This window comes from Microcoleus sp. Pol10D4 (assembly GCF_036701555.1).
In the GTDB taxonomy this organism is placed as follows: Bacteria; Cyanobacteriota; Cyanobacteriia; order Cyanobacteriales; family Microcoleaceae; genus Microcoleus.
Window position 1 is genome coordinate 1 of record NZ_JAUBRA010000010.1, and the last position, 57671, is coordinate 57671.

Below are 57671 nucleotides of genomic sequence, written 5' to 3' on the forward strand. Positions count from 1 at the left end.
AACGTACAGAAGTTGGGAAGTAACAACGAGTATTCTTTAGATGTTGTGCATAGTCATCAACTCTTGTGATGTCAGGCGTTGAGCTTTGAAAGTCAGGTTTTTTGCGAGATTTTTTTGACCAGCTATTCTTCGGTTTTTGGGGCAGCTTTTTCGCAGGCTTTATTTGAGGGCGTGATGGAGTTTGTTGTACACTTAAACTATAAGATAAACGAGTCTCAATTTCGACAATAGAAATTACAGAAATTTCCAACCCCTGTTCCGATTTCCCCGCTACACCATTATAAAAATAACCCTTACCGTCAGTTTTTTTGCCACTTTTTCTTAAAAAAGAACAATCGATAACGGCAATGACTGTGTGTTCAGGATTTAAGGCAGATTCGAGGAAATATTGATTAAATTGTGGAAAATTAAAGCTTTTGAGAAAGTGACGACGGTAGGTTTTTTCGCTCAAATAACTATAACGACTGAGATTCGTGAAGTTGACCTTACCATAGACCAGCAAAATAGTTGAAAATAAAGTGATTAAAAACTTCTTTTGGGGTTGACTAATCCCTGGCATTTGTTGTAAGATCGATTCAATAATCTTCATAAGGCAATCTGTTGAGCTTGTGTGTTTTTATAGCTTAACCTAAAAGAGTGCCTTTTTTTCTGTTGATTTTGGGTTCAGATTGCACTCACTTTTTTCACTTCTCTATTTTATTGTGATCGCATTCCTCTTTAAAAACTGTCCGGAGTATTGATGTTAACGAACCTTATTTCTGTACTGCTAGGAACATCTTTTGGCACTCTAAGTAGGCACGATTTCAAGCGGTTATCTTATTTTGGCAGCGGCGCCAATATTTTCTCAGCATGACTCGCTGCCACCGCCGCAAATAAAGCTTCATAATGATTCAAAGCTTCCTCAAATCCGTAATTCTCCACAGCATAATTTCTGCCTTGGTCGCCCAACGCATCCACCTTGGCAGGGTGCAGGTACAAATCCTCAACAGCCTCAGCCAAAGCCTGCGGATCTTCCGGCGCTACCACCACCCCGCCACCGCTTTGCTGCACTGCTTTCTGGGCCGTACCGGTTTCGGGAACCGACGCCAAAATAGCCCTGCCGCTGGCGAGAATTACTTGAATTTTTGAAGGCATATTGAAGTTAGTAACGCGGCGCTTTTGTACGACTAAACTAACATCAGCAGCAGCTAACAATTCGGGCAATTTTTCTCGCGGTTCAAATGGTAGCAGCATTACATTATTAGCTTTGTAAGTTTCGCAATCTTGTTGCAATCGCGCCAAGGCTGTTGATTCCCCCACAATTACAAAAGCAATTTCGGTTATGTGTTTCAAACGAGCCGCTGCTTGGACAACTGTTTGCAAGCCTTGAGTTAGGGCAATATTGCCAGCATAGAGAACTACAAATTTGCCCTTGAGTTTGTGAGTTTCTCGAAATGAGTTACTTTCCTTGGGTAAGGGCCGAATGAAATTAACATCCACCCAATTGGGAACGCAAACTATTTTTTCGGGGGGTACTCCCTGAGAATGCAATTTTTTGACAAAACCGCTGTCGATGACGCTGACTTGGCTGGCTGTGTGGTAGGCCAATTTTTCCAAAGCGTCAGCAATGCGAACTAGCAGTCCGTTTTTTTTGACCAAGCCGACGCGCACGGCTGCTTCTGAGACGATATCCTGAACGTTGAGGACGATCGGGCAAGCGCGAATCCAGCCGTAAAAAGCGACTGGGACGCAAATCGGTAAAGGGGGCATTGTCGAGAAAATCACGTCGGGACGCCAGCCTCTGAAGGCTTGGACGGCGCTGGAGACGACAAAACTGCCGTCTAGCACAAGTCGGTCTAGGAGGCTGGGGTGGGGGCCGTTGACGCGCAGATAGCTGCGCTGAATTGTGACGCCGTTGTGTTCTTCGGTGAGGTAAAATTTGCCCTCATATTGCGGATAAATCCGGCGCTGCGGATAGTTGGGCATTCCTGTGACGACTCGGACTTGGTGACCGCGCTTGACTAAGCCTTGCGCTAGTTCTGTCATCAGGGGGGCAATGCCGATCGGCTCTGGATAGTAGTTATAGGAATAAATTAGAATACGCATAATATTTATTTTGAAGCAAATTGTCCTGCAGCCGCGTGCATCGAGCCTGCACCCGCAGAATTGCAGACGATGTGGTTGGGTTCCGGGTAGGACAATAGGCGGCGAGGGGATCTTCCACTGCTTGCGAAAGAAGCCGCCCTGACCGGGCGGGTATCGCGCCCTCAGCTAATGTTTTTTCGCATTACCAGGCAGTTGCGGCGATCGTCGGTACGGATATACCGAAGGTCGTCTGTGAGCTTGTACATGAACACCAGTCCCCTTTCTCCTTCTCTGTCCAAAGGATCGCGCTGCTCTTGCATAATCGAGTGCAGCTTTGCTTCTAAGTTGAAGGGTTGACCCCTGTCCCAAATCCTAATTTCTAAGTAATCGGCAAACACTTTTACCTCAATGTCTATGGGCGTTGTGGAGGGCAAGTTCTGGTGAGCGTGGCGGACAGCGTTTGTAAAGCCTTCGTTGATTATCAGCCGGCACTGCCACCAAAAATCGGCTGGCAGCAGGGGCAAAACGATATTCTCCAACCATTCCAAAACGGATGTTAAAGCATTCAGGTCTGTTTCAACCTGAAGGTGCGGCTCGGCCTTTGGTTGCTTGTCTTTCATCTTTCTTCCCCCTGGTCGGCCCCCACCACCGCTGTACTCAGCGCCGGAGGGAGAGAAAAAGGAGGGCAAGGTCTTGGCAACATATTAGTTAAGTCAAGCTTGAGTTGAAGAAGCCCGTTTTGCCTCAAGGTGAGCATTCCTTTCGCACCATTTACTCGCACAGCAAATGAGAGACTTCCGATACTGTAACCCGCCTCGGTAGGGCGTTTAAATAGGGAAAATTCCCGAGTCAGCTTGCGAGGAAGTGATTTAAGCTTCGACCGTGTTAGCAGTCGCTACTTTTCTAAACACAGGTTAGTTCTTCTCGTCCTCGAAAATCATGCTGGGATCATTCGAGTATGACCTCGAACTGGCTAATTGCTAATTATTAATGCTCTAATTGCAGAGCTGGCAACTAGCTGTGCATTTTCTGGGCGTGTGAATTTTAACACTTAATGCTAACGTAGCTATCGTTAGCGATCGTCTGCTTGACTAAGTATCAACTTCGAGTTCCCGCCCCCCGTTGGCAACAGCACCTCAAAGTTCAGCGGTGGGTTGTTGAGGGTTGCTACACAGCGCCACTATTTTTGTTAAACAGGACTGTTACAGTTTTGACAATTAGTTTGAGGTCATACACCAGGCTCCAGTTTTGTTGGTATTTTAAATCTAAACGGATGACATCTTCAAAATCGCGGACTTGAGAGCGACCGTTGACTTGCCATTCCCCTGTCATCCCCGGTTTGACATCCAAACGCTGCCACTGAGGGACTTCGTAGCGCTCAACTTCGTCTGGAGTAGGCGGTCTAGTGCCGACTAGACTCATTTCGCCTTTGAGAACGTTCCAAAACTGCGGCAGTTCATCGAGGCTGGTTTTGCGTAAGATGCGCCCGACTTTAGTAATCCGCGGGTCGTTGTCATTTTTGAAAAATGCGCCAGAAGCCTGGTTTTTGATTTGGGCTTTCATGGCTTCGGCGTTGGTACACATCGATCGAAATTTCCAAATCCGAAATTGTCTGCCCATCCAGCCACAGCGGGTTTGACCGAAAAATATCGGGCCTGGATCGTTGATAGTGATGGCTGCAGCTATGGGTACGAGCAAAATTCCTGTAATTATCAAACCGACTATTGCCCCAACAATGTCTATCAGCCGCTTCACCCACGATTGCACTGAGGGGTGGGTCATCGGTAGCTGATTGTCCGAGGGCTTGGTCTCTGTGGGAGTTGAGGTTGCAGAGGGCTGCTCGATCGTCAGCACTTGATCTAGGCTGGTGAGAGCAAATACTGCCATCACCTGCGGCTTGAGGCTTTGGAGCACCAAGTCGCTGCCACGCTGTTTGGCAAATTTCAGATTGCTGACTAAAGCACCGATCCCGCTACTGTCGATGAATGTCGTCTGACTGAAGTCTAGGACAATCTTGCTGGGAACGGTGGTGCTTTCCGAAAAAAGTTGCTGGCAGGTTGTCTTGAAGTTTACAGCTTCAAGTACGCTCAAGCGCACGGGTATGTGAACTGAGGGAATTTCGTCCGAGTACGTTACCCGAAAATCTGCCTCTGGGGTTTGACTGACCATGAAGTCCTGGTTTCAAATTTCAAGCTGATGTCTTTAGCCTATTCTGTCCTAGCAGCTCCCCCTTTACCAAATATTATGGTTAACAAAAGGCTAGCTTTATACAAACTTTACAAAAACGCCTGCAAACTCGCCCGCCGAGAATGATATCAAAGGCAAAAATAGACTTGAGTCTACCAGTGCCTGTTTTGGCGCAAAGATTTTTGAACGCAGTCGCGGCCCAACTTTGACATCGGAATCAAGATTTTTGTGGATTCAGGCCGATTAATGTTGTCGTTAATAATTTTGGTGCCTCTCTCGCACCGGATAACCATCGCAGTTAACAGTTAACAGCTAACACAGAAGTCAACAGTTAACGGTTAACTGGAAAACCCCCGTAACAAGCATCGGGGGATGAGGTTAAGAATTGTAGACGTTTTCTGACTGGGAGGTTTCGCGGGTGATGGGTTTGACTTTGGCTTTGGCTTTGGCTGCGTTGCGTTTGAGGGCCTGGAGACGAGCTTCGTATTTAGCCCGCTGCTGTTTTTTGGAAGTTTGCTCGATTAATGTTTTTAAGGCGCTGCCGAGGCTTTTGTAGGCGTTTGGGAGAGTGTAGCCGAAGCGGGTTGCCAGGGCGAGGGCTTTTTCGTCGGCGTCTACTGCTTCTTTTAAGCTTTTCTCTCCGTTGTTTTTTTGGTAAAGTCTCCAGCCGGAGACGCCGCACAGGGATAGGGCTAGTAACAGCAGCAAGCCGTCTTGCACCCAAAGTTCGCCGACAGCGCCGCCTAAACCAATTGCGAGGGCTGCCATTTCCCAACCGTCTCTGGGAATGGTGTCGTTTTGGATTCTGGCGACTTCGTGCCAAAATAGGAGGTTACGCTGATCCATTGCTAGCTGTTCCCAGCGGATCAGGTCTATTTGGATTTCTACCTGGTCTTTGCCTATTTCTTCGCTGCGGATCAGGGTAGGATTAACTTCTATTGTTTTTTCTACTGTTACCCAACTTTGGAGTTCTGGGGGCAGTATGTTTTTCAAGCGCCGGATCTCACTCATCTCGGCTCTTGCTGTAGAGGTTGCATAGGATGTCATAGCTCCGGCCTATTGATTTTCCAAAGGTTAATATGTGTCTATTTCTGGAGTATAGCAAACCTTGAATCCAAATATAGTCGAGTAACGGGGGTCGATCGACCAATACTTGCAAATTTACTTGATTTTAGTCTCAGGGGGCGATCGCAACTGCCGACTCGATCCTTGACTTTCGACTATTTCATCAACAGTTCGATTTCTTGTCGCAATTTCGACCAAGCCGACAAAACTTCCGGCTGAGAAGTTATGCCTTTTTGAACTAAAACAACTCCGTCAAATACTTCAGAAAATCCCTACAAACCTCGCCGTAGAGCTTCATCGGTAAAACGCACTCCCCCCCGAACTATACCCTGTCAATCGGAGCTTTTAAAGTCTTCTGCTGTAAATGCCACAACTCATAATCCACAGCTAATTTAAAAAAAATGGCGACAACTCAATCCGTGTAATATGAGTCTAAAACCTTCTTTTATCGTCCATTATGGGATATCTTTTTAGGGTCAATAAAGTTGTGCAACTCTTCTTTTTGTCCCAACATCCTCTCTTTTTTTGCCTCGTTTAACATTCATTTTTTCTCTTTTTTTGCTACATGAGCGCGATCGCCCACAGTCGGGTATTCGATCGCGCTCATGTAGCGAGTGGGAGCGTCCGCTGCTGGCACTAACTACTGGTCTACCCCTTTTCATTCTTGCAGCGGATATCACCACTTTTAGGAGATTTATACACATCATTCAGACACGATTTAAATAATTAAAGTGACTTAAGAAGACCACTTTCCAACTGATAAATTGCTGCCATGATTCCGCTTTCAGGATTTGTGAGCAGCGACTTTTTGACATCTTTTAAGTATTCTACAATGTGTGCCCGCAAAATCGGTCTTTCTACTTTGACTGTGTGATTGTAATCCCACAAATCCCAGATGATAATCCCGATGCCAACAATCGGGTCGATTAAACTTACTCCCAACTGACTAGCAACTGTACCGCCTGTTTTTGTGGCTACCTTGGCTGCGGCTTTGCTGGCAACTTTTGCCGTAACTTTGCTGCCAACTTTAGCTGCTACTCCCAAAATTAATGGTTTAGCAATTAAGTAGCCGCTGCCGCCAACTAATACTTTTAATGATAAATTCGAGACGTTTCCTTTGTCACTAATTGTAGTGGCAATATCGTTCAGATATTTGTCCCACTGTACTTGCGGTATATTATAACTGTTTTGAACTACTTTCACATTCTTGCTAACTTCGGATATATACAAATTAGCAGTATCTTGAGTGATTAATTGAAATCGCAGTTGAGCGTTTTTGGGTACCAGCACGCGGTTAGCAAATTCTCTTTGAAAGTCTTCCGTTAATTTTTCGGAAACAGCACGAGATGCTTCTGTCATATCGAATCTGTTGAGTAGGGCAGATTTCACGAAGCTAAAAGGTACGGCAAACTCCATCTTTTTTTGAGTGAAGTAATCAAAGTACCAATCGAGGAAACTGTTGTCTACTCGTGCAATTACTTCGCTTTCCCATTTGTCCAACTCTTTTGAGGCGAAAGTTTCGGCTGTTGTATGGGATTTTTGGATGGCGTTTTTAATGTCTTGGTTGACTTTGCTAAAATCGTGTGGCGGCGAGACTACAACTGCTGTGGTTCCGGTATTTGTTAGTGACTGGGAAATTAGAAAGTTACCTAATAGGGGAATGATGACTACGAGAATTACGATCGTCCAAATCATCGGTGTCACTGTTTTGATAAACTGACCGATAACTCTGAGGCGTTCTGTTTTCTCTGAATAGCTAATTTCTTCCTTGTCTTGACTCATGGCGGTTTCGCAACTGATGAGAGTTTGGCTAGTTTCGATTATAGGCGACGCTTCCTGAATTGTGTTACGGGCGTGTGGCCTGAGATTCTGGAAAAGTTGGCTAAAAGTCCGCGCGAAGCTACCCCAAAGGGAATCGCCAGTTTTTCATTCTTGACTGCATAGAAATTAAAGTGGTACTATTTTTGAATATATCTCAAGCTGTTAATATGACCTTAGATCCTTTGCTCCGCAAGCTAGCAGCCATAAATCAAGCTTTATCTGCCATTTCAGCAGAAACCTGCACGGCGGCCGGATGCAATCAAGCAGTTTCAAAACCCGGTCACAAATTATGCTACGAACATTGGAAAGCTAACAACGCTCAACCCCTGTCAGCGCCCAAACCTAAACCCCAACAATCCTCTTCCCCCTCACTTCTGTCCGCTACCAGCATCAGCGATAAACTAGAAATATCAAAGCACAAAGTCAACCCAATTTTAGCAGAGTTAGGATTAGTAAACAAAGAGCGAAACGGGTGGGTAGCCACTAAGCGAGGAATAGGTTTTGGGGCGGTGCAAAAAACCTACCCTCAAGACAACACTCCTTATGTGCTTTGGCCAGAATCTATAATGACAAATGAAGTTTTTCTAGCGACTATTGAGAGTCTTAAAGGTGACAATTCAGAAAGCAAAACAGAAGTAAACACAAAGCTAGGGTTCCGCGAGAAGTTTCGGGCGAGTGCACAGCATCGAACAACCGACGGTCATTTTGTGCGGTCTAAAGCTGAAGTTTTGATAGATAATTGGCTCTATATGGCGGAGCTAGTTCACGCCTATGAACGCCGACTACCCATAGAGGAAGAAGCTTACTGTGACTTTTATATTCCTGGGGGAAAGGTGTATATTGAATACTGGGGATATGAGAACAACCCGGAGTATGTGTCGCGTAAGAAAGTGAAGCAAGAACTATATCAGAAGTACGAACTCAACCTGATTGAGTTAACAGATGAACACATCAAGAATTTGGATGATTATTTGCCTAGAATGTTATTAAAATTTGGCGTAATTGTAAATTGATTGAAAAGTACGATCGCACTCTTCATCCGCGTTCATCTGCGTCAATCCGCCTACATCAGCGGTTCCCAAAAAAATAAGGTGAGCAAAGCCCACCCTACTCTCTTACTAAAAACGATTAAACCTTCGCTTCATTCTTCACCAAATTACCCCAACCCAAATCCTTCAGCGAATTATTCCGGCGCAGCGGACGAGTCACCAACTCCAAAATATCCCGCGCATTACCAAAGCCGTGAATTTGAGCAAAAGTAAACTCAACAGACCACTTAGTATTAATTCCCCGCGCTTCCAAAGGATTAGCGTGAGCCATACCAGTAATCACCAAGTCAATATTCTGCTCGTAAATCCGCTGCAACTGATTGTAATTGTCTGGTTTTTCCACAATCCGAGGAGTAGGAACTCCCATCTCGTGACAAGTCTTTTCTAACAAAGCCAACTCGGCCGCCTGATAGCGCTTGTCCATGTAAGGAATCCCAATTTCCGGGCAAGTCATGCCGCAGCGAATCAAGAAACGTGCTAAAGAAATCTCTAGCAAATTGTCGCCCATAAAGAAGACAGATTTGCCGCGAATTATTTGCAGATAATCTTCCAAACCTGCCCAAATTTGCGCTTCCCGTTCGTCCAAACCTTTTGGTTCAATTCCCAAAACAGAGCAAATCTTTTCAATCCAAGCGCGAGTTCCGTCAGGGCCGATCGGGAATGGCGCACCAATTAGCTTACACTTGCGGCGGCGCATCAACGTAGAAGCAGTACGCGACAAGAACGGATTCATGCCAGATACATAATAACCTTCTTCCAAGACAGGCAATTCAGTGTAGCGCTTGGAAGGAAGCCAACCAGAAACTTTGATTCCTTGCTTCTTCAATTCTAAGGTTAGCTGAGTAACAACCGGATCGGGCAAAGAACCGAAAAGTACCAGCGGTGTGTGCTTGACATATTCCGATTCATCTGCTGCAACTTCCTCTTTTTTCTTACCGAAATTCAGCAGTTGAGAGATAGCATTGCGTTCTTGTTTCTGAGATTCCATCACGGGCGCTTTCTCAGGACATTTAGCAGCCATAGCTGCCAAAACGGTATCTTCCCCTTGAGTAAAAGCGTAATCCAAGCCGTTAGCGCGCGCTGTGACGATCGGAATGCCAATTTCTGCTTCGAGTTTCGGCGCTAACCCTTCCAAGTCCATTTTGATGATTTCGGTGGTGCAAGTGCCGATCCAGACAATTACACTGGGGTTACGATCGCGCTTAATTTGCAAGCACAGCCGCTTCAACTCATCATAATCGTTTAACTGAGCGGAAATATCGCCTTCTTCCAACTCAGCCATCGCATAGCGAGGCTCAGCAAAAATCATCACGCCCATTGCATTTTGCAAGAAATAGCCACAAGTCTTGGTACCGATGACCAAGAAAAAGCTATCTTCAATTTTTTGATAAAGCCAAGCTACGCAGCTAATCGGACAAAATGTGTGATAATTGCCTGTTTCGCATTCAAAATTTAAAGCTTCCGGTTCATTAGTAGTAATAGCAGTCATATCTCAAATCTTCTCCCTTTAAATTGTTTTTCGTCTCGAACAGGACTTGCGGCGGAGCGAGGAAACACCTGGATTTTGCGATCGTCTCGGTGCGATCGCCCAGGAGAGGAATAGGTTGTTTTTCCTCTCGATCACGAACAGGCGCAGTGGCGAGAAAACACCTATTTTGTGCGATCGCGACGCACAGCGAACAATAAATAGAAATACCTATTTTTGGGCTAATTCCTGTAAAAAATAGATGCAGCCCACTCTATATTTCCGCAGCAGCCGCAGCATCCCAAATTCTGGCTAAAAAATTCTGCGCGAGGGCATACAATCCCTCACAGCAGGGATTTAGTTTTCTTCAACTCGCTAAGGCAAAGAGCCTTTTGGCAGTTGTGAGTTTGAGCTAATTAAAAATTAACAACTCGCAACTCACAACTCACAAATAGAGCGGGAAACTTCAAGACTAGAAGAGATGCGGGCGATCGAAACAACCTCACTTAAAATCAGATAAAAAGCCGGAAATTTCTTCATCCTCATCGTCGGAATCCAAATCACCGAGACCTAGAGCATCTAAATCATCTTCATCGGGATCTCCGGTAGTTGCTTCCCCCAGATCGTCGAGTCCGAGATCGTCGAGGTCATCGTCATCAGATACAGAGAAATCGTCAATACCGTCATCATCCAAGTCGCCCAGATCCATGTCTAGGTCATCTGAGGTCGCTGTCCCAAAAGGATCGGGTATTTCTTCGGCGACAAACTCTGCATCTTCTTCCCCAAACGGATCGGAAATCCCCGATTCGAGATCTCCAGAGGTCAAAGTCCCAAATTGTGAGGCTTCATCTTCCTCGTCATCGCCGAGGTCGAGACCGCCCAAAGCCGAGGCTTCATCTTCCTCGTCATCGCCGAGGTCGAGACCGCCCAAAGCCAAGGCTTCATCTTCCTCATCGTCGCCCATATCAAAGTCAGATACGGCGTCTTCCTCATCGTCGCCCATATCAAAGTCAGATACGGCGTCTTCCTCATCGTCGCCCATATCGAAGTCAGATACGGCGTCTTCCTCATCGTCTTCGAGACCGAGACCGTCCAAAGCCGAGGCTTCTTCCTCGTCATCGTCCATGTCGAAGTCGGAGACTGCTTCTTCCTCGTCATCGTCCATGTCGAAGTCGGAGACCGCTTCTTCCTCGTCATCGTCCATGTCGAAGTCGGAGACTGCTTCTTCCTCATCATCGCCCAGGTCGAAGTCGGAGACTGCTTCTTCCCCAAACTCATCGCCCAGGTCGAAGTCGGAGACCGCTTCTTCCCCAAACTCATCGAAGGATTCCTCCTCGTCGGAGCTCAGTGCTGACGCTGCTGCTGCCAGACCGGCTGCTCCGGCGACTCCGGCGACTGCTCCGGCTGCTGCTAAGGCAGCACCGCCTAATTTCTTAGATTTGGCTGCGGGTGCAGCAGTGGCAGTTTGAGCTGCTGCGGGTGCAGCAGTGGCAGTTTGAGCTGCTGCGGGTGCAGCAGTGGCAGTTTGAGCTGCTGCGGGTCTTGGAGATGTGCCGGCCGTCTGCGGCACGATATTTGAGGGCATACCCAGCGCGAGGTCCGGGTCAAAATTTAGTCCCAACACTTCGATCAGGCTGTCTGCATCCGGCTTGAGTTTTGAGAAGGGCAGCATTAATTGCTGGAGTTCCGGCTCCAGGGCAGCCGCAATTCCCAGGATGAGGTAAGAAACAGGCCTTTTCCCGCCGTCGGGTGTGGCGACCGTGTTGTCAGCCGTCATGTGCAGGAGCAGCCAAGCCCGATTTACCTGGTAGTAGTCCAACCACTTCTGTTTGAGAGCAACTGAAAAAGTATCAAAAAAAGCCATAACCTCTTTATCCTCATCCTGATCGCTAGACCTATTAAACCATCATCAGGTCTAGCTCATCTTCCTCCTTCTTGACCACCGGTTGCACAGGATTTAGATAAAAATCTGAAAGTAAGGCGAATAATTCGCGATCGGGCGTGTCGTTGGGCACTACTCCTTCGGGCATTGCCAAAATCTGGTCAGCGATGTTGAGGTAGTAATCGCAGACGTAGTTGAGGGAAGGATCGCTTTCGGCCATCTCAAACAATGTTTTGCCTTTGACGCGAGAAACTCGGATGTCTTCAATCAGGGGCAGCACTTCCAGCACCGGCATCGGTACAGAGTCAATGTACTTGTCGATCAAATCGCGCTTTGAGGTGCGGTTGCCAATTAAACCAGCGAGCCGCAACGGGTGAGTGCGGGCTTTTTCGCGGACTGAGGCGGCGATGCGGTTGGCTGCAAATAAAGCGTCGAACCCGTTGTCGGTAACAATCATGCAGTAATCGGCGTAGTTCAATGGGGCTGCAAAACCACCGCACACTACGTCACCGAGCACGTCGAACAGGATGATGTCGTATTCGTCGAAGGCATTGAGTTCTTTGAGGAGTTTGACGGTTTCACCGACTACATAGCCACCGCAGCCAGCTCCTGCGGGAGGGCCACCTGCTTCTACACAGTCAACGCCGCCGTAGCCTTTGTAGATGACATCTTCGGGCCAAACGTCTTCGTAGTGATAGTCCTTTTGCTGAAGGGTGTCAATAATTGTGGGGATCAAGAAGCCAGTGAGGGTAAATGTGCTGTCGTGCTTTGGATCGCAACCGATTTGCAAAACTTTCTTGCCGCGCTTGGCTAGGGCAACGGAGATGTTGCAGCTTGTTGTCGATTTACCAATTCCACCTTTTCCGTAAACTGCGAGTTTCACTCTTTGTTCTCCTATAGGTTTCTATCAAAACGATGAGGGCTGGGTTTTCATGCTTTTTTTCGATCGCCCAATTGCAATAGCCCAATTGCAATTCCCTTACTGTCAGTCGATTTGAGATTTCAGATTTGAGATTAAAGAATGGACTCCACAGATGAATCTGGGGCTTCTCTCTAACTCAAACTTTCGATCTCGACGACTTTTGTTTGGGGCTTGTATCCGTCTTTGGGTTAGGCCAATTTTGGACTCTGCCCTTAGTCACCTCGTTGAAAGCATTATTAGCTAACTTGCGATGAAAAGAAAGGGGGCGTCTAAATGAAAATGCTAGTAAATTTGTTTATTTTGCATCTTGGGGAATCTTAACTGGTTTTTTGATATAAAAATCTAGTTTTATAATTATTTTATATTTTTTATCTATTTTAGAATACTTTCTTAATATAAAGAGGTACAAAAATAAAACAAAAATTAACTTCTCAAACAATCTGGGCTTTTGGCTTTGGGGCTAGGATGCAGGCAGTTGATGGCTTGTGCGGGTAACTGAAACGGTCATAAAGGCGCTAGTGGATGAGGCAAACTCGAAGTGAGTTCGGATCAGTTGGGTCAGGGGAGGGCAAAGTTATGGGATTTGAGATTTGAGATTTGAGATTTGAGATTGGAAAAGATTGACTTTGCTGGGGTTTCTGGTGTTTTGTAAAAAATTGTGAATTTTTAGGAAATGGTGGGGAGTCGGAGAGTGGGGGAGTGAGTCGGGAAGAGGGAGAGTGGATGGGGAGATTGGGGCATGGGGAGAATATCATGTCTTCCCAATGACTACTGATACCAGTAAAAAAAAGAATGCAACTGTAGGCCCGTGCTCCACACCACGCGCTTCCTCAGTCATTTCCAACTCTTCAATTTTTCAAGCTAAAATCTAAAATCTAAAATCTAAAATCTAAAATCCTCTGATACAAGTAAAAAAAAGAATGCAACTGTAGGCCCGTGCTCCAAACCACGCGCTTCCTCAGTCATTTCCAATTCTTCAATCGAAAATCTAAAATCTAAAATCTAAAATCGTATGGCTGCTGACTAATGACAACTGACGATCGGAATCTCGATCGCAAATTCAGTGCCCCGTCCCGCTTCCGAAACGCAGTCTAGCCGCCCCCCGTGCTGTTCGACAACTAAATGGTAAGAAATCGACAGTCCCAACCCAGTGCCCTTGCCGACTGGTTTGGTAGTAAAAAACGGGTCAAATAATTGGCGGCGAATCTCCTCCGGTATGCCCCGCCCGTTGTCGGAAATGCGGATCGCGACAAAATCATCGCCAACAACTTCACTACGAATTGTAATAGTGGGAACAGTCAAGGGAGAATTAGGATTTGACGGGGGTGAATTTTTCGCATTTCTCGTCGCCCATTCCCCTTTCTGGATTTCTTCATCCAAAGCATCAATAGCATTGCCGATAATATTCATGAACACCTGATTGATCTGACCGGCACAGCACTCGATTTGGGGCAAATTCCCGTATTCTTTAATAATCTCGATAGGTGGATGTCCGCCGTGGGGTTTGAGTCGGTGCTGCAAAATCAACAAAGTGGTTTCGAGTCCCTCGTGAATGTCAACGAGCTTGACGTTAGATTGATCCGATCGCGAAAAATTACGCATCGACACAACTATTTGGCGGATGCGCTCGGTTCCTACTTGCATAGAAGACACTAGCTTAGATAAGTCTTCTACCAAAAAATCGATTTCCATCTCTGCTGCTGCTTCCCGAATTTCCGAGACTGGTTCGGGATAGTGCTGCTGGTAAAGTTCCAAAAGTTGGAGCAATTCTTTGATGTAGTGGCTGGCGTGGGAAAGGTTGCCGTAGATAAAATTAACCGGATTGTTAATTTCGTGAGCGATACCGGCAATCATTTGTCCCAAAGAAGACATTTTTTCGGTTTGCACTAATTGAGTTTGAGTTTGCTGCAACTTTCGCACAGTCTGCTCTAATTGCTGCGCTTGATTTTTCAAGCAAGTTTGCTTTCGCCGCAGCACTTCTTCGACTCTCTGGCGCTTGATAATATCCCGTCTCAACAATTCATTTGATTCTAAAAGTTGAGCGGTGCGTTCTTCAACTTGTTTTTTTAAGTCGTCGTGAGCTTGGCGCAGGGCTTCTTGGGCCCGCTGCCGCTCTAAAATTTCTTGCTGCAAAAGTTCGTTGGCTTTCTGCAATTGGGTGGCTCGATCGTCCACTGCTTGTTGCAACAGCTCGATCGTCCCGTACATTTCCGATTGGTTAAAAACTTGCGGCAAACTTGTCTGAGAAACAACACCCAAAAGTTCTCCCTGGCTGCCAACTACTACCAAACGGCGGACGCAGTGCCGCTGCATGGACTGGTGGGCACTCCAGAGGGAATCGGCGGGAGATATGCAAAATAAAGGCGCACTCATGGCGCTTGCTGCTGGGATTTCCGAGAGGTTGAGTTCGAGGGCGTGAAACTGCACGATGTCGCGCTCGGTGACAATGCCGATCGGAATTTGATAATTTTGTGTTGGTGCGATCGGCTGCTCTGGATGCTGAATTGGCTCTTCGACAATGACGACGGAACTAACTCGATGCTTGACCATGAGCTGGGCTAAATCGAGGGCTGAGGCAGTTGTTGGGGCAGAAATGACTTGGTGCGTCATGACATCGGCTGCACAGCGCAAATTGGTTAGCAAGTTAATTGGTTGCAGGGCTTCGTGAATGGCTTCGCGGGTGATGATGCCGAGAAGTCGCTCGTCCTCGTCCACTACGGGCAAATGCCGGATCTGGTGCTGGCGCAACGTGAACATAGCTGTGAAAATATCTTGAGACTCGGATTGTTTGAGGGTAATAGGCGATCGAGTCATTACATCAGCAATTGTCAGTCCGACTGTACAAGCTGCTACGGTAGTTAGCTTGACGATATCCCGTTCTGTAAAAATGCCGATGGGCCGATTATCTTCCACGATTAAGACGCAACTGCGCTTGGCTGCGCTAGCAACAGCGTTTTGTTTTTCGCCACAAAGCTGACAGGAGACGCGCATCGGGTTCATGAGAGCCAGCACCTGGGCGATCGGGGTTTCTGGAGCCACGGTGAGGGGGTGGCGGTCGATCGCCCGATCTAAAGGTGACGAGTAGAGAGGCCTGCTGTTGGGGCGTCCAGCGGGTTCTGATGATGTAATTACCGACAAGTGCGGGGCTGAATCTCGGAAATGTTGTAATTGTTCTTCTTGTAGCATGATTATTAATTTTACTTAATGAGTTGTTACAATTTTGGAGACTTGGGTTGGCAGACTTAGCATTAATTAAGCGAGTGACAGATGCTTGATCGCCTAAAATCTGATTGCTAGAACACTCTTATTTAATTTTTATTTTTTAAATCCTATGTCGTGGACGCCATTAAGTCATCGAATTCATCATTTGCCACTTATCCTTGCGGGCCCGATTTTGCGCCGGACTGAAACTCAGGTCGTGACAGTTTGGCTGGCTCTGAAAGCACCCCGCCAAGTCGAACTCAAGGTTTATTCGACAGAAGGCGGAACCGGCGAAATTGTCGATCGGCCCTTGCTCCAAGGTGCGAACTCTACCGTGCAGCTCGGCAAATACCTGCACGTAGTCGCGGTGACTGCTAAACCAATTAACAGTAATGTCTTGACATCTGGGGAAATTTATGCTTATGACATCAAGTTTACTGGGAGTAGCGAGTCGAACGTCGGGGGTGCAGTCCCAGTAAATGAGACAGAAAATCTCATTTCTTGCCTGTGGCCTGCCGCCCCTGATTTATCGGCTTTGGGGCCGGAGACGATTAGTTATTTCGCTCACCAGTTGCCCACTTTTGCCTTGCCGCCGCAGGATTTAAACTATTTGCGTATCGTTCATGGTTCTTGCCGCAAGCCCCACGGAGACGGCAGAGATGCGCTGCCAATCTTGGATAATTCGATCGAACAGTTTGCAGGAACAGCAAATAGCAGGCCCCACCAACTGTTTTTAACCGGCGACCAAATTTACGGCGACGACGTGGCCGATGCGATGCTGTGGGCTTTGACGGATGCTGGCGATACCCTGTTGGGCTGGGAAGAAAGTCTGCCCCTGATGGATGATGCCCAAATAAAAAAGAATTTGTGTATCAGTATACCTAAAAATTCGCAAAACGAAAATGCAGTTGGCGAAGAGAGGGAAATTTTTAGAGAGTCGCCAATTCAGAAACCGTCTGATACTGAGTATGAGTCCAAAAAACCAATTCAGTTACAGCCGGGGACTCGCAGCGATATTGCCAGAGATTGTGGCGGCTTTACGGCGATGTTGGTGAATAAACCCAACAATGCTAAAAGTCACTTGTTTAGCTTGGGCGAATATTATGCGATGTATTTGTTAGTTTGGTCGCCGGTACTCTGGTGCACGAGTTTTCCGAAGGGTAAGGATATTTGCCCAAATTCTAAGCAGGCAAAAGTCTGGGATAGAGAAGTTGTTGAACTTGACGGTTTTGCTCGCAATTTGTGGAGAGTGAGGAGGGCGCTAGCGAATATTCCTACTTATATGATTTGCGATGACCATGATGTTAGCGACGATTTTTATTTGAATCGAGAGTGGTGTTACCGGGTGCTGGGAAAGCCACTGGGCCGGCGGGTGGTGCAGAATGCTTTGCTGGCTTACGCTGTGTTTCAGGCTTGGGGAAATACGCCCGCACAGTTCGATCGCGAAAAACCGGGAGATAAATTATTAAAGGCGGCTGAAAAATGGTCGGCTTCGGCGGGGACTGATGTTTCTGCTTGGGAGGAGGCGGCTTCGTATTTGGGAATTCCAAAACTCGATCCGAAAACTCATTTGCCTAAGTTGAAATTAGATGAAGATGTTTTTATTTTGGATCGAGATGACGAGGGTGTAAATGAGGTTTTGAATTGGCATTTTATTGTGAGAAGTTTTAAGCACGAGGTGATTGTGCTGGATACGCGGAACTGGCGGGGGTATCCGGTGAAAAGCGCGATCAATCCGCCGATGCTTTTGACTCACAAAGGTTTTGAAGAGCAAATTCAGAAACCTTTGAAGGAGACTGATTTGCTGAATAAAACAGGGGAGTTTGAGATTGAGGCGACGCTGGTAGTTGTACCAACAAATTTGGTGGGTTTGTGGATTATTGATGCGGTGCAAAAACGGGAGGTGGAACAGGGGAAAGTTTTTAATAGCGATGCGGGGGATGCGTGGAATTTTCACGAGTTGGCTTTTGTGAAGCTGTTGTCGGAGTTTTTTAAGCAGCGCGATCGGGTGATTGTGTTGAGCGGCGATATTCACTATGCTGCTGCTGTGCGGCTGAGTTATTGGTCTGATTGTCATTTTGGCGATTCTCGATCAAATATTGAGCCTTTGACGAGGGATAATTATCGGTCAAATTGTCAATATTCTGTGCTGGCGCAGTTGACGGCTAGTGCTTTTATCAATGAGGAGTGGAAAACGCATTTAATTCATACTAAGATTAAGTCGCTGCTTCCTGAGCGATCGCACGAATGTTTGGGATGGAATGAGCCGCTGGAATTAATGAAGATTTCGAGGGGTGGCAAAAAGAAGGCTCTGGCGGCTGCTGTCAGAAATAGACAATCTCTGCCTGATTGGGGCTATCGGATTGACTGGATTAAACGGCAAAGAGCTCGGGTGTTTTTGCTGCTAGAAAAGGGAACTGCGTCAGATAGAACGCATAAAAATAAACAATTGTCATTCCTGCATAGGTTATGGAATTTTATATCGCTGTTGTGGCGCAATCGCTGGCTGCAAGAGGGTGATGAGATTGTGGGATATAGCAATATTGCGATCGTCAGTTTTCAGTGGCCTGCTGAGGGTGATGGGGAGAAAGCGGTGATGCAAAATGTTTATTGGCGGCCGCTTTGGGAGCCGAATAGTGTGGTTTACAGTCAATATTTTGTGCCGCTGGGATTGGATGAGGATGATTAGATTACCGATTTATTGAAGAAGTCCGGGATTTCGATACGGGTACAATATTGTGATCAGTTTGTGGCAGTGTCAGCCGGGGGTGAAACCCCTGTCTCATAGCTAAAGTCAGTTGGAACTGAGATGTTTCACCATTCTCAAGAACAGGCATCTTGCCTGTTCCACAAAGAATAAGTTTTCTTGTGGGGAGTCGCAGAATTTCCAGAACAGGCCGACCTGCTAAATCAGTTAAAAGCCAGACGCAAAAAGTCGAGGGCGGGCTAGGCAGATATGGAGGTCGTTTTGGACGCATTAGAAAACCATCAGCACGAAAGTTGAGGCGAAAACTAACCTTCTTGCTGTACGATGAGCGTGAAACCCTTGGTTGATATACTATAAATTAGGAAGCCCGTGACGAGATTTGAACTCGTGACTTCCTCCTTACCAAGGAGGTACTCTACCACTGAGTTACACGGGCATAAAAAATTAAGAACCTCCAATTAAAAAATTAATTTTTAATTCTTAAATTTTAACTTTTTATTAAATTGAGGTGGGCCGAGCTAGATTTGAACTAGCGTAGGCGTAGCCAGCGGATTTACAGTCCGCCCCCATTAACCGCTCGGGCATCGACCCATTTCCATCACAGTTATATATCCTAGCACCAGAATCTTTATTTGCAACATTACATTTAAAACTCTAATCATTAAGTTGAGAACACATAAGTGAGTTAGCGGCTGACTGGAAAATTGAACACTGTTTAAGGTGTGCATTGCTAAGTCTAGGCTGGGTGCTCGCCCGGAGCACCCTAAGTCTAGACTAAGAGCTAGCCCCTAGGTAGCGAATAAATAGACAAAATGGTACACTTGTCGACAAATATGCGGTGTACCATTTTGTTTAAGCTCGCGCGTTTTCGCAAAAAAGTTGGGATTATCAGTAAAGACACTCCAACGTTGGGACGTTTCAGGAAAGTTGCCAGCCAAGCGCACCCTGTCAGGTCATCGGTTCTACACCGAAGACGATCTCTTGATAGCCAACGGATTGAAGCCCATAGAAGCCAACCGAAAAACGGTCGTTTACTGTCGAGTTTCGTCCAGTGGACAGAAACCGGAACTCAAAAATCAGATGCTGGCAATGGAAGCTTTCTGCTGAGGCCGAGGATTAACGGTCGATGATTGGGTTTCAGAAATGGGGGGCGGACTAAATTTTAAAAGGAAAAAGTTTCTAGCAATCATGTTGTCAATGCTCAAAGGTGAAATATCAATAATTGTAATTGCACACAAAGACAGAATGTGTCGCTTTGCTTTTGAATTTATCCAAGAACTTGCCACGTCGGTTGGATGCGAAATTGTAGTCGCCAATCAATTATCGTTGTCCCCCCAGCATGAATTAGTAGAAGATTTGATGGCGATAATCCACTGCTTCTCTTGCCGTCTATACGGTCTACGAAATTACTCCAAAGAGATCAAGGAAAATCTAAAAGATGCTATTGACAAGCCCGTACAAGACCTGGCAAAATTGAGCAATCAAGAAATACAGTGTTGAGGTCGAACAATGCTTCTATCCATCAAAACAAAGCTAAAGCTAAGCAAAAGTCAAGCCACAATAATGAGCAAGCACGCTGGAATAGCAAGGTTTACTTATAATTGGGGTGTGGCTACTTGGAGTAATCTTTATCAAGATGGACTGAAGCCAAATAAATACCTTCTCAAGAAAATCTTTAACAACCACGTAAAACCTGAGTTTACGTGGATTAAAGAGGCAGGTATTTGCCAAAAAATTACCCAATATGCGTTTGACAACCTTGGAGATTCTTTCTCTAGATTCTTCTCGAAAAAAGGTGGCTATCCCAAATTCAAGAAGAAGGGGCATCACGATTCTTTCACTATTGATGCGAGTGGTAAGCCTATCCCTGTGGGCGGTACATCTATAAAGTTGCCGACAATTGGCTGGGTAAAAACTCATGAGGGATTGCCTCACACAACTTGCAAGTCAATTACCATTTCGCGCACTGCCGATAGTTGGTTTATTGCGTTCGCTTACGAACAAGAGTATGAACCAACAATCAAAAGTCATGATGTTGTAGGAGTTGATTTGGGAGTCAAAGAGTTAGCTACACTTTCAACTGGCGTAGTATTTCCGAACCCAAAACACTACAAAGCACATCTTGCAAAACTCAAGAGGTTGTCAAAAGTTCTTGCCAGAAAAGTCAAAGGCTCTGAGAATAGATATCAAGCCAAAATTCAATTAGCAAAGCATCACGCTCAGGTAGCAAATCTTAGAAAAAACACTCTGCATCAAATCACTACTTACTTATGCAAAAACCACGCAAAAATAGTAGTAGAAAATTTGAACGTTTCCGGGATGTTAGCCAATCATAAACTAGCTCAAGTAATAGCTGATTGTGGATTCCATGAATTCAAACGCCAGTTAGAGTACAAGGCTAAAAAGTTTGGTTGTGAAATAATCGTTGCTGACCGATGGTTCCCGTCGAGCAAGACCTGCTCAAACTGTGGGCACATCCAAGATATGCCACTCAAAGAAAGGACTTATAACTGTGGAAGTTGTGGTCATTCGATGGACAGAGATTTAAACGCAGCAATTATGTTATCGCGGTTGGCTAAACCGTGAAAGCTTACTGAGGGATAACCGCTCCCATGCTCCCGATGAAGTAAGAAGCAAATGTCTAGACTTGTCTAGTATTTGTATAGCAGGAAATCCCTAATTCACTAATTCCCCGGTTTCTTGCAGGGAGTGCAGGCGACGATAAATACCTTGTTGACTCAAAAGTTCTTCGTGGCTGCCAACTTCGACGATTCTACCGCCGTCGAGTACGACGATCGCATCGGCTTCGCGAATTGTACTCAGTCTGTGGGCAATAATTATGGTGGTGCGCGTACCGAGGATATTTCGCATGGCTATCTGGATCGATCGCTCCGACTCATAGTCCAAACTAGAAGTAGCCTCATCAAAAATTAACACATCCGGCTCCACCAACAGCGCCCTGGCAATCCCCAACCGCTGCCGCTGACCGCCGGACAACCTCATTCCTCTCTCCCCGACCACGGTATAGTAACCTTGGGGCAACAGCCGCACAAAATCGTCTACTTTGGCGATGCGACAAGCATCCTCAACTTGCTCGAAAGTTGCATTTCTGTTTCCGTAAGTCAAATTTTCCAGCAAAGTACCGTTAAAAACGTCTACTTCTTGGTGGACAATGGCTAAACGCTGGCGGTAGCGAGTCACGTCTAAGCTGCGAATGTCTTCGCCGTCGATCAGAATGCGGCCGGAGTTTGGTTCAAAGTAGCGAAACAGAAGTTTAACTAAAGTTGATTTCCCGGAACCCGATCGCCCGACTAATGCTACAGTCTGACGGGGATGAATCAATAAATTCACATCTTGCAAAACGGGTTTTTGGCTGTCGTACCCGAATGTCAGACCGCTGATCTCAACTTTGCCGGTAAATTTATAAGGCGACGCCGATCGAGCATTTTCTGCTAAATTAACCGCATCAACACCGTCTGGCGTTTGCATAAACTCGTGGAACCGGATCATTGAAGAATAGCGCCGCGCCAATAATTCGGCGATAATGCTAATCGGACGCAGTTGGGAATAGGCCATGCTTGCCAGGGTGTAGACGGTAACAAAATATCCGAGGGAAATTTTGCCTGCAACCGTGGCTGCTAGGCTAAAACCAAGAACTGAAAACAAACACAACTGGACGATCGTCTGCTGGTATGTCCCCAAGGTGACGTATCCTTTGTGAATGCGGTTGATCACGACTTTTAATTCGCGATCGAGTCTGGTTGTTTGCCTTTTGAGTTCATCGCTTTCTGTGGCAAAAGCTTTGACTGTTTTGATGTTGGTGATAATTTCCGAGTTGCGGCTTTCGGTATCTTCGATGTATTCATCCAGAATTTCTTCCCGCGCAGTCACCCCTTGCAGGCCTTTGAGGGTGAAACTGAGGATAAATAGGAATGAAACCAAAATTAATAAGCCAATCCGCCACTCAATTAAACAGATAACGGCAAAAATGCCGATTAAGCGGACGACTTCGGGGATGAATTCGCCGGCAATTTCTGGATAAGTCCAAGTATGGTTGGCGATGCCTTTGGCGATGCGGCTGGCAATCCGTCCGGCGTTGTTTTCGTCGTAGAATTCTAGGGGTAAGGTGAGGATTTTGCCGATCGCACTTCTCATTCGATCGCGCCTTGCCCTCAATGGTATCGCCCAGTGGAACCAATTTGCTACCCAAGGTTGGATCGGTGCTTTGGCGACTGTTACCAGAAAAATTATGCCGAGCAAGACGGATAGCGATAATATTTTGTTGGGTGACTGCTGGGTAACAGAGGCGATCGCTGTTATCAGTTTTTGGGTTACTGTATCTGTAGCTTGACCCGACAATACGTTTAATATTTGACCGATCGCGTAAGGAACAAGCAAATCGGCCAGTGCCAAAACGCTGGATGCGCCTATGCTGTAAAGTGATATTTTCCAGTAGCGACTGTAGTATTTGAAGATGTCCTGAAAGCTTGCCATAAATTCTTGTTGAGATACAACCCTTGCAAACACTTGCATTTAAAACTGCGCTCTCGGCGCGCTTTGTTTACAAGTGTACTACAAAAGTAGTTGATCGGGGAGTCATCTCGGCTCATGCTAGCGACTCGCCCGATCGGGTGATTTATGGAAATCATTCGATCATCAGCAATTGATCCGCATTCCTGGGCCATAAATTCAAGAGTAAGGGCAAAAAAATGCAAAAGACAGAATTTTTCTTAAATTCTGCCTTCTGAGCAATGCCTTATAAGTTTTACGTTTGAGTAGTCTGTTAGCTGAAGGTGTAGGCTGATTGCAGCGCCCACCAGATCAAGAAGCCGATTCCGCCGGCAATGACAATCGCCGAAATGGCGATCGCTATAGGACTGTCAGCTCCCTTGAACTTCATGATTCCGCGATTTAAATCTGACATGACAGTGTTCTCCCACAATTCCAGCTTGATTGTAGCTTTGTAGTCAGCCGATGGCGGTCAATTTTCACGGCAATTACTGATTTGGTTAATGATCGGGCTGCTGAAATTGCAGGTGGGGAGTGGGTTTGGGGGGGGTTTACTGGGTTTGTGAAAAAAACTTACTAAAAAGACTTGACAAATTTTGAGAAGTGAGACAATATTGTTAATACCGCAGGAAATGCGGGTGTAGCTCAGTGGTAGAGCGTCACCTTGCCAAGGTGAATGTCGCGCGTTCGAATCGCGTCACCCGCTTTAGAAGATAAAAAAAATCAAGAAAACCGGAAAGTAGATCAAGAAAGTTTTCGGTATCCTCCTAATGAAGGATGGTTGAAAATACCTAAGTTAGTGGTAAGATTGAATCCAGAACTTGCAAGTCAAAATTGCCGATCGGGCGAGATCTCGGAACAGGCAGTTGAAAGCCTCGCTTTGGCGGAATTGACAAGTTTGATTAAGTGGATATGTTAACGATTATTTTTGTAAAAACGCTTTTTTTATCCGATCGCTAGTGCCATCTCAAAAAGCTCCCAAGATAGACTTAAACGATGAGTACCCCTGTCCTTGCCGACGCCGGGGTCGTCTAGTTCCCATAACGTTGACAGAAGCCTTTGGTTGCAACCGCTGTCAACAAATATTTGTATTGGACGAAAGTGGAGACGTGATCGAGCAACTATCAACGAACTATCCTTACAAGCAGGCTTGGCGGTGGACGGGCCACCAGTGGAACAGAGCGCATCCGGGTTTGAAGGCTCATTACTTGCCACTGGCTTTGGGTATGATATTGGTGCCGCTAGTGATTTGGTTGCCCTTGGCGTTGCACTCGCCGGGCCCGAATATTATTCTGTGGGCAATGGTCGCCGTGCTGCTAGCAATGCTGCCGGCGCTGATGGTATGGCTGGCTTATAGGCGTTAGCTAGATGATAATAGAGGATTTTACCCATTCATCAGATGCCGCAAATGTTGCGCGTCGCGCTTATCAAGCTTCTTTGGAGTTGGCTGCGACAAAGAGTGCCGATCGCGCGGCAGCTTTGCAGGCGATGGCGGGCTCGCTGAAACGTCGGCAAAATGATATTTTAGAAGCAAATACTCTGGATCTAGAAGCGAGTCGGGACATGGCGATTCCCGAATTGATTGTGGAGTGGCTGAAGCTGACGCCGGAACGGATCAAGACAACTGTGCAAATTCTGGAACGGTTGGGGGAAATGCCAGATCCGATCGGGCGGGTGATCAATGCTTCTTATCAGGTCGATCGGTGTCAGGTTTACTGTCAGTCGCTGCCACTGGGGGCGATCGCTCTAATTTACGAGGCGTTTCCAGAGTTGGGGGCGATCGCCGCGGGTTTGTCTCTCAAAAGCGCTAACAGTTTGATTCTTAAAGGCGGCAGCGAAAGCTGGCAAACTAATGCTGTAATTGGGGAAGCTTTGGTGTCGGCGATCGATGAGGTCGGTTTGCCATCGGGATGTTTGCAGGTACTGCCGCCGGATCGGGGCGCTTCGATCCGAGAATTGGTCACTCAAGACCAATATCTCAATTTAATTATTCCCTACGGTAGACCAAGTTTGGTGCAGCAGGTGGTAAGGCTGTGCACAGCACCCGTTTTGAGGTCGGCAATGGGAAATTGTTACCTCTATTGGTCGCCGACTGGTAGTTTGGAGATGGCAAGGTGGATGATTTTGGACAGCCATCAAAGCGTGCCCGATCCTGTTAATGCGATCGAGAAAGTGCTGATCGATCGCAACCAAAAGCCTTCTTCCTTAGTCAGGCTGTGGAACAGTTTAAAAGAAAAAGGCTTTCAAATTAGCGCTGATGCGGATCTTGTTGCAGATTTCCCAGAGTTGAAGCTGGCGGAACCATACGAGTGGACTCAACCGTATTTAAACAAAACCATCGCGTTTAAAGTTGTCGATAGTTTAGAGATTGCGATCGGCTGGATCAACCGCTACAGCAGCGGTCACGCTGACTGCATTGCCACTGAATCTTACTTAGAAAGTCGCCAATTTGCTCTGGATGTTAACAGCGCCTCAACTTTTATTAATGCCTCACCTCGGTTTTGGCGCTATCAAAATCGGGGAGATGCGATATTTTTGGGAATGTCCAACCAAAAAGGTTATCGCCGGGGATTGATCGGGTTAGATACACTGACGACAATTAAAGAAATTGTTCAGGGAAACGGACTTTTTTAATTTTATAGATTATTTAGGATTGGTTATTGAGATTAAACCCAACTGAAAAGTGGGAGACTATTATCGATAGGTAAGCCTTTAAGAGGTGTTCCAAAATTATTTTATAGGATACAATAATATCTTGGTACAAAAATCAGGCAGCCTTGATCTAAAGGAATTTGATCACAAGCTCCCGGATAGCCGCAGTGGAGACCGACGATAAAATCTCCGCATCCTAACAATAAGCCGCCGGATTTATGTGTGGGTTCAATCTCAAATCGGGTACGGGATCTAATTAAATTTAGAAACTTATTAAGTCACATGAAAATACTCTTAGCGATCACATGAAATCCGAAAAATCACTCAATACTGTAGACAAGACTGCAACGCCGACTTTAGGCAAAGAAACGCTAATTCACCACTCGGTATATGTTAAAAAATTGCGTCCGCTGCTTCCATCAGAGGCCTTTGAAGCGAATTCCAGCAACTTAGGGATACTGCTGATAAATATCGGGATATTATTGTTAGGATGGGGAATTGCTGCTAATCTCGATCGCTGGCCTGTCTACCTTTTATGGCTTTACTTACCTTTAGCCGTCATCATGGGTAATAGTATCATAGTTTTGCTATTTAGCTCCCACGATTTGATGCACGGCAGCGTTCAGAAAAAGTCTCGCCTGACTTATCCGATCGCCTTTTTGGGACTAAGTATGCTGTTTATGCCACCTACACAGTGGAAATCCCTGCACAACCTCGTACATCACAATAACACGAATTCTGTGGCCGATCCCGATCGCAACTATCTGTACCAGCAACCAGATACTTGGGGAAAATGGATTCAAAATCTGTTTGTACCGTCGGTGGAAGTCAATCCGGTGTGGTTAATTGTAGGGATGGCGGGTTCGTGGTTAGTGCATAATTTCCGCAATCTCACCTCGGTGCTGTTATTTAACGATAAATCTGTTGATTACGTACCGGCGGCCTTTACAGTTAGTCCTCAAGATAGATTGACAATCGCATTTGAATGTCTGGGAATTTTAGGAATTCATGCGAGCATTTTATTCTACCTAAATTTTCATCCGCTCAAAATCGCTCTTGCGTACTTTTTGCCGATCGCAATTGGTCATGCAGGCGCAATGTTTTACATCTATACCAATCATATGGGTTGCCGGATGACCGCCATTAATGACCCGCTGATAAACAGTGCTTCTGTGCGGGTTCCTAAAATATTTGACCTGCTGCACTTGAATTTCTCTTACCACACAGAGCATCATATTTTCCCCAGCATCAACTCAAACTATTATCCGATGGTGCAAGAGTTGTTGCAAATTCACTATCCCGATCGCATGAATTTAATCGATGCTGGCGACGCTTGGCGGTTGCTGGTGGAAACACCCCGGCATTATCAAGATGAAGTTACCTTCACTGATTCCTCTGGAACAATGTCTGTAAATTGCTCGATCGCTGAAGACTACAAAAGCTGAGAATTCGCATGGCAGCCACATCTTCAACCATGCTTAAGAACAGGCTTTCCGGCCTGTTCCACAAACAATAAATTTTCTTTTGGGGAGTAGGGGTTGGGTGTCTCGCCCAACCCCTACTATCCAAAAATACACTCCTACATACTGATGCTATTTAGTACCAACGAAGGCTTGAGAGCAAAATAAGGGATGACTCGTTTTTGATTGTTGGCATCAATCTCGTGTTCTGCCAGATTCAAATTTTGCTGGAACTGTCTGGCTAAAAGTTGGATCGGGGTTCCCGCAAAAACTTCGTCGAAGCTCATCCGGTAGAGTTCTCGGAAAGATTTATCGTAGTAACCCAAACGGTCATATCGATAAGCTGTCAAAATAAACAGAATTTGCAGTTGATTGGCCGCTCGTTTGTACGGAGGAAGTAACCGTAAAATGTCCTTTTCCGTAATCAATTCTAGATTACCGGAAGCGGTAATCCTAGGAATGTCCCGGTAGGCGGCCAAAGGCATATTAGCTGCAAAACTCATGTATTCATACTGAGGAAAATTGACGGCTGAATGCTGCGGGCCACAGGTAAAAATTACAGTTGTGACAATTGCAATTAATTGTTCAACGGTGTCGATGTGGTCTGGCATTCCTTTGACTTTACCGCCGTTATCAGACGCTAATTCTTGAGCCCAGGTTTGCAGTTCCACATCTTGTACGATCGCCTGATTCGTCGGGTAAAAGAATTTAAGATAGCCCGATACAAAGGTTTCAATCGCATCCCAAAGCAACAATCCATCATCTCGGTAAGGATAGTGAGGCAGTTGATTGGGGTCATCCATTCCCCGATTTTTCAGTTCAGCGGGTAAGGCAAATTGATCGAGACTCCATGTACTGCACGCCTCTCTAGTCAGTTCCATTGACTCAGCCAAGGTACCACCTAGCAATTCCTCAACAGGCCCGCCGGGATTGATCAATCGAGAACGAGCCAGATCGTTGTTGGTCAACATAAAGCGAAAGTGCGGTTTCAGCAGCAGGCTAAGCGGGTGATTTTTAGCCAACTGTCGGGCGGTGACGATCGCAATTGGTTCCATCACCAGATGAGTTCGACCTAAATGCGAGTTCATTTCATGGTGATTGGCATCTGCTACTTGTACACAGAGTTTCGCAAACAGCCAATCGACAGGAGGATCGAATGGGGTATAGACATGGCTACCGGGCGTCGGATCGAGTTGAATGGCAATAGGTGTCATTTCACCGCGATCGCGGACTCCCGTCCACCGCCAAGCGAAAAAAGCCCGTGGTTTGGGCAAGTATTTTCTGCCTTTTTCATAGGTTCCGCCTCCAACGAGAGCAGGGGCGCGATAGTGTTCGTCAGTACCTGTGTAATCGGCAATGTAAATGTTTTTTTGCTGCAACTCTTGCTGCAGATCGAATAATGGGTGCAAACTGGAAAGACCCCTGAGTGTTTCTGCCCGAGGATCGCTGGCATCTAAGAGGCGAAGCACCATCGGATTTGCTCCAGACAGGCGCTGTTCTGCAAAAGAGCGATCGGTTTGGTAAATTTTGGCAACTCCAGGTAGCGGCAGCCAAGTAAAAAAGTCTTCATAGTCTTGGAGTTCGTCGAGAGGATCGAGAAAAGTTCTCGAATCGGCTGCCAGCATATTTGCCGGAAGTTCCGATGTTGCTAATATCCGTTCTGCAAGATACTTGCTCGAAAAGTTCTCGACTGCGGGCACATCTTTCAATAATGCCAAAGGTGATAAACTCTCATAGTCAAACTGATAAGCTTGTTGCTGACGATTCAAGGAATCTTTGCGCTGTTCTTGGTTCGGGTCGTCTTGAGGAAGAGAAGGTTTCATATTGTCTACCATTGTATAAATCAACTCTCTTTTTGTAGTAAAATATTGCACATCATCACTACAGATCGAGGAGGGAATTTAAAAACTATTATGCAGGCTCACGCTTGATATAGATCTTATTCACCGAGCAATAATCTTGTTCCGGATTTTTTTAAACTCAGAAAAATTCCTCAAAAGAAGGCAACACTTCTCGATCGCCCTAAATCGACGTATAAAAGTTTCATACTCCCGATAAGTAGGTCGCACTCAAGAACCCCGACTTCTCAAAGAAGTCGGGGCTCGGGGTGTTCGGTTTTTTGAGCTTGGTCTACTGATTAGCGGTTAGGCACGAACCATTAAATATTGGCCATTGCCGTTGTATTCGCCGTCGCAACTCGCGAAATTAGCCACAAACCAAATTAAGTAAAACCGCCAGATTCGCCGAAATTTGGCATAGTCGATGCCGTAGTCTAAATCTTTGACTATTGCCTGAGAATTGTCAAAGTTTTTCAGCCAGTTAGCAAAGGTTGTGGAGTAATTGTATCCGTTGAGATACCATCTTTGAATTGTTTTGAGGTCTTTGTTGTGGCTGGTAACTGCATCGTATTTCCAGTAACGGCCGTGGGGGAAAATGTATTTGTGCGTGAAAACGCTGGATATATTGTTGGGAATGCGGACTGTAATAATGTGAATGAAAACTTTGCCGTTATCCTTCAGGAAAGAGGCAAGCTGTTGGAAACCCTTCGTTAAGTTGCCTATATGCTCAAAAACTCCGATGGAGAGAATTTTGTCAAATTTTGTCTCGAAGTTGGCGTCGTTCAAATCGCCTTCATATAGGGTAAATCGACCTGAACTAAGGTAGCTTTCGGGGTCTTGCATCTTCTGACGCATATACTCGCATTGGTTGTGGCTGAGGTTAATGCCAGTAAACTGGACATTGGGGAATTTGGAAAGAATGTAATTGGGAACGCAACCCCAACCGCAACCAAAGTCTAAAATGCGATCGCCATCCTGAATCTCTAGCTTTTCAATCACATCATCAATCATCTGCATTTGCGATTGTTCAAGGTTGGCGGCTCCTTTTTCCCACAGCCCCATGCTGTACTTAGGATAAATGAGTTTTCCGTCGCCTAACATCGGATTCAGCATTGCTTGAGGTAAGTCGTACTGAATTTTCATTAAATCCCCCGGCCCTTCGGCTGTATGGTCTGTTTCTGTTAGTACCCATTCGTAGGGTGCAAGCAGGGAGGGGAAATGCTTAAAAAAGACCGGCATACAGGTATCAAAAAGCGATCGCAATACTGAATCTGGGACTTCTAATCCGTTGATGTAAGACTCTGCTACTGCCATTTGCACCGTGTTAACTGCACTGGTTGCGAGGCGGGTTGCTCCGTAGGCGATCGGACTTTTGGTATGGATATTTCCGACGATGGGAATGTGGTTTTCGATGTTTTGTAGGGCTGTTGATGAACTCATGGTTATACTGGTTTTAAAGATGCTGCTATTCTATCTCACGGACATTAGCTGGTTGTTAGAGAGCAAAAAAGCTGAAACTATTGCCAAGTAAGGTTTGCCTACCAAAAATCCCCAAAATCATAAAAAGCTATGGCGGTTGAGGGGGATTTGATAACGGATTTATCGGGGTTTGGGCGATATTAATTTTATTAAGAATTATGTCATCCCATTTTAGATTTTAGATTTTAGATTTTAGATTAACTCTACAGCTTGAATTGGGGTATTTTCATGGTGAGAGGAAAACTTTAGTGCTCAGTTATACCATTTTAGATATGAGAATTGAAAATGAATGATCAGCTAAGAGTGGGACTCTTGCCTAGAGTTGCATTTTTTTTTAAATTGGTGTCAGTTTGGCGGTTGAGGTGACGAAACGAGAAGCAAATGCCCATCGCGACTTATAGTTAAGGAATCAGGGATACAGAAAAAATGCCCAGAAACCGGGTTTGCATACAGGTTCGCTGCAATAACAGATGTCCGCGAGATTCCTCGCTAATTAGCTAGACGCGCCACATATGCCACAGATTCACTATCTGCCGGACGATCGCACGATCGAGATAGACGACGACGATATAATTCTCGAAGCTTCCCTGCGTGCCGACATTCCCCACACCCACATCTGCGGTGGTAGCGCCCGATGTTCGACTTGCCGGGTATTAGTTGTCGAAGGTTTAGAATTTTGTTCTCCCCGCACTTTGCCGGAAGAGGAACTCGCAAAAAAATTGCGTTTAGAGCCGGAAATTAGGCTAGCTTGTCAGACACAGGTTGCGGGCGGCAAGGTGATTTTGCGCCGATTGGCGATCGATTCTGAAGACTTGGAATCATTTAACGACGAAATGTCGGGAAAGTTGATTTCTGCTCCTGTGGGTCAAGAGAAGAAAATTGCAATTTTGTTTGCCGATATTCGAGGGTTTACTGCATTTGCAGAATCCCTGTTGCCCTACGATGTAATTTATGTTTTAAATCGCTATTTCCAAAAAATGGGTTATGTGATAAACCGCAATGGCGGGATGATTAATAATTACATGGGAGATGGTTTTATGGCGCTGTTTGGGTTGGAAAATCCCGACAAGGCGGCGGAACAAGCGGTGAGGGCTGGGGTGGAGATGCTGGAGGAACTAGAGAAACTCAATCCCTATTTTGAGACTTTATACCGTCACCGGTTGCGGATTGGGATTGGCATTCACTGCGGCTGGGTGGTTGTTGGGAATTTGGGGGCATCGAAGAGTCAGACAGTTACGGCGATCGGGGATGCGGTGAATTTTGCCAGCCGGATCGAGGCGGCTAATAAGCAAGTAGGAACCAGTTTACTTATTTCCGAGGAGACTTATCAGGAAGTTAAGGAATTGGCGATCGTCGATCGGCGTGTATCAGTGCCAATTCCGGGGAAAAGTGGCGAATATCCGCTGTATGAAGTAGTCGGGATGCCGCCGCTGCCCCTGGAAATCTCCTCGATTTCCGAGGTCAAAGAAAAATCTATTTGGAAAAGTTTTGTCAAAAATTTGTGTACTTTGTATGCTGCGGTGTACAATTGGATTAAGAAAATTTGGATTCAAATTAGAAAACTATAAAGCAACTTTTTTGAGTTTTGTTATTCCCTAGACAAGATGAATATTCCTCAGTCAATAGTTCGGATTTTTCTCATGCTCCCCAACGGTCAGATAGTCGCACAACTGCGAGATAATATTCCAGGTATTGCAAGCCAAGGAATGCTTTCTACTTTTGGTGGTGGCGTGGACATTGGAGAAAGTCCACAGCAAGCAGCCGTGCGAGAATTGGAAGAAGAAACTAGCCTAAAAAGCGATTGCAACCTTGCATTTGTCACAACTTTTATTTACACGACAAACAATAATCCAAAATTTATCCAAAACAATCACCTATTTTTGGCAAAAGTTAGCAATTTTGAAAAAATAGAAATCAAAGAAGGTGTGGGTTTTGTAGTTTTGAGAAAAGATGTAGATTTCGAGAAAGTCAACGCAGGGGAAGGTACTCAAATGGCTTGGAAATTGTTGCAGGAATATTTAAAATAAAAATTCCCACACTACCTTTTCCCCGCGATGAGACTGAAACTTTAATAGAGAACTTCTTTACTATGCTGTCAAATACGAATTCAGAGTACGAATCATTACTACAACGAGCGATCGCGATCGCCACCAAAGCTCATGATGGGCAGGTTGATAAGGCAGGCAATCCCTATCTCGATCATCCCCTATTTGTGATGGAAAATGTAAATTCTATAGAGGAGAAAATCGTAGCCGTTCTACACGATGCGGTCGAAGATTCTGAACTTACACTGGAGCAACTTAGAAGCGAAAGTTTTCCAGAAGTTCTAGTCTCGGCGATCGCGGCGATTACCAAAATAGAAGGAGAAGCTTATGCAGCTTATTTAGAACGTGTGATTGCCAACCCGATCGCATTGCGAGTCAAGATCGCTGATGTTACTCATAACCTTGATATTCGTCGCATCGCCAATCCGACAGAGGCAGATTTCCAACGCATTGCCAAATACAAAAAAGTCCTTAGTCAGTTGCGTGCCGCCCTGAAATAATTATTAACCGCAAATATCCGCGTTCATCCGCGTTCATCTGCGGTTAAAAAATCAAATCCTAAGCCATCACCATCCCCCCATCCACATTAAAAACCTGCCCCGTAATATAAGCCGCCGCCGCATCTGCCGCCAAAAACTTGACCATCCCCGCAACTTCCTCAACTTCCCCATATCTCCCCAAGGGAATATATTTCAAAATCTCATCAGACTTGACATCCTTAGTCATATCTGTAGTGATAAAACCCGGTGCAACTGCATTCACAGTAATCCCGCGACTGGCCAACTCCTTCGCCACAGTTTTAGTAAACCCAATTACCCCAGCCTTCGCCGCACTGTAATTAGCTTGTCCGGGATTGCCCATTTGTCCAGCAACCGAAGCAATATTAATAATTCGGCCGCTTCGCTGTTTCAGCATGATTTTACTGGCAGCCTTCGCACACAAAAACACGCCGGTTAGATTCAAATCAATTACCGCTTGCCAATCTTCCAACTTCATCCGCAGCAGCAAAGTATCGCGATTAATGCCGGCATTGTTCACCAAAATGTCAATTCGTCCCCATTTTTCCATGACATTACTGGTGAGTAAATCTACTTGGTCAGTTTTCGAGACATCTGCTGCAAGTGCCACAGCTTCTCCTCCTGCTGCGACTATTTCTGCTACCACCTCATCAGCAGCAGCACTCGAACTCGCATAGTTGACGGCGACTTTAGCGCCTTCTGCTGCTAGTGTTAAAGCAACGGCGCGGCCGATTCCCCGCGACGCACCGGTCACGACAGCAACTTGACCCCGCAATCTCTGAAAAGTCTCTGGTAATAGTTCCATAATTGTATCCTCGCAATCTACCAGAGAATTTTGCACTAAAATCGAGCCAGAACCCAAAAAATTATTTTGTCTTATGGCAGTTCAAAAACAGTTCAGCAGTTTTGAAGAGTTACTATCGGGCTCTGACTTGCCCGTGTTGGTGGATTTTTACGCTACTTGGTGCGGGCCTTGTCAGATGATGGCACCGATTTTGGAACAAGTGAGTGGTCAATTGAAAGACAAGCTGATGGTTGTCAAAATTGACACGGATAAGTACGAACAGTTGGCGTCGCAGCATCACATTTATGCTTTGCCGACTTTGGTGTTGTTCAAAAATGGCGCTGAGGTCGATCGCATTGAGGGAGTTATGCAACCGGCGCAGTTGATCGATCGAGTGCAACCTTTCTTGTAACCGGAGTCAATTATCTCGCACGTAGGGTGTGTCAGCCCATATCTGATTAATTATGAATAAGATAACCCTAGTTGACGCACCCTACGTATGAAGACTCCCAGCCACGCTATTATCAATCTGGCAATTCTCGGCAAACCGCAACTGCCGCAAGCTAATCTCATTATTGCGATCGGCGGAATTTTGCCGGATATTCCGATATTTTTATTTTACTTTTGGGCGAAATACATTGCTCGCTTGCCCGCAGCTACAATTTGGTCAAAAGCATATTATGAGCCTTTTGTGCAAGATATTGTGGCTCTGTTTCATTCTATACCTCTGGCGGTTATTGGTTTGCTAATTGCTTATTACTTTGGCTGGCAAAGTGTGCAAATTCTGTTTATGAGCATGATACTGCACTCTCTGGGAGATTTGCCTGTCCACAATGACGACGCTCATCGGCACTTTTTTCCGTTTAGCAATTACCGTTTTATCAGTCCGTTTTCTTATTGGGATAGGAAGCACTACGGGTCAATTGTTTCTGTGGTGGAAATGTTGTTAGTGCTGCTGTCAACTTTCCGGGTTTTTGGTTTTGTTAACTCTTATGCTGGAAAAACGTTGTTAATTTTGGTGAATGGTTTTTACTGGGCTGGCGCGGTTTATTTTCAGGTGCGAGATTTATTTAAATTCACTTCCCAAAGATGAAACATGAACTCAAAATTACCAATTAGCAATTAGGAATTAGCAATTACCATATTGTTAACTTCGCCGAATATTAAAACAACACCAATCTTGGCGCTTCCACAGAGTAGCGACAATCCAGCCATGCTGTTCGAGAGTGTCAGCAATTGGCTTAGCTTGGTCGAGCAAAATGCCGCTGAGCACGCCCCAAGTAGTGGGTTTGCTAATTGCAGTGAAGTGCGGGATTAAATCAATGATTACTTCTGCTAAAATGTTGCAGATCAAACCGTCGATCGGCTCATCTACCATTTCTTTCAAACGATCGATACTTCCGAGTTCTGCAACCAACTGCTGAGAATTAACGCGGTTGAGTAGTCTGTTGCTAATGGTCGATCGCACTGCCAAAGGATCAGTATCCAAAGCATAAACTTTTGTAGCGCCCAACAACACCGCGCCGATCGACAAAATACCCGATCCGCAGCCGATATCAGCAACTACGCACTCTTTGTCATCAAAACCGAGACGCATTTCCAGCGACTCCAGACAGAGTTGAGTAGTAGCGTGAGCACCAGTACCGAAGGCTACGCCCGGATCTAAACGCAAAATAACGCGATCGGTATCAGTTGGTAGGGGCAGCCAAGCGGGATTAATTAAAAAGCGATCGCCCACTTCTTGAGGCTGCCAGTGCTCCTTCCAAGTGCTGCCCCAGTCTTCATCTTCAATCAAATCCCACTGCATCGCAGGTAGGGGCAAACCTGCACACAGAGCATCTTGGCGCAGCCACAGAGACAGAGCGGCCAAATCCAGCAATCCTGCCTGTTCTTCGGGCAAATAAGCCGACATCAGGCAGGAATTGCTTTTGAGCTCAGTAGCAGTTCCCCGACAGTTAAATCGTTCCAGACGCCAAAAGATGATATCTTCCAGCGCCGGATCGCAAAGAATTCTAATTTCCCACCAGCTATGTGCCATAACGATTTTAGATTTTAGATTTTAGATTTTAGATTGGCCCAGGGGAACTGGAGACTGGGAACTGGGGAGTGAGGAAGGAGGATTGGCTAATAGAAAAATTCCCGCTTTCAGGCCAATGACCAATTACCAATTACCCATTACCAATTATCAGCCCTGGCATCCAAAATCTAAACTCCAAAATCCGTCAAAGATTTACCGTGTAAGCATCCCGAATTCCCGGAACTTTTAGGATCTCGGCCAGTATCCCTTCTGGTAGAGGGTCATCGAGGCTCAAAACCATCACCGCATCGCCTCGCACGATTTTACGGCCTACTTGCATACTGGCAATATTGACATTAAAACTGCCCAATTGGGAACCAATTTTGCCAATAATCCCCGGCATATCGCGGTGCAGGGTAAACAGCATATGGTGAGTGGGGGAAACGTTAACCGGGAAATCGTCAACGCTGGTAATCCGAATTTCGCTTTCGCCGAGCACTGCACCTGTCACGGTGTGTTCGCCGAGGGTTCCCTTGGCCGAGAGGTGCAGGGAGCCGGTGTAGTCGCGAATTGAGGCGTCTCTGGTTTCGACGACCCGAATTCCGCGTTCTTTGGCTTCAATGCTGGCGTTGACGTAGTTAACGCGCTCTCGCAGGGCTTGGGATAGCAGGCCTTTGAGGGCGGCGACGACTACGGGCTGGCTTTGGTTGCTGGCCAATTCGCCTTGCAGTTGAACGTTGAGGTAATCGACTCGGCCTCCGGCTAGCTGGCTGACGAGGTTGCCGAGGGTTTCGGCGAGTTGCAGGTAGGGTTTGAGTTTTTCGATCGAGTCTGGGTAAATTCCTGGTATGTTGACAGCCGATCGCGCGGGCAGCCCCAACAGTACATCGCGAATTTGTTCAGCCACGTCGATCGCCACATTCACCTGAGCTTCCGCCGTCGAAGCGCCCAAGTGAGGTGTCAGCACGATGTTTTGGCCGACACTCCGCAGCGGGGAATCGGCTTCGAGGGGTTCGTGTTCGTAAACGTCGATCGCTGCGCCGGCTATCTGGCCTGATTTTATAGCTTCTGCGAGGGCTGCTTCGTCGATGATGCCGCCTCTGGCGCAGTTTATGATGCGGGCCGTGGGCTTCATTTTCGACAGCACGTCAGCGTTAATTAAGTGCAGGGTTTCCGGCGTTTTGGGGATGTGCAGGGTGATGTAGTCAGATTCGCGCATCAGCAATTCTAGTTCTACCAAGCGGCAGCCCAACTGGTCGGCTCTTTCGGTCGAAATGAAGGGATCGTAGGCCAGCAGTTTCATGCCCATTGCTTTGGCTGCGGCGGCGAGGTGGGAGCCGATTTTGCCCAAACCGACGATGCCGAGGGTTTTTTTGTAAACTTCTACGCCGAGAAAGCGGTTGCGTTCCCATTTACCACCTTTAACGGATTCGTTAGCTTCCGGGATGTGGCGGGACATCGAGAGCATCATGGCGAGCGCGTGTTCGGCGGCGGCGATCGTGTTGCCTTCGGGGGAATTGACGACTACAATTCCTTTGCGGGTAGCGGCGGGTACATCGACATTATCTACACCGACGCCGGCTCTGCCGATGATTTTGAGTAAATTCCCGGCTTCTATGATTTCTTTGGTAACTTGGGTGCCAGAACGGATCATCAAAGCGTCGTAATCTGGAATAATTTTTACCAGTTGTTCGGCTGAGAGTCCTGTGTTTACGTCAACTTGCGCGACTTGGGAGAGGATGTCAATTCCGGCTTGGTCGATCGGATCGGATACTAGAACTTTAGGCATAGCAAGCAATTGAGTGCAATAGTAAAAATAGACCGAGCGTTGGCGAGCTCAAAGTGAGACTTATGACTTAGAGCAGTATCTAACAGCTCAGCTCAAGCTTGCCTTTGTGCAGTTTGAATTGTATCTGTATTCGGTCAATGTCGGCCGTTTTTTGCGTGAAATATTTCAGCTTTGCGGGCGATCGGACTCTCTGACAGTCTGAAAATCCCCCAAGTGCTTAGCTAGTATGTCTTTTCGGTCTATAATAGACTTTGGCTATTCAAGCCTAACTATCAGGAATTGTTTTCTAATGAATTATCTTATCGCCGTACTGCCCGATCGAATTCAAGCCGAAGCTGCCTACTGTGCTCTCGAAAAAGAAGGCTTGCCTATGAAGCAAGTGAGTATTTTGGGCCGCGGCTACAAAACTGCTGATGAATTTGGCTTGATCGACCCCAACCAGCAAGCGAAGAAACAAGCTAAACTCATGGCTATTTGGCTGATTCCCTTTGGCTTTATTGCTGGCGTTACTTTCAGTCTAATGACTGAGTTGAAAACTTTCGCCTGGGCGGGGGAAATTGGCGATCACGCGATCGGTGGTGTACTCGGTGCGATCGCCGCTGCAATGGGCAGTGTGTTTGTTGGAGGCGCGGGCGGTATGGCTTTTGGTAGCGGCGATGCTTTGCCCTACCGCAACCGTTTGAATGCGGGTAAATTTTTGATTGCGGTTAAGGGTACTGATGATTTGACTGGGAAAGCTGCGAAGATTTTGCAGCAGTTTAAACCGGAAAATATCCAAGGTTATACAGAGACTTAGTTATTTGTTTGTTAACAGTTGACTGTTGACTGTTGACTGTTGACATTCAACTCGTGTAATATTTGGAGGCAGTTATGGAATTACAAACTATCCCCCTACATTCTCCCCTAGAATTAACGCTGGAATTAACAGACGAGCAGTTTTTTCAGTTGTGTATTGACAACCGGGATTTAAGATTTGAACGGACTGCAACGGGAGAATTAATTATTATGCCGCCTGCGAGTAGCGATACAGGCAGACGGAATGCGGATCTAAGTTTTCAACTCGAAGGTTGGAGCCGTCAAAATAAGCTTTTGGGAATTGCTTTTGACTCTTCAACTGGATTTAAACTCCCCGACGGTACAGACATTTCTCCCGATGCTGCTTGGATGCGGCGCGATAGGTGGGATGCTTTAACTGCTGAAGACAAAGAGAAATTTGCGCCGATTTGTCCAGATTTTGTGGTGGAATTGCGATCGACTACTGACTCGCTAGAAAAATTGCGGGCTAAAATGAAAGTATATGTGAAAAATGGAGCGAGGTTGGGATGGTTGCTCGATCGCAAAAATAGAAAAGTAGAAATCTCCCGTCAAGGTTCAGATGTGGAAATTTTAGACTCGCCTGCAACTCTGTCCGGTGAAGATGTACTACCAGGTTTTGTGTTGGATTTAACTGATATTTTCTAAATTTGTAAGAAGACTCGGCGTTTGAAACCGCATCTATCAAGTCAAAATACGCAGAGGCGGGTTAAAGAGTAAAGAGTACAACTGGGGTAAAATTACGTTATTCTATTTAGTCGGCATCCAGCAGACATGGTTTGTATAAACCTGCTTTCAACCGCCGTCTTATCTTTTCCCACTCATTCATGGTATGATAGGCTGCCAAAGGTTGCGTTTGGTATGACCTATGAAAATCCTCCACGGGACTTGGATTCCTCAAGCAGAAGAAAATTTTATTCAACCTGGAACTTTTTGTCTTTGGGTTGAAACCACTCAAAAGAAAAAACAGCCTGCTAAGGTTCATCCCCGACAATTGGAGACGGCACAGTTAAGAGAGTTTCTAACGAAAGAAGCCGGGATTCAACTGTCAGCAGTCAGCAATACAAGTGCGATGGGGCGAGAATACGCGATCGTCCCTCGGTATTTTTTACTGCCCACTTCAGACAACCAGCCGTTGCCCTCTTTAGAGTTAGCGCGATATTTAGAGACAGAGTTACCCGAAACATTTGAGTTGGAGTATTGGCAAGTTGATTGTGTGTGCATCGCCACCCACACTTTGACTAAAGTATTGAACGATCTGCATTTTTTTGCCCTCTACGATGTAGCAGAAGTTCAGTTTGGTTCAGACTTGCTATTTTGGTATCACTACACCCAAAATTTTAAGCAAATTGTTCTGAAAGATCATTATATTCCGGCGTTGCGCTATCGAGAAACTGCTCCGATCGCGATCGCACCCATCGAAACATCCGAACCCGCTGAGAAAGCCACGCGCGGGCGTAAGAAAGCGGGCGAGACAAAAACCAAAACAACTGCAAAAACTCCAAAAACACCTGCCAAAATTGAACCCAGCTTTGAGATTTATCCGGGATGGGAAATTGTTTCAGCGCAGTATGAAACTGATTTACAACGCTATGTTGAATGGATGCCTTTAGTTTGTGTGTCCGGTTTTCGGAAGATCCAGCTACAAGATACACCAAAGTTCTACGATCGCGAACGCTTGCTGCGGCATTTTTCCGAGTGTGCGATCGCGGAAATTGTCACTCAAACCCCCATCCCAGCATCGTTTGAAAAGAAGATTGCGGATTCTTTACTCCACATCTGCCTCAACCAAACACGAAAAATCGCGCGAGTAAGCCTTGATCAATACCGGCAATGGCAAACCTGGCGCGATCGCATTACGCGCAATCAATCTGCTGACTCATTCTCCCTCTGCTTTCAACTACAATCCCCCGAAAACCCCGAACAGCCTTGGGTTTTAGAGTTTCAAGTGGCTGCGAAAAAAGACCCATCTCTGCGGATGCCGTTGCAGGATTATTGGCGATCGCGATCGACTCAACAAAAACAGTTGCAAACACAATTCGGAGACAACTTTGAGCAACATTTGCTGACAAATCTCGGCTACGCTGCCCGCATTTATCCCCAACTTTGGCAAGGGCTAGAAACCGACAAACCCGTTAACATTACCCTCAGCTTAGATGATGCTTTCACCTTTCTCAGCGAGTCCGCTTGGGTATTAGAAGATGCCGGTTACAAAGTGATTGTCCCCGCTTGGTGGACGCCGAAGGGACGACAACGGGCGAAGATTCGCCTGCAAGTCAAAGGGAAGGGCAGCAAGAGCGCTGCAATCAAGGGCAAAGGATTGTTTTCGGCAGATTCCTTGGTGGAATATCAATATGAATTGGCGATCGGGGGTGAACGGGTTAGCGAACAAGAATGGCAGGCGTTAGTAAATAGCAAAACACCGCTGGTGCAGTTCCGAGGACAATGGATGGAACTGGACAAAGACAAGATGCAGGAGATGCTAAATTTTTGGCAAAAACATCGCGAAGAAAACCCCGATTTAAGCCTGATTGACTTTATGAAGTTGACGGCAGAAGGAGAAGCCAGCGAACAGTTGGAGGTTGAGCGCGATCGGGCTTTATCGGATATGTTGGAGAAGCTGAACGATAAGAGTCGGTTAGAGTTAATTGCAGATCCAGCAAAGTTTCAGGGCAAGTTACGGGATTACCAAAAGCGCGGCGTTTCTTGGTTGAGTTATTTGGAAAGTTTGGGATTAAATGGCTGTCTTGCCGATGATATGGGTTTGGGTAAATCGGCGCAGGTAATTGCTCGATTATTGCAAGAGCGGGAAGTTTTATCTACTACAAAAGAGACAGAAAAAAAGACAGAAAAAGCGATCGCATCTTCGGTTCTACCCACGCTGCTAATTGCGCCCACATCCGTAGTTGGTAACTGGCAAAAGGAAATGGAAAAGTTTGCTCCAGAATTGCGATCGCTGATTCACCACGGCCCTCAACGTTTGCAAGATGCCAAAGCATTTAAAGCCGCCGTCCAAGGTTGCGATATGTTGATTACTTCCTTTACCTTGGTGCGAAAAGATGAGAAGCTGTTGAGCAGCGTAGCGTGGCATCGCGTGGTAATTGATGAAGCGCAGAATATTAAAAATCCGAAAGCGGCGCAAACCAAGGCGATTTTAAAGTTACCCGCTACCCATCGACTAGCATTGACTGGAACACCGGTGGAAAATCGATTGCTGGATTTATGGTCAATTTTTAATTTCCTCAATCCCGGATATTTGGGAAAAGAGGCACAGTTTCGGAAGTTGTTTGAATTACCGATTCAAAAACATGGGAGTCGCATACAATCAGCCGCGCTCAAAAAATTAGTAGAACCTTTTATCCTGCGCCGTCTGAAAACCGATAAGTCGATTATTCAGGATCTCCCCGACAAAGTTGAGCAAAAGCTCTACTGCAATCTCACCCGCGAGCAAGCTTCGCTTTATGAAGCGATTGTCAAAGAGGTAGAACAAGAAATTGACGCGGCGGAAGGGATGAAGCGCAAGGGGATGATTTTGGCGACACTGCTGAAGCTGAAGCAAATTTGTAACCATCCGCGCCAGTTTTTGCAAGATGAAAGTGAGTTTACACCAGAGCGATCGCACAAACTGGAACGGCTGATCGAGATGATTGAGGAAGTCAAAGCAGAAGGCGAAAGTTTATTGGTATTTACGCAGTTTACAGAACTGGGAAGCGCGTTGGAAAAATACATTAAACAAACGCTACATTACAACACTTACTACATCCACGGGGGAACCAGTCGCGAAAAACGGGAACGGATGATTTCAGAGTTTCAAGATCCAGAGTCTGAACCTTCGGTATTTATTCTGTCACTGAAGGCGGGGGGCGTGGGAATTACGCTGACAAAAGCCAATCACGTGTTCCATTTCGATCGCTGGTGGAATCCGGCAGTGGAAGATCAGGCAACGGATCGGGCGTTTCGGATCGGACAGCAAAAAAATGTGTTTGTGCATAAGTTTGTGGCAATTGGCACTTTGGAAGAAAAGATCGACCAAATGATTGAGGACAAAAAGAAATTGGCAGGGTCAATTATTGGTGCTGATGAATCGTGGTTGACTGAGTTGGATAATGAGGCATTTAAGAAATTAATTAGGCTCAATAAAAATGCGGTTCTAGATTAGGAGAAACAACATAAAAGAGGGAGAGGGGGAGAGAGGGAGAGGATTTTTGATTGTCATCGAAATATACAATTTAAATGCAGAACAGCTTATGTCACAATTTACTCGGACTTGGTGGGGCAATAAATTTATCGATGCGTTAGAAAGATTTACAGATTCTGGACGACTCGGAAGGGGACGTTCCTATGCACGGAATGACAAGGTAAAAAGCTTTAAGATTAATGATGGCTTAGTGATGGCAGAAGTAAGGGGGTCGGTAAATCCTTATTTTGGGGTTTATAAGGAGCCACTCTACAAAACTAAAATTGAGTTTGAGCCAATTAGTCAGGCAAAGTGGAAAGTGGCGATCGCCCAAATGGCATCGAAAGCCAGCTTCATTTCTCGGCTGCTAATAAACGAAATGCCTGACAACATTGAAAATGCTTTTGCACCCCTCGGATTGCACCTTTTACCTAGCAGCCGCGAGGACTTTAAAACTACTTGCTCTTGCCCAGACTATAGCAATCCCTGTAAACATATTGCCGGAGTTTATTATTTGGTGGCGGCTGAATTGGACAAAGATCCCTTTTTACTGTTTGAATTACGGGGGCTTTCTAAGGAAGTGCTGCACCGCGAATTAGCAAAAACGCCTTTGGGCTTGGCGCTTTCTGCCGAGTTAACGGCTGATGCAGCGGCCCCTGTGGCGGTGGATTCCTATTACACGCAGGCGATCACCAGTGAGGCGCAAACGGTCAGCCTGAAAGAGTTTTGGCATGGTGCGAAGCGATTACCGCAGACGATTGAGGTGGCAGCGCCAAGTGGGGTAAGTGCGATCGTGGTGAAGAAACAGGGAGATTTTCCACAGTTTTGGCACAAGGATGGTTCGTTTATTGAGGCGATGGAAGAACTGTATTTGCGGGTGAAGAAGAATAAGTAGTTGGGTGGACAATTTTGCTGCCATACTCGATCGATCTCTTGCAAAAACTTAAACTAGAAGACTTCATAGATTTGGTACAATAATCGTGCTCATCATATCAGCTTTACCAGCAACTAAAATCATACGATCGTTATTTGATGATTTTAGACTATAATTAAAGTAGTGCGACTGTTAAAAAAGTAGACTTTTTAGTTACAGCAATTTTTGGCAATTTCAAATTAGAATCTAGCATTAACTGATGTTACAAAAAGAAGAACTGTTAAAAGGCATCGAAAACCGCGAATGTGTGGCGCGGGCGATCGACCAAGCGGAACAAGCAATTAAAACTTGGGAAGTTACTCAGACTGATTTTCTGTCGCCTCCAGAATTGGCGGACACTCTGACGGTATTTAAGCGGTTAACAGACGTGGAAGTAGTGGCTTGGGGCGGCTACCCGCAAGCTGAAAGACAAAGAATTGCGATCGCGCGATCGGATATCCCGATCGACTCTGCTAGCGTTAACGTTGCTGCAGTAGAAATCGCTGGCAATTTCTTGTTCGATACAGCTTCTCACCGCGACTTTTTGGGGGCGATGTTGGGTACGGGAATTGTCCGCGAGAAAACTGGCGATGTGATTGTTTTGGGAGAACGCGGCGCGCAAGCCATTGTCATGCCGGAGATGGTAGAGTATTTGGAGATGAGTTTGCAGCAAGTGCGATCGGTTCCTGTACAAACGCGGCGCATTGAGTTGAGCGAACTAAAAATTAGAGAACCCAAAAAGAAAGAAATGACAACCGTTGAAGCATCCATGAGATTGGATGCTGTCGCCTCGGCTGGATTCGCAATGTCTCGCAGCAAAATGGCAGATTTAATTGGCAGCGGCGACGTGCGAGTTAACTGGAAAGACGTTACTCAAGCTAGTTATAATGTCAAGTCTGGAGATTTAATTGCTGTTACGGGCAAGGGAAGATTGGAAATTGGGGAAGTTGCTGTTACTAAGAAGGAACGCTATCGAGTCCAGTTAACTCGATATTTGTAATTTATAGCCCAGAAACCGATTCTTTTCCGAGAATATGGATACACCGCCTAAAAACTGCGAAAAACTCGGTTTCTTTGGTTTCTGTGGTAGTCCTGGGCGCTTGCTCAAATTGGGGGAAATTCATTTGTTTGTGAGTGCGATTATTTGTCCACGGGCTAGTCTGTTTGTCCGCGAGTCCGCCAGGGGTTGAAACCCATGTCTCATAGCTAAAGTCGGTTGAAACCGACTGAAGAATATGGTGAAAAATACTCGATTATGGTGACAAATACTTGATTGTTTATTTAATGTGCTTTTCAGTCCTCTTTTAGAGGACTTTCGCTATGAGACGGGGGTTTCAACCCCCGGCGGACTTGTGGGGTAGCGTCGGGTATTTTGGTAGCCCGAATGTGCGATCGACTTTTGGGAAAATTTGGGTTTTGGGCGATCGAATGTTTGTCCTTGGGTGGGGGCGGGTTTATTTATATTGTCAACGATCGCGATTATTCCTCTTTCGCCCGAAACACCTTTTCTACCGACTTCACCAAAAGTTCTCGTGGCATCAATCGAGGCATATTTGCAATGATTTGATTGGGAATTCCCCCTGTCACAACATTAGACTCATTTTTGTCTAAAGCTTTCAAAGCATCTCGCACTACTTCCGCTGCGGGAACGAGTTTTTGCCCGCTGCTGGATGCCATTGATTGAGGGAATTCAGCTACTGCGAAAAAGTCCGATTCTGTCGGCCCTGGACAAAGGCACAAAAGGCCAATTCCTAAATCTTTGTTTTCCGCCCAAAGTGCCTCGCTGAAACTCAAAACAAAGGCTTTAGTAGCAGCATACATTGACAAGTACGGCATCGGTTGAAAAGCTGCGATGGAGGCAACATTGATGATACTTCCTGATTTTCGCTGCCGCATTCCCTGCAAAAATAAGTGCGAGAGTTCAACTAATGCTACAATATTTAGTTGCACCATTGTTAGTTGTTTCGCAAGCGGGCGATCGGCAAAAGCACCGTAATCGCCAAAACCCGCATTGTTCACCAACAAATCAACCGTCCAACCTTTTTTAACAACCGCGTCAAATACAGCATTTGTGGCTCCTGGTGCGGTCAAATCTTGGACGATAATTTCGACCAAAATATTGAATTCTTGTTGCAGTTGAGCAGCTAGCTGTTGCAATTTGTCTTCGGAACGAGCTACCAAGATTAGATTGTGCTGGCGTTTGGCTAATTCGGCGGCAAAGGCTGCACCAATTCCGCCAGAAGCACCAGTGATTAAAGCAGTGGGCATGAACTTAATTCGCATTATTTAATAGAAACTTTATATATTTTAACAATTATTGTGACGGGGAACCTGTAAAGTAATTAAAAGGGAATAGGTGAGTTTTATGGCGCGTCTTACCGATCGAGCTTTTGAAATTTTGCGGGCAGAAGTTGACAAGTGCGCGGCGGCTGATAGTCTAGCCGGTGATGTCTACCGACGGATGGTAATCAAGCGGTTGGAGAAGTTACGCTTGCAAAACGGCACTTTCGCCTCAAGAGAAGAAATCCGCGATACATTCAAAGACGAATTTCCCAACTTCAGCGAACAAGCTCTCAAAGCAGCCGTCAAAGCCAACCGCCCGCCCGGATTGTTCGGTAAAATCATCTTTGCTGGGAGTTTGCTGGGAAGTGCTGCGGGGATAATTTGGCTGATTAACCTACCTTTTCCCATGATTCGCTGGCCCGTGGCGAAAACAATGCCGATATTGTTGCTGCCGAGTTTTATCAGTATGGATCACAATTACCGGCAGGCGATCGCCCTTGTGGAACAATCCGATCAACTGGTAAATAAAGCCACTGCTGTCGCTGATTTTGACTTGGGCGAAATAAAAGCAAAACAAGCGCAAAAACACCTCGACGCCTTACCGGTGTGGTTCCTCGGCTATTACCCAAAGAGGTACTGCTCTTTTTTCCGCTGCAGTTGGCAGTTTACATTCGATGAATTTGAAGCCGCCCGCAAAAATGTCGGGCGGATGGAGGCTCAGATTTTCCAGCAAAAAAATGCTTTTACTCAGTTAAATCAAGTCGAACAAACTCTCAACGCGGCGAAACAGCAGTATCAGGAAGCCAAAACCGCTGCGGATAGACAAAAAGCGACGGTAAATTGGCAAAGTGCGATCGACCAACTCAATCAAATTCCCGCCGAAACCCTCGCGGGAGAAACGGCTAAGAAAACACTCACAGCAGCAGAAAGAGATTTTAAAGCAATGGGCGGTGTAGCCACCGGATCGGTGCGTGCGGACAACTTAATCGAAGCAGCAAAAGAATTTGCCTTAACTGCCGCCGTCGCATCCCAGAAACCGCCCCATTCTGCAGAAACTTGGCAAAAAATAGCAGATTTGTGGCAAGCTGCCATTGAGAGACTCAGCCAAATTACATTTGATAATCCGGGCTATCTTGACGCTCAAACAAAACTAGCTGAATATCAAAATAATTTAGGCACTACAAAGATTCGACTGACAGCAGAGAGAGAGTCAGTGGAAGCTTTGAACCAGGCTAAGAGCTTGTTTGCTTCCTTGCAAAATAATGTAAATTCTCCCCGTCAAAATCCCGCTTACGCCCTCGGCCAATTGCAAGAAATTATCAATCAATTAGAATCCGTCAAACCCGGCACAACTGTTTATCCCGAATCCCAAAAATGGCTGCAATCGGCTCGAAAAAAACAGAAAGAATGGCAAAAAAATTAGGTGTTGACTGTTGACTGTTGACTGTTGACTGTTGACTGTTAACTAATGACTAATGCCAACAACCAACAACCAACTGCTAAGTGACAAATTACCAAGTCGGGTCAACATACAGATTAATTGTCACTTGCTTTTTCCCGGAAGGGATGCCGGAAATACAAGCACAAATTGTATCTCCCCCATCAATTTCTACTTCGCAAGCGTGACAAGAACCCATGAGACAGCCAGTAGGAATAGAAACCCCTGCACGTTTAGCTACATCTAGCAAAAGCTCTCCTGGTTCAGCTTCAACTGTCACGTTATCTGGTAAAAAACAAACTTTTGTCATTGAATTTGAACCTCAACTCTAATAAACAATAAACAACAGTCAACAGTCAACAGTCAACAGTCAACTGTTAACAGTTAACTAATTAACCTAAAATATGCTTTATATCTAAATGCTTTTCCACTGTATCTGCTAGAGAGTCTAACAGAGTTTCTCGGTGTTCTCGGTAATTAGGAATACCTGTAGGCAATGCGCGGAGTCCCCGCTGCTGCCGCAAGTGATTTAACCAAGCTCGCCGCCAAGCTCCGTTGTCAAAAATGCCGTGCAGGTATGTACCCCAAATTGATTGAGAAGTATTGACAATGCCTAAACTAGCATCGTCAAATAGCGGTTGAGTCAAATCTGACTCTAGGATTTGCGTTTTTCCTTGATGAATTTCGTAACCGGAAACTGGCAAACCCGGTTGAGGATAATTAGATGTTACGATTCGTTGGCGCGCAATTTTGTTCGGTGCCATCGCAGTTTTCAAAGGCAGCAACCCCAATCCTGGAAATTCTCCCCTCTCTCCCTCAACGCCTTCTTTATCCGTGATACTTTCTCCCAGCATCTGAAAGCCGCCACAAACTCCCATGACTGTACCGCCAGCTACTAAATAATTTTGAATAGCTTTTGCCATACCTGTTTGGCGCAGCACCTGCAAATCGGAAATTGTAGTTTTAGAGCCTGGTAAAATCACGGCGTCTGGATGACCTAAATGGTCTTTTGGGCTGACATATTTGACTGTGACGGTAGTTTCCGACTCCAGGGGGTCAAAGTCGGTAAAATTGGAAATTCTGGGCAGGCGGATGACCGAAATATTTATGTCGGTTTGAGAATTTGGAGAACGTCGATCGAGCAAATCGAGAGAATCTTCTGAGGGAAACACTTCGTCTATCCAAGGAATCACCCCAACTACCGGGATTCCCGTCCTTTCTTCTAGCCAAGTCAAGCCCGGATCTAAGATCGATTTTTGTCCTCGGAACTTATTAATAATGAATCCTTTAATTAAAGCTCGTTCGTCTGGATCGAGCAATTCCAAAGTACCGATAATGTGAGCAAAAGCACCGCCGCGATCGATATCAACTACTAGCAAAGTTCGAGCCTTTAAATATTTAGCTACCCGCATATTTGTTAAATCGCGGTGTTTGAGATTAATCTCAGCAGGGCTGCCGGCTCCCTCACACACAATCATGTCAAATTCTTGGCTGAGAAATTCTAAAGATTCCCGAATAGCTTGCCAGCCGATATCGAAATACTGTTCATAATATTGAGATGCTCGCACATTTGCGATCGCCCGACCCTTGACAATTAATTGAGAAGTCATGTCTCCTTGTGGCTTGAGCAAAATCGGATTCATTTCTACCCAAGGTGCGACGCCCGCAGCCCAAGCTTGCACTGCTTGAGCGTAACCAATCTCTCCGCCGGCCGCTGTGACATAGGAATTCAATGCCATATTCTGACCTTTAAACGGAGTTACCCGCCAGCCTCGCCGAGAAAAGATTCGACACAACGCTGCAACGAGTAAAGATTTCCCTGCGTGAGATGTTGTCCCCACGACCATAATTGCTTTCATAATATTAAGGAAGAAGGAAGAAGGAAGAAGGAAGAAGGAAGAAGGAAGAAGGAAGAAGGAAGAAGGAAGAGGGAAGAGGGAAAAAGGCAGAAGTAAAAAGTAAGAAGTAAGCTGTTCAGCATTTAAATTTTTTGCCTGAAAGCCAGGGTGCAAAGAGTCTAGGGTTCAAAAATCCCAATTTAAATGCGTATCAGCTTAAGAAGTAAGAAGTTAAGAAGTAAAAAGTAAAAAGTAAAAAGTAAGAAGGCAGAAGGCAGAATTAACAAAATTCTGGTTTCTACCTTTTGCTTTTGGGTTCAAGATGACGGCTTATCTTCGCCGGATACATTCTCAGACTTGGATTCAGTGACCGGTTTAGCAGTTTCGACTAGATTCGGATCGGGGTGATTCGGGGGACTCAATTCAGTTTGTTCTGCCTCAGAAGAGAGTTCTTCACCTGTTGATTCGATCGAGATCACTGATACTGAAACCGTTTCCACCTGCACGATCAACCCAGGTTCTCCCGGTATTTCTATCTCTACAGGCGCTGCCATTTCCACCACAGTCATTTCTATCGATGCAGCAGGGGCTGTTGCTTCTGATACGCCTGCTGCTTCCGGTTCACCAACTGCAGCCAGCGGTGTCTGGGCTTCGAGAGATAAAGTAGGGGCTGCTGCTTCCGGTTCACCAACTGCAGCCAGCGGTGTCTGAGTTTCCAGAGATACACCAGGGGCTTCTGCTTCTGGTAAGTCTGCTGCTGATTCCGGTTCACCAACTGCAGCCAGAGGTGTCTGGATTTGGGCGGACGATCGATCTTCGATCGGAGTTTCCCCTATTGTGTCAGAACTCGCGGTTTCTGTAGCCATCAACTCGGCCATTGCTTCAACATCGGTGGGAAAAGGCACTCCTTGGCTGGTTTCCACAACAGTGTTGCTGGTTTCGGCTGCCACTTCCGCAGCAGCCTCGGCTAATTCGGATTCGAGAATCTGGTCGATACCCGGTGCAGGAGTTGCCGTTATTTTAGATTCAGGTGCGATCGATTCTGGAGTCACAGAAGGTTTTGGCGTCTGCGGAGTTGCATCAGACTTGTTTTTACCCGCACCTCTTCCCAACATACCGCCGAGACTATTTTTGATATTGTCAAACAGACTTCCGAAACCGCCAGATTTTTTAGCTGGTTTAGGAGGAGTAGGAGGAGTTGGGGCCACCGCCGCCGCCGCTGCCGCCTGCGACTCTTTAACGGCTGTCCTCCATTCTGTTTCCTCGTCAAAATCATCTGCTTCTGGCTGCTGTTGAGGCTCTGGCGGAGCCTCTGCTGGCTCCACACTTGGTGCAACGGCTATTTCTGAAATTTCTAGAGGTAGAGGTAGAGGAGTGAAGCTGCTGGCTGCTGATTCTGCTGGGGGTTGTGAAGTCTCAGCAGCAGGAGTTTCGACTGAAAACACTGGTATTTCTGCAATTGCAGGTGGTTTTGAGTCGGGAATTTTCAAGTCTGGGGCGATCAAACTTTCGGTCGTCGGCTCGTCGATCGAACTTTCAGCAATACTTTCAGCTATGGGGGGAATCGTCGGCTGTTCCTCTAGCTTTACCTCGCCCTTATCCAGAGTGGGTGCTGGAACCACATCAGTTTTCGGTTTGGGCGATCGAACAAACTTAGGTTTTTTCGTCGCTGCGGGTTCTTTTTTCTTGGCAAACAAGCCAGTAAACGGCACGCCTGCTGCAGCCAAATTCGCCGACTGAGGAATCGGCGTTTGCTCAGCAACGGGCGTCACCTGCCGGCGCAAAGTCAGAGTTTCCCAGGCAAACCAGCCCAACATCGCCACGCCCGCCATTTGACCAAGCAGGAGAGCACCAGTAATTCGTCCCGCACAAGCCCATAAAATTAACGCATAAAAAAGCCCTACCCCGCTCCAGGTAAAATCACTTTTGCGGTGTACTTCTGGAAAAAAGAAGGCCGCCATGTAAATACTGAAGCTGCCTAGACCGACCGCTAACGCCAGAAAGTATGCAAGCATATTGTCGGTACCTCCGCTGTGTCAAATAACTTCTACGCGCTAATTCTACCTTTGAGAGAGACTCAACGGCTTCTTTCTCTAGGACAATTCTTGATTTGTAGGGAAGTTTGGCAAGGAAGCAGTGTAAGGAATTTAACACGTTCAACGGATGTTGACGCCAGAAGTGCGAGTCAAGATTTCCCACTCTCCCCCACCTCCCTAATGCCCATCACCCCCTATGCCCACACCCCCTATCCCCATCACCCCCTTCTCAGTGGTGATAGATGTCACTTAACTATGCCCGTGCGATCGCACCAAGCGACTGAGGATGTTTATATGTTGTAGGTGTAAGAGGAATTATGCCCTAGGGCGTATGTATTGGAGACAGTGCCATGTTAGAAAAACTATTATTAGCTGCCGGTTTAACCTTATCGCTCCACATATTTCCCGGACTCAGCACTTCCGCGCCGTTACCGAAAAATTTGGTATTGCGATCGAGCGATCGCCCGGCTCAAACCGTGAAACTTCCCCTCGTTTCAGTACCTGCAGGCATCAAGCCGAATGTCCAATCCTAATGATACGTGCCAGCTCATACGTGCAAGTGCGATCGGACTTAGGCAGAGCCTCTATAATATTTTTTTCGAGTTCTTCTCTTTTCTATGTGAGTGTTGACAAATCATCAGTTTGTAGTCAGGGGTTTAGTCCTCATTAATATCACCTAATAAGGACTAAACCCCTGACTACAAACCGTAGGCTAATAATTAGTAGTAGATAGAACATTAATTCCTATAAAATACTCAACAAATCTCAACATTAGGCTGTCTTATAGAGACATTCAAACATTAAAAAACTTGGGGAACTTTGAGTAAAAGTTCAAAATAGATATATGATGTCAGATTGAGCTCAAAGCTAATAAGCACATTGACTATTAAATCAAGGAGAGTAAAAATGGGACTTAGCGATATTCTATTGAATGAAAACAATAGAGAAACTTTTGTGAATGACTGTGTGAAGTTGATAGACCAACAAGTGGCGACAGCGCCAGGATTGGGTGGTATGGCTCTTAAAGCTGCCTACTCTACTGTCAAGGGGATACGGGCTGACTATTGCGCCCAAGTCGTCGATCAACTTCTGCCGGAAATCTCGATCGCACTCGATCCGATGTGGGCTGAAGGGGTAAACAATGGCAACCCAGTAGAATATCTAGCCCAAAGAAAAGGTCAAGTAGCAGACGAATTGCTCCAGATAAGTGACAAAAGGGTCGAGAAAAGCACAAGAGCGATGGTTAAAGGCGCCTATGCCAAACTCCGCCCCTCAGCTAAGAATTACGTGGAAAAGGGAGTACCGGATTTAGCCGAAATTATTAATAAACATAGTGCGGCCTGATAAGTGAGCAACGGCTAAAAAACAGAATACCCCGATACCCGGCTTCTTCCAGAAATCGGGTGTCTAAAATCAGACTTATTCGTAAGTTTGTAGTTAGGAGGGAGAGTCCTAATTTTATGCTTATCCATTGCCAACTACCCATTGACTCGCCCCCAATATTTTCAACATCGCCTGTCCGGTAATTCCCAACCCCAAAAACATTACAAACATCGCACTAATCGCAGGCAGAAATTTGACTGCTGTTATCTGTTTGGGCAGTTTATCAAAATTCCGTTTGGCATAAACTAAGATTAATCCGATCGCACTCAGCACTAAAGCCAATCCCAAACTAAACGCTACCACTAGCGTCATTCCCAAACCAACATTGCCCAAAGCCGACGCACTCAACAGCATCACCAAAGCGGAAGGACAAGGCAACAAACCGCCGGAAATCCCCAACGCTAATAAGCTTTTCCAAGTAATCGGAGAACCGTCAGCACCGGGAGGCAAATGCGAGTGAATCCGGCCGTCTCCGTGATCGTGGTAGTGGTGAGATATATCGGGTTTTACAGGCTTAAATTCTCGCTCCCAACTTCCTCTACTCAAAAGATTCACTGGTTCTTCATATTCCGCAGTAAAGACTTTAGTCCTTAGAGACCAGTTTTTATTAAAAATTTTAGTCTTGATTTTTGTGAGAACTTCCTTTTTTACTACCAACCTAGTCTTGATTTTTGAGAAAAGTAAGTTAAACCCGATGAAGGCTACTAATAAACCAGAGATTAAACTCAGCCAAGGATCTAATTTTTCTGGATCGATTAAGTTAGAAGCAAACAAAGTAATTCCGCCCACAGCAAACACGCCTGCAGTGTGAGTAATGGTAGTCGTCGCTGCTAGAAATAAAGCGTGTACCGGAGTAGCCCGCGAACCTACTAAATAAGCGCCGACTATAGTTTTTCCGTGTCCGGGCGACATCGCGTGCACGCATCCCCAAGCAAATGCTCCCGCTACTGCTAGCAGTAAACTCCAACCTGAATCCCAGATTGATTCGTTTCCTGCTGCTAACAAAAAGTCCCGGTTTTGCGGCGTAAACACAAAGCTTTTTACAGCACCGGCTTGCACAATCGTAGCTTGACAGCTAGCTGTCGGAACTCCGGGCAAAAACAGATTGTAATTAATCCGCAATTTCTCTGGTTTGGAGATGGAAATTGATTCAGGTAAACCGGGGGTTTTATCTTGAGAAGATGCGGGCCAGGTGTAGTCTAAAATTAAGGTGCTGTGGGTATTGGGCTGCTGGATAACGCTGGCGCTTTTAGCTGCTATTTCTAGCGGGTTTACTGCTACTGAGCCTTGAATGTTGGTACTGTTGGTGAGGCGAATTTGTTGGCTAAAAAACTTTTCTAGCTGTGTTTGGTGGCTGCGAACTTCAGCAGATTGTAGCTGGCTGTCTCGATTGTCGTCGGCGAAGTTTGTTAAGCCAGTTGGGAAAGTTAATGTTATTTCGGTTTGCAAATCGTTGACTACTATTTCTGCTACGGATAAGTCTGACCAGTGGGAGTAAACAGGTCTGATTGAGGTTGTTAGTAACAAGGAAACTGTCAGGAAAAATAGGATGAGTAATTTTGATATTCGGTTCATTTTGTACTGCATAAATTCCTGTTTTTTTAGTTATTTTCGGATGAATTATTTGTTTTTGTTGTGATTTTTCCAGCGCGCTTACCCGCAAGGCCGCCGGGGATTGAAATCTCCGTCTCATAGCGAAAGTCGGTTAAAACCGACTGAATAGCTAATCAAATTTAACAATTGTGCATTTCAGTCCTATGCAAGAGGACTTAAGCTTTTAGCTAGGGGTTTCAACCTCTGGCGGATTGACGGAATGGCGAACTTGGCCGAATGACTGCTATTAGCTAATCTCAAAATTCATAACTTCCCAAACCCAATGCTTGGCGAGATCGATCGTCAAAACTCGGGTCAATTTCCTTGGACTTTTGAAAATAAGCGCGAGATTCAGCATCCTTACCTAAAGTCCGGGCGATCGCACCAGCCCGGTAAAACATCCCCGCATCCCGAATCCCCGATCGCATTATTTCGGCCATCACTCGATCGGCCTTTTGCCACTCACCAGCGGCGGAAAGCGCCCAAGCTAAAGTATCCAGCGTTACAGCATCCCGCCGAATTTTCACCTCCTCCTGCATTAACGCCAGCGCTTCCGTCACATCCTGCGATCGACCTTTTTCCAGCAGCAAACTTGCCAAATCCCTGCGATGCCCAAAACCGCCAGATCCAGAAACCTGTTCCTGTCGCAGCCCCGCTTCTGCTTTGTCGCGAAGTCGCCGGGATTCGATCGCATCTCCCTCGAACTCTTTAACTCTCGCCATACCGCGATCGACAATGCGATCGAACACAGTCTCAACCGGGCCAGAATACGCAGAAACCTTGCTGTAATAGCCTTCCGCTTCCCGATAATTGCCCTGCCGCGTCTCCAAATCCGCCAGATAAATCAGCGCCAGCGGGTATCGCGGCACCAACCGCAGCGCCTCCAAAAACAGCGCTTTCGCCTGCACAAACTGCCCGCGACGCGCGTAAAATCGACCCAAGAGCGATCGGGCCCGCGCCGAACCAGCAACCTCTCCCGGTTCCTCCGCCGCCATTGCTTGGCGGTAATCCTGCAAAACCTCAGCATCTCGGCCCTGAGACTCTCTCACTAAAGCTCTTAAAGTGAGAGAACCCAAATTGGGAATCCGTTTAACTAAGGCTTCTGCGGCTGCATTTGCCTCGCTCACTTTTCCCATCGCTAAGTGAGATGTAACTGAAAGGGCGATCGCATCTTCATTGTCAGAACCCACCTGTTTAGCAAAGCGCAAAGCAGTAGCAAAATCGTGTCTGGCCTCAGCAATTCGAGCTAAAACTAACAGCGCACCTTGGTTGTCAAAAGGCAAATCGGCGATCGACCTTTGAGCCGCTTGTTCTGCCAATAAAAACCAACCTCCTTCCCCAGTAGCGCGAGCCATTTTCAAATAAGATCCCGCCAGCGATGCCCGGTTCAAACCGCTGCGGGAATCAACAGCCAACCGCTGCTGGTAAAAAGCAATCTCTTGCTGAATTGCTTCCTTTTGATTGGGATTATTTCTCAAACTTTCAGAGAAATGATAGCGGTAATTAGCATCGAGATTTGCCGAACCTTGGTTAGAAAAATCATCTAAAATAAAACGCACATTAGGCGGTAAATTCACTACTACCATCCCAACTAAAGGGACAACTATCAGCAGCCACCACGACAAAAGATCCGATTTTATTTCCGGTTTAGTTTTAGTTTTCATACATCCGCGTTAATCAGCGTTCATCTGCGGTTAAAAAAAGCATTTCCGATATGTCATTAGCCAATAATCAATAACTAATGACTAATGACTAATGACTAATGACTAATGACTAATGACTAATTAGGCAAAGCCAAATAAGGAAAAGTCGGTTCTAAAGGTTTGTGTCCCTGAGCCGGATTTCCCGGAGTTCCGTTATAAGAAACGTTATCGCCAACCGGAGAACCCACCAAAGCTCCCAGAGTGATATCAATAACGTCGTCCATCAGCATACGACCTCCGATCAAGCTTCCTTGAGCATTTGTAGCGCTAGCGTAGCCGCTGGTTTTTGTGGTATCGATCCGCATGACATCGGGTAAGAAAGCTCCGGCGATCGCATTTGGATCGACATTATCCCGACCGTCCAAAAGATCCACAGCATTCAGAGTAGCAACAGCTTCCTGCCGCACCGGAGCAGCAGCAGCGCTCAAATCCGATCTCGGAGGAATATTATTGAATGCTTCCAGATAAGCGGGAGTAACTATCAAACCCTCATTAATTGCAGGTCTTGCCAAACGCTCGAATTGTTTAAAACCGCCAGCTCCGTCTCTGATAGAAACAGTTGACCAAACATCAAAAGTATTCGCCCCACTTCCTGCTTGCAAAAATGCTTTCGGAATGCGGACAGCAATTGTATTGACGTTGTAACCTTTAGTAAAGTCAATCGCTTGATTCGGTTCTTTAAAAGCAGTGCGCGGCCCTGTTCCCAAAGCTGCGGCGCGAACTCGGAAAAATTGTTCCACATCAAAGAAAAACGGGTCTTCGCGTAAACCCGCAAATACAGTCAAGTTAGAACCGCCCACAGGTACTGTATTCAAAACAGCATTAGAATTCAGCGGAGTTGTGGCAATTAGCCCGCCGTTAACTGTAGTCTTAGCAACAGTCTCCGAGCCGCCGCGAACAACAGTTACAGCTACCGCTTGCATACCTTGATTGTTAGGCGGACTGAAGGCAAACCGCAAGATAATATCAGAGCGTCCAGTAGGTGTAGAATTCACGTCACCTACTTGTGTGATGTGAAATTGGTAGAGGGCTGTAGTGCTGAAATAATATTGATAGCGAGCTACAGACCTGGGATTAGAATTCATGGTAAATACTAAATCCCCGTCCGCAGCACCGGAGTTTTGGTCTTTTTCGCGATATACGTACAGGTCAGTTAAATTAACTGCGCGACCTTTGATATCTACTTCGCCGTCGTCGTGGTCAGAAGCGACAATTATCCCTGGAGTTAATAGAGCAATTAGAGCTACTTCAATAGCTAATATGGTTCGGCGAATTTTTTTTGTGAGCTTCACAGTTAGCACCTTTATTTCAATGAAATTTTTGCACAAATCAATGGTAAATAACCGGCCTTATACCAATTTTTTATGAGGCCCCGTAGAATCTGATCCCCCCTAACCCCCCTTAATAAGGGGGGGACAAGATTCTTCTCAAAGTCAACCCCTACTCCCCTTCTTAAGGGGGATTTAGGGGGATCGAGATATGTGAAACTTCACATTAAATTGGTATTAGCGGGTTTTACTTTTGTAGCAACAGGTTGCAATCTGTCAACCTGTCGGGCTTTTGCGCTATTGCTGAGCCTTCTCCTATTGGTGGTATACGAAGGTTTGGCAATTTTGGATCTGTGCTGCCCGACAAATTTATGTAAAAAAGTGGGTAATTAAGGATTTACTCGTTCCCGGACTATTCTTGGGAATACCTGCTTGGAGACACGGCTTCCCTCGATCGAGTGGAGCCAGAGCCTCGCTTATAGGGGTTCCCAGGCTCTTATTGGGATCGAGCAGACAGAGATTGGGAACGAGTGAAGGGCGCGGTTTTGACTCTTCACGCTCAGGGATTTTTTCGTTCTGCATAAAGCGGATTGCTAAGTCTCAAAAAAATCACTAATTAGGTGGTAAAATTCCAGATGACTTGGGATTTTTACAATTCAAAGCACGACAAAATTAGCCTAAAAAGGCATACTCCAGTTTGTACCCCAACTTCAAACTTACAATTATGTTCTGTAGGGATATACGCCGAATTTTTAATTTTGGATCTGTGCAG

Annotated in this window: 45 protein-coding genes, 3 tRNA genes and 2 pseudogenes; 24 read left to right on the forward strand and 26 right to left on the reverse strand. The window is 46.1% G+C overall.

Features of this window, described 5'->3' with window-relative positions:
• The 6 genes and pseudogenes from QUA36_RS07745 to QUA36_RS07770 form a co-directional block, all read right to left on the reverse strand.
• Positions 1 to 589, reverse strand: a pseudogene (locus tag QUA36_RS07745) (transposase); the annotation flags it as partial.
• 227 nt (positions 590 to 816) lie between these two features.
• Positions 817 to 2085: a WcaI family glycosyltransferase gene (locus QUA36_RS07750; protein ID WP_333456557.1), complete on the reverse strand. Its 1269-nt coding sequence runs from the start codon at positions 2083 to 2085 to the stop codon at positions 817 to 819.
• Positions 2086 to 2246: 161 nt separating this feature from the next.
• Complete coding sequence (locus QUA36_RS07755; RefSeq protein WP_333162512.1) at positions 2247 to 2684, reverse strand: ATP-binding protein; 438 nt, start codon at positions 2682 to 2684, stop codon at positions 2247 to 2249.
• Between the two features lie 547 nt (positions 2685 to 3231).
• Positions 3232 to 4233, reverse strand: coding sequence for a sugar transferase (locus QUA36_RS07760; protein ID WP_333162515.1), 1002 nt, complete (start codon positions 4231 to 4233; stop codon positions 3232 to 3234).
• 396 nt (positions 4234 to 4629) lie between these two features.
• Positions 4630 to 5298: a DUF3318 domain-containing protein gene (locus tag QUA36_RS07765; RefSeq protein WP_015178535.1), complete on the reverse strand. Its 669-nt coding sequence runs from the start codon at positions 5296 to 5298 to the stop codon at positions 4630 to 4632.
• Positions 5299 to 6042: 744 nt separating this feature from the next.
• Complete coding sequence (locus QUA36_RS07770; RefSeq protein ID WP_333456559.1) at positions 6043 to 7098, reverse strand: hypothetical protein; 1056 nt, start codon at positions 7096 to 7098, stop codon at positions 6043 to 6045.
• A gap of 182 nt (positions 7099 to 7280) precedes the next feature.
• On the opposite strand from QUA36_RS07770, the gene QUA36_RS07775 reads away from it, so the two are divergent.
• Complete coding sequence (locus QUA36_RS07775) at positions 7281 to 8150, forward strand: hypothetical protein (protein ID WP_333456561.1); 870 nt, start codon at positions 7281 to 7283, stop codon at positions 8148 to 8150.
• Between the two features lie 115 nt (positions 8151 to 8265).
• Here the strand turns inward: QUA36_RS07775 and QUA36_RS07780 are convergent, their stop codons facing one another.
• The 4 genes from QUA36_RS07780 to QUA36_RS07795 all read right to left on the reverse strand — a co-directional run bounded on the left by QUA36_RS07780 (position 8266) and on the right by QUA36_RS07795 (position 15641).
• On the reverse strand, positions 8266 to 9675 hold the full coding sequence (locus tag QUA36_RS07780) for a ferredoxin:protochlorophyllide reductase (ATP-dependent) subunit N (RefSeq protein ID WP_199292772.1): 1410 nt from the start codon (positions 9673 to 9675) through the stop codon (positions 8266 to 8268).
• A gap of 478 nt (positions 9676 to 10153) precedes the next feature.
• Entirely contained in the window at positions 10154 to 11515 is a 1362-nt protein-coding gene (locus QUA36_RS07785) for a DUF5331 domain-containing protein (protein WP_333456563.1), read from the reverse strand.
• A gap of 34 nt (positions 11516 to 11549) precedes the next feature.
• Positions 11550 to 12416: a ferredoxin:protochlorophyllide reductase (ATP-dependent) iron-sulfur ATP-binding protein gene (bchL, locus tag QUA36_RS07790; RefSeq protein ID WP_006634709.1), complete on the reverse strand. Its 867-nt coding sequence runs from the start codon at positions 12414 to 12416 to the stop codon at positions 11550 to 11552.
• A gap of 1062 nt (positions 12417 to 13478) precedes the next feature.
• A complete protein-coding gene (locus QUA36_RS07795) occupies positions 13479 to 15641 on the reverse strand; it encodes a CBS domain-containing protein (protein ID WP_333456565.1) in 2163 nt (720 codons plus the stop codon).
• A 145-nt stretch (positions 15642 to 15786) separates the two neighbouring features.
• Here QUA36_RS07795 and QUA36_RS07800 point away from each other — a divergent pair, with 145 nt between their 5' ends.
• Positions 15787 to 18345 carry a PhoD-like phosphatase gene (locus QUA36_RS07800; protein WP_333456567.1) on the forward strand — a complete coding sequence of 853 codons (2559 nt, stop codon included), beginning with the start codon at positions 15787 to 15789 and terminating at the stop codon, positions 18343 to 18345.
• A gap of 382 nt (positions 18346 to 18727) precedes the next feature.
• On the opposite strand, the gene QUA36_RS07805 is transcribed toward QUA36_RS07800, so the two are convergent.
• Both QUA36_RS07805 and QUA36_RS07810 read right to left on the reverse strand, forming a co-directional pair.
• Positions 18728 to 18799, reverse strand: a tRNA-Thr gene (locus QUA36_RS07805).
• Between the two features lie 73 nt (positions 18800 to 18872).
• Positions 18873 to 18954 (reverse strand) — tRNA-Tyr (locus QUA36_RS07810).
• A 240-nt stretch (positions 18955 to 19194) separates the two neighbouring features.
• Between QUA36_RS07810 and QUA36_RS07815 the strand changes: the two are divergent.
• Both QUA36_RS07815 and QUA36_RS07820 read left to right on the forward strand, forming a co-directional pair.
• Positions 19195 to 19863 (forward strand): annotated as a pseudogene (locus QUA36_RS07815) (IS607 family transposase).
• A gap of 9 nt (positions 19864 to 19872) precedes the next feature.
• Positions 19873 to 20949 carry an RNA-guided endonuclease TnpB family protein gene (locus tag QUA36_RS07820; protein ID WP_333456569.1) on the forward strand — a complete coding sequence of 359 codons (1077 nt, stop codon included), beginning with the start codon at positions 19873 to 19875 and terminating at the stop codon, positions 20947 to 20949.
• A 90-nt stretch (positions 20950 to 21039) separates the two neighbouring features.
• Here QUA36_RS07820 and QUA36_RS07825 read toward each other — a convergent pair whose 3' ends face one another.
• Complete coding sequence (locus QUA36_RS07825) at positions 21040 to 22857, reverse strand: ABC transporter ATP-binding protein (RefSeq protein ID WP_333456571.1); 1818 nt, start codon at positions 22855 to 22857, stop codon at positions 21040 to 21042.
• A 289-nt stretch (positions 22858 to 23146) separates the two neighbouring features.
• Complete coding sequence (locus QUA36_RS07830; RefSeq protein ID WP_172188980.1) at positions 23147 to 23287, reverse strand: hypothetical protein; 141 nt, start codon at positions 23285 to 23287, stop codon at positions 23147 to 23149.
• Positions 23288 to 23506: 219 nt separating this feature from the next.
• Here QUA36_RS07830 and QUA36_RS07835 point away from each other — a divergent pair.
• The 5 genes from QUA36_RS07835 to QUA36_RS07855 all read left to right on the forward strand — a co-directional run bounded on the left by QUA36_RS07835 (position 23507) and on the right by QUA36_RS07855 (position 26969).
• Positions 23507 to 23578: transfer RNA gene (locus tag QUA36_RS07835), tRNA-Gly, on the forward strand.
• Positions 23549 to 23791, forward strand: coding sequence for a hypothetical protein (locus tag QUA36_RS07840; protein WP_333451577.1), 243 nt, complete (start codon positions 23549 to 23551; stop codon positions 23789 to 23791). Before QUA36_RS07835 ends, QUA36_RS07840 begins: the two co-directional genes overlap by 30 nt.
• Before the next feature lie 40 nt (positions 23792 to 23831).
• The gene (locus QUA36_RS07845; RefSeq protein ID WP_333056560.1) at positions 23832 to 24236 is read left to right on the forward strand and encodes a hypothetical protein; all 405 of its coding nucleotides are present in this window, start codon (positions 23832 to 23834) and stop codon (positions 24234 to 24236) included.
• A gap of 4 nt (positions 24237 to 24240) precedes the next feature.
• A complete protein-coding gene (locus tag QUA36_RS07850; protein WP_333456573.1) occupies positions 24241 to 25506 on the forward strand; it encodes a glutamate-5-semialdehyde dehydrogenase in 1266 nt (421 codons plus the stop codon).
• 323 nt (positions 25507 to 25829) lie between these two features.
• Positions 25830 to 26969: a fatty acid desaturase gene (locus tag QUA36_RS07855; RefSeq protein ID WP_333456575.1), complete on the forward strand. Its 1140-nt coding sequence runs from the start codon at positions 25830 to 25832 to the stop codon at positions 26967 to 26969.
• Between the two features lie 134 nt (positions 26970 to 27103).
• Here the strand turns inward: QUA36_RS07855 and QUA36_RS07860 are convergent, their stop codons facing one another.
• Together QUA36_RS07860 and QUA36_RS07865 are read right to left on the reverse strand one after the other, a co-directional pair.
• Positions 27104 to 28807 (reverse strand): lipoxygenase family protein, encoded by a 1704-nt coding sequence (locus QUA36_RS07860; protein WP_333167234.1) that lies wholly within the window; start codon positions 28805 to 28807, stop codon positions 27104 to 27106.
• A 321-nt stretch (positions 28808 to 29128) separates the two neighbouring features.
• Positions 29129 to 30262, reverse strand: a complete 1134-nt coding sequence (locus QUA36_RS07865) for a class I SAM-dependent methyltransferase (RefSeq protein WP_333456577.1) — start codon at positions 30260 to 30262, stop codon at positions 29129 to 29131.
• Positions 30263 to 30813: 551 nt separating this feature from the next.
• Here QUA36_RS07865 and QUA36_RS07870 point away from each other — a divergent pair.
• The 3 genes from QUA36_RS07870 to QUA36_RS07880 all read left to right on the forward strand — a co-directional run bounded on the left by QUA36_RS07870 (position 30814) and on the right by QUA36_RS07880 (position 32846).
• Entirely contained in the window at positions 30814 to 31869 is a 1056-nt protein-coding gene (locus QUA36_RS07870) for an adenylate/guanylate cyclase domain-containing protein (protein WP_333451584.1), read from the forward strand.
• Between the two features lie 36 nt (positions 31870 to 31905).
• On the forward strand, positions 31906 to 32328 hold the full coding sequence (locus QUA36_RS07875) for an NUDIX domain-containing protein (protein ID WP_333167240.1): 423 nt from the start codon (positions 31906 to 31908) through the stop codon (positions 32326 to 32328).
• A 62-nt stretch (positions 32329 to 32390) separates the two neighbouring features.
• On the forward strand, positions 32391 to 32846 hold the full coding sequence (locus QUA36_RS07880) for a GTP pyrophosphokinase (protein WP_333456579.1): 456 nt from the start codon (positions 32391 to 32393) through the stop codon (positions 32844 to 32846).
• A 58-nt stretch (positions 32847 to 32904) separates the two neighbouring features.
• Here the strand turns inward: QUA36_RS07880 and fabG are convergent, their stop codons facing one another.
• Entirely contained in the window at positions 32905 to 33669 is a 765-nt protein-coding gene (gene fabG, locus QUA36_RS07885; protein ID WP_333168116.1) for a 3-oxoacyl-[acyl-carrier-protein] reductase, read from the reverse strand.
• Between the two features lie 73 nt (positions 33670 to 33742).
• Here fabG and trxA point away from each other — a divergent pair, with 73 nt between their 5' ends.
• A complete protein-coding gene (trxA, locus tag QUA36_RS07890) occupies positions 33743 to 34060 on the forward strand; it encodes a thioredoxin (RefSeq protein WP_333168117.1) in 318 nt (105 codons plus the stop codon).
• 87 nt (positions 34061 to 34147) lie between these two features.
• Complete coding sequence (locus tag QUA36_RS07895) at positions 34148 to 34741, forward strand: hypothetical protein (RefSeq protein WP_333456581.1); 594 nt, start codon at positions 34148 to 34150, stop codon at positions 34739 to 34741.
• A 54-nt stretch (positions 34742 to 34795) separates the two neighbouring features.
• Here QUA36_RS07895 and prmA read toward each other — a convergent pair whose 3' ends face one another.
• Both prmA and serA read right to left on the reverse strand, forming a co-directional pair.
• Positions 34796 to 35686 (reverse strand): 50S ribosomal protein L11 methyltransferase, encoded by an 891-nt coding sequence (gene prmA / locus QUA36_RS07900; protein WP_333366407.1) that lies wholly within the window; start codon positions 35684 to 35686, stop codon positions 34796 to 34798.
• A 184-nt stretch (positions 35687 to 35870) separates the two neighbouring features.
• Positions 35871 to 37454, reverse strand: a complete 1584-nt coding sequence (serA, locus tag QUA36_RS07905) for a phosphoglycerate dehydrogenase (protein ID WP_333456583.1) — start codon at positions 37452 to 37454, stop codon at positions 35871 to 35873.
• A gap of 289 nt (positions 37455 to 37743) precedes the next feature.
• Here serA and QUA36_RS07910 point away from each other — a divergent pair, with 289 nt between their 5' ends.
• From QUA36_RS07910 to QUA36_RS07930, 5 genes are all read left to right on the forward strand, one after another.
• Positions 37744 to 38250, forward strand: coding sequence for a hypothetical protein (locus QUA36_RS07910; protein WP_333375001.1), 507 nt, complete (start codon positions 37744 to 37746; stop codon positions 38248 to 38250).
• Between the two features lie 74 nt (positions 38251 to 38324).
• Complete coding sequence (locus QUA36_RS07915) at positions 38325 to 38915, forward strand: Uma2 family endonuclease (protein ID WP_333366413.1); 591 nt, start codon at positions 38325 to 38327, stop codon at positions 38913 to 38915.
• Positions 38916 to 39135: 220 nt separating this feature from the next.
• A complete protein-coding gene (locus QUA36_RS07920) occupies positions 39136 to 42426 on the forward strand; it encodes a DEAD/DEAH box helicase (RefSeq protein WP_333456585.1) in 3291 nt (1096 codons plus the stop codon).
• A gap of 88 nt (positions 42427 to 42514) precedes the next feature.
• Entirely contained in the window at positions 42515 to 43339 is an 825-nt protein-coding gene (locus QUA36_RS07925) for an SWIM zinc finger family protein (protein WP_333456587.1), read from the forward strand.
• A 238-nt stretch (positions 43340 to 43577) separates the two neighbouring features.
• Positions 43578 to 44357: a photosystem II S4 domain protein gene (locus QUA36_RS07930; RefSeq protein WP_333456589.1), complete on the forward strand. Its 780-nt coding sequence runs from the start codon at positions 43578 to 43580 to the stop codon at positions 44355 to 44357.
• A 479-nt stretch (positions 44358 to 44836) separates the two neighbouring features.
• Here the strand turns inward: QUA36_RS07930 and QUA36_RS07935 are convergent, their stop codons facing one another.
• Complete coding sequence (locus QUA36_RS07935; RefSeq protein ID WP_333456591.1) at positions 44837 to 45640, reverse strand: SDR family oxidoreductase; 804 nt, start codon at positions 45638 to 45640, stop codon at positions 44837 to 44839.
• Between the two features lie 82 nt (positions 45641 to 45722).
• Here QUA36_RS07935 and QUA36_RS07940 point away from each other — a divergent pair, with 82 nt between their 5' ends.
• Positions 45723 to 47063 (forward strand): hypothetical protein, encoded by a 1341-nt coding sequence (locus tag QUA36_RS07940; RefSeq protein WP_333456593.1) that lies wholly within the window; start codon positions 45723 to 45725, stop codon positions 47061 to 47063.
• A gap of 88 nt (positions 47064 to 47151) precedes the next feature.
• On the opposite strand, the gene QUA36_RS07945 is transcribed toward QUA36_RS07940, so the two are convergent.
• Positions 47152 to 47388, reverse strand: coding sequence for a 2Fe-2S iron-sulfur cluster-binding protein (locus QUA36_RS07945; protein ID WP_006634188.1), 237 nt, complete (start codon positions 47386 to 47388; stop codon positions 47152 to 47154).
• An 82-nt stretch (positions 47389 to 47470) separates the two neighbouring features.
• Entirely contained in the window at positions 47471 to 48937 is a 1467-nt protein-coding gene (cobQ, locus tag QUA36_RS07950) for a cobyric acid synthase CobQ (RefSeq protein ID WP_333168137.1), read from the reverse strand.
• Here cobQ and QUA36_RS07955 point away from each other — a divergent pair.
• Entirely contained in the window at positions 48902 to 49033 is a 132-nt protein-coding gene (locus tag QUA36_RS07955) for a hypothetical protein (RefSeq protein WP_333456681.1), read from the forward strand. The genes cobQ and QUA36_RS07955 overlap by 36 nt on opposite strands.
• A 200-nt stretch (positions 49034 to 49233) precedes the next feature.
• On the opposite strand, the gene QUA36_RS07960 is transcribed toward QUA36_RS07955, so the two are convergent.
• Positions 49234 to 50931 (reverse strand): Ycf66 family protein, encoded by a 1698-nt coding sequence (locus tag QUA36_RS07960; protein ID WP_333456595.1) that lies wholly within the window; start codon positions 50929 to 50931, stop codon positions 49234 to 49236.
• An 18-nt stretch (positions 50932 to 50949) separates the two neighbouring features.
• Here QUA36_RS07960 and QUA36_RS07965 point away from each other — a divergent pair, with 18 nt between their 5' ends.
• The 3 genes from QUA36_RS07965 to QUA36_RS07975 all read left to right on the forward strand — a co-directional run bounded on the left by QUA36_RS07965 (position 50950) and on the right by QUA36_RS07975 (position 52296).
• Positions 50950 to 51255, forward strand: coding sequence for a hypothetical protein (locus tag QUA36_RS07965; protein ID WP_333141061.1), 306 nt, complete (start codon positions 50950 to 50952; stop codon positions 51253 to 51255).
• Positions 51256 to 51302: 47 nt separating this feature from the next.
• A complete protein-coding gene (locus QUA36_RS07970) occupies positions 51303 to 51485 on the forward strand; it encodes a hypothetical protein (RefSeq protein ID WP_333168141.1) in 183 nt (60 codons plus the stop codon).
• Between the two features lie 373 nt (positions 51486 to 51858).
• Positions 51859 to 52296, forward strand: a complete 438-nt coding sequence (locus tag QUA36_RS07975) for a DUF6918 family protein (RefSeq protein ID WP_333168142.1) — start codon at positions 51859 to 51861, stop codon at positions 52294 to 52296.
• 120 nt (positions 52297 to 52416) lie between these two features.
• Here QUA36_RS07975 and QUA36_RS07980 read toward each other — a convergent pair whose 3' ends face one another.
• The 3 genes from QUA36_RS07980 to QUA36_RS07990 form a co-directional block, all read right to left on the reverse strand.
• Positions 52417 to 53910: a HoxN/HupN/NixA family nickel/cobalt transporter gene (locus QUA36_RS07980; protein WP_333456597.1), complete on the reverse strand. Its 1494-nt coding sequence runs from the start codon at positions 53908 to 53910 to the stop codon at positions 52417 to 52419.
• Between the two features lie 275 nt (positions 53911 to 54185).
• Positions 54186 to 55592 (reverse strand): tetratricopeptide repeat protein, encoded by a 1407-nt coding sequence (locus QUA36_RS07985; RefSeq protein WP_333456598.1) that lies wholly within the window; start codon positions 55590 to 55592, stop codon positions 54186 to 54188.
• A gap of 116 nt (positions 55593 to 55708) precedes the next feature.
• Positions 55709 to 56923 carry a DUF4331 domain-containing protein gene (locus tag QUA36_RS07990; protein ID WP_333158923.1) on the reverse strand — a complete coding sequence of 405 codons (1215 nt, stop codon included), beginning with the start codon at positions 56921 to 56923 and terminating at the stop codon, positions 55709 to 55711.
• Positions 56924 to 57671 lie beyond the last annotated feature (748 nt).

Bases quoted from the DNA above. Each gene is read 5' to 3' on its own strand.
- QUA36_RS07750 (WP_333456557.1), bottom strand. From the start codon at position 2,085: ATGCGTATTCTAATTTATTCCTATAACTACTATCCAGAGCCGATCGGC.
- QUA36_RS07755 (WP_333162512.1), bottom strand. From the start codon at position 2,684: ATGAAAGACAAGCAACCAAAGGCCGAGCCGCACCTTCAGGTTGAAACA.
- QUA36_RS07760 (WP_333162515.1), bottom strand. From the start codon at position 4,233: ATGGTCAGTCAAACCCCAGAGGCAGATTTTCGGGTAACGTACTCGGAC.
- QUA36_RS07765 (WP_015178535.1), bottom strand. From the start codon at position 5,298: ATGACATCCTATGCAACCTCTACAGCAAGAGCCGAGATGAGTGAGATC.
- QUA36_RS07770 (WP_333456559.1), bottom strand. From the start codon at position 7,098: ATGAGTCAAGACAAGGAAGAAATTAGCTATTCAGAGAAAACAGAACGC.
- QUA36_RS07780 (WP_199292772.1), bottom strand. From the start codon at position 9,675: ATGACTGCTATTACTACTAATGAACCGGAAGCTTTAAATTTTGAATGC.
- QUA36_RS07785 (WP_333456563.1), bottom strand. From the start codon at position 11,515: ATGGCTTTTTTTGATACTTTTTCAGTTGCTCTCAAACAGAAGTGGTTG.
- QUA36_RS07795 (WP_333456565.1), bottom strand. From the start codon at position 15,641: ATGCTACAAGAAGAACAATTACAACATTTCCGAGATTCAGCCCCGCAC.
- QUA36_RS07800 (WP_333456567.1), top strand. From the start codon at position 15,787: ATGTCGTGGACGCCATTAAGTCATCGAATTCATCATTTGCCACTTATC.
- QUA36_RS07820 (WP_333456569.1), top strand. From the start codon at position 19,873: ATGCTTCTATCCATCAAAACAAAGCTAAAGCTAAGCAAAAGTCAAGCC.
- QUA36_RS07825 (WP_333456571.1), bottom strand. From the start codon at position 22,857: ATGGCAAGCTTTCAGGACATCTTCAAATACTACAGTCGCTACTGGAAA.
- QUA36_RS07830 (WP_172188980.1), bottom strand. From the start codon at position 23,287: ATGTCAGATTTAAATCGCGGAATCATGAAGTTCAAGGGAGCTGACAGT.
- QUA36_RS07840 (WP_333451577.1), top strand. From the start codon at position 23,549: ATGTCGCGCGTTCGAATCGCGTCACCCGCTTTAGAAGATAAAAAAAAT.
- QUA36_RS07850 (WP_333456573.1), top strand. From the start codon at position 24,241: ATGATAATAGAGGATTTTACCCATTCATCAGATGCCGCAAATGTTGCG.
- QUA36_RS07855 (WP_333456575.1), top strand. From the start codon at position 25,830: ATGAAATCCGAAAAATCACTCAATACTGTAGACAAGACTGCAACGCCG.
- QUA36_RS07860 (WP_333167234.1), bottom strand. From the start codon at position 28,807: ATGAAACCTTCTCTTCCTCAAGACGACCCGAACCAAGAACAGCGCAAA.
- QUA36_RS07865 (WP_333456577.1), bottom strand. From the start codon at position 30,262: ATGAGTTCATCAACAGCCCTACAAAACATCGAAAACCACATTCCCATC.
- QUA36_RS07870 (WP_333451584.1), top strand. From the start codon at position 30,814: ATGCCACAGATTCACTATCTGCCGGACGATCGCACGATCGAGATAGAC.
- QUA36_RS07875 (WP_333167240.1), top strand. From the start codon at position 31,906: ATGAATATTCCTCAGTCAATAGTTCGGATTTTTCTCATGCTCCCCAAC.
- QUA36_RS07880 (WP_333456579.1), top strand. From the start codon at position 32,391: ATGCTGTCAAATACGAATTCAGAGTACGAATCATTACTACAACGAGCG.
- fabG (WP_333168116.1), bottom strand. From the start codon at position 33,669: ATGGAACTATTACCAGAGACTTTTCAGAGATTGCGGGGTCAAGTTGCT.
- trxA (WP_333168117.1), top strand. From the start codon at position 33,743: ATGGCAGTTCAAAAACAGTTCAGCAGTTTTGAAGAGTTACTATCGGGC.
- QUA36_RS07895 (WP_333456581.1), top strand. From the start codon at position 34,148: ATGAAGACTCCCAGCCACGCTATTATCAATCTGGCAATTCTCGGCAAA.
- prmA (WP_333366407.1), bottom strand. From the start codon at position 35,686: ATGGCACATAGCTGGTGGGAAATTAGAATTCTTTGCGATCCGGCGCTG.
- serA (WP_333456583.1), bottom strand. From the start codon at position 37,454: ATGCCTAAAGTTCTAGTATCCGATCCGATCGACCAAGCCGGAATTGAC.
- QUA36_RS07910 (WP_333375001.1), top strand. From the start codon at position 37,744: ATGAATTATCTTATCGCCGTACTGCCCGATCGAATTCAAGCCGAAGCT.
- QUA36_RS07915 (WP_333366413.1), top strand. From the start codon at position 38,325: ATGGAATTACAAACTATCCCCCTACATTCTCCCCTAGAATTAACGCTG.
- QUA36_RS07920 (WP_333456585.1), top strand. From the start codon at position 39,136: ATGAAAATCCTCCACGGGACTTGGATTCCTCAAGCAGAAGAAAATTTT.
- QUA36_RS07925 (WP_333456587.1), top strand. From the start codon at position 42,515: ATGTCACAATTTACTCGGACTTGGTGGGGCAATAAATTTATCGATGCG.
- QUA36_RS07930 (WP_333456589.1), top strand. From the start codon at position 43,578: ATGTTACAAAAAGAAGAACTGTTAAAAGGCATCGAAAACCGCGAATGT.
- QUA36_RS07935 (WP_333456591.1), bottom strand. From the start codon at position 45,640: ATGCGAATTAAGTTCATGCCCACTGCTTTAATCACTGGTGCTTCTGGC.
- QUA36_RS07940 (WP_333456593.1), top strand. From the start codon at position 45,723: ATGGCGCGTCTTACCGATCGAGCTTTTGAAATTTTGCGGGCAGAAGTT.
- QUA36_RS07945 (WP_006634188.1), bottom strand. From the start codon at position 47,388: ATGACAAAAGTTTGTTTTTTACCAGATAACGTGACAGTTGAAGCTGAA.
- cobQ (WP_333168137.1), bottom strand. From the start codon at position 48,937: ATGAAAGCAATTATGGTCGTGGGGACAACATCTCACGCAGGGAAATCT.
- QUA36_RS07960 (WP_333456595.1), bottom strand. From the start codon at position 50,931: ATGCTTGCATACTTTCTGGCGTTAGCGGTCGGTCTAGGCAGCTTCAGT.
- QUA36_RS07970 (WP_333168141.1), top strand. From the start codon at position 51,303: ATGTTAGAAAAACTATTATTAGCTGCCGGTTTAACCTTATCGCTCCAC.
- QUA36_RS07975 (WP_333168142.1), top strand. From the start codon at position 51,859: ATGGGACTTAGCGATATTCTATTGAATGAAAACAATAGAGAAACTTTT.
- QUA36_RS07980 (WP_333456597.1), bottom strand. From the start codon at position 53,910: ATGAACCGAATATCAAAATTACTCATCCTATTTTTCCTGACAGTTTCC.
- QUA36_RS07985 (WP_333456598.1), bottom strand. From the start codon at position 55,592: ATGAAAACTAAAACTAAACCGGAAATAAAATCGGATCTTTTGTCGTGG.